The organism is Erwinia sp. V90_4 (assembly GCF_029967685.1).
In the GTDB taxonomy this organism is placed as follows: Bacteria; Pseudomonadota; Gammaproteobacteria; order Enterobacterales; family Enterobacteriaceae; genus Erwinia; species Erwinia aphidicola.
Window position 1 is genome coordinate 57,672 of sequence record NZ_JASCAQ010000001.1, and the last position, 57,671, is coordinate 115,342.

46 protein-coding genes (2 of these 46 cut by a window edge) are annotated in these 57,671 nt (G+C 56.2%); 30 read left to right on the plus strand and 16 right to left on the minus strand.

Features of this window, described 5'->3' with window-relative positions; translation table 11 throughout:
- Both focA and ycaO read right to left on the minus strand, forming a co-directional pair.
- Window positions 1-782 carry the 5' portion of a formate transporter FocA gene (focA, locus tag QLG07_RS00260; protein ID WP_048916539.1) on the minus strand. 76 nt of this gene lie to the left of the window's left edge, so only the first 782 of its 858 coding nucleotides appear in the window; its start codon is at window positions 780-782; its stop codon lies beyond the left edge, outside the window.
- Between the two features lie 366 nt (window positions 783-1,148).
- Window positions 1,149-2,906, minus strand: a complete 1,758-nt coding sequence (gene ycaO, locus QLG07_RS00265; protein ID WP_099754064.1) for a 30S ribosomal protein S12 methylthiotransferase accessory factor YcaO — start codon at window positions 2,904-2,906, stop codon at window positions 1,149-1,151.
- Between the two features lie 320 nt (window positions 2,907-3,226).
- On the opposite strand from ycaO, the gene serC reads away from it, so the two are divergent.
- The 12 genes from serC to QLG07_RS00325 all read left to right on the plus strand — a co-directional run bounded on the left by serC (window position 3,227) and on the right by QLG07_RS00325 (window position 17,206).
- Window positions 3,227-4,312, plus strand: a complete 1,086-nt coding sequence (gene serC / locus QLG07_RS00270) for a 3-phosphoserine/phosphohydroxythreonine transaminase (protein WP_048916537.1) — start codon at window positions 3,227-3,229, stop codon at window positions 4,310-4,312.
- Window positions 4,313-4,401: 89 nt separating this feature from the next.
- A complete protein-coding gene (gene aroA / locus QLG07_RS00275) occupies window positions 4,402-5,688 on the plus strand; it encodes a 3-phosphoshikimate 1-carboxyvinyltransferase (RefSeq protein ID WP_282468193.1) in 1,287 nt (428 codons plus the stop codon).
- Window positions 5,689-5,792: 104 nt separating this feature from the next.
- The gene (gene cmk / locus QLG07_RS00280) at window positions 5,793-6,476 is read left to right on the plus strand and encodes a (d)CMP kinase (RefSeq protein WP_048916535.1); all 684 of its coding nucleotides are present in this window, start codon (window positions 5,793-5,795) and stop codon (window positions 6,474-6,476) included.
- Between the two features lie 153 nt (window positions 6,477-6,629).
- Window positions 6,630-8,306 carry a 30S ribosomal protein S1 gene (gene rpsA, locus QLG07_RS00285; RefSeq protein ID WP_048916534.1) on the plus strand — a complete coding sequence of 559 codons (1,677 nt, stop codon included), beginning with the start codon at window positions 6,630-6,632 and terminating at the stop codon, window positions 8,304-8,306.
- Between the two features lie 81 nt (window positions 8,307-8,387).
- Entirely contained in the window at window positions 8,388-8,675 is a 288-nt protein-coding gene (gene ihfB / locus QLG07_RS00290) for an integration host factor subunit beta (RefSeq protein WP_048916533.1), read from the plus strand.
- A gap of 205 nt (window positions 8,676-8,880) precedes the next feature.
- Complete coding sequence (locus tag QLG07_RS00295; protein WP_282468194.1) at window positions 8,881-11,145, plus strand: ComEC family protein; 2,265 nt, start codon at window positions 8,881-8,883, stop codon at window positions 11,143-11,145.
- Window positions 11,146-11,180: 35 nt separating this feature from the next.
- Window positions 11,181-12,929 (plus strand): lipid A ABC transporter ATP-binding protein/permease MsbA, encoded by a 1,749-nt coding sequence (gene msbA, locus QLG07_RS00300; protein WP_133624064.1) that lies wholly within the window; start codon window positions 11,181-11,183, stop codon window positions 12,927-12,929.
- Window positions 12,926-13,906: a tetraacyldisaccharide 4'-kinase gene (gene lpxK, locus QLG07_RS00305; protein ID WP_191149252.1), complete on the plus strand. Its 981-nt coding sequence runs from the start codon at window positions 12,926-12,928 to the stop codon at window positions 13,904-13,906. The genes msbA and lpxK overlap by 4 nt, the downstream gene beginning before the upstream one ends.
- A 61-nt stretch (window positions 13,907-13,967) precedes the next feature.
- Entirely contained in the window at window positions 13,968-15,209 is a 1,242-nt protein-coding gene (locus QLG07_RS00310) for a winged helix-turn-helix domain-containing protein (protein ID WP_282468195.1), read from the plus strand.
- 62 nt (window positions 15,210-15,271) lie between these two features.
- Entirely contained in the window at window positions 15,272-15,454 is a 183-nt protein-coding gene (locus QLG07_RS00315) for a Trm112 family protein (RefSeq protein ID WP_048916529.1), read from the plus strand.
- Window positions 15,451-16,197, plus strand: a complete 747-nt coding sequence (gene kdsB, locus QLG07_RS00320; RefSeq protein ID WP_048916528.1) for a 3-deoxy-manno-octulosonate cytidylyltransferase — start codon at window positions 15,451-15,453, stop codon at window positions 16,195-16,197. The genes QLG07_RS00315 and kdsB overlap by 4 nt, the downstream gene beginning before the upstream one ends.
- Window positions 16,198-16,312: 115 nt before the next feature.
- Window positions 16,313-17,206 carry a YcbJ family phosphotransferase gene (locus QLG07_RS00325; RefSeq protein ID WP_282468196.1) on the plus strand — a complete coding sequence of 298 codons (894 nt, stop codon included), beginning with the start codon at window positions 16,313-16,315 and terminating at the stop codon, window positions 17,204-17,206.
- Here QLG07_RS00325 and elyC read toward each other — a convergent pair.
- Complete coding sequence (elyC, locus tag QLG07_RS00330; protein ID WP_282468197.1) at window positions 17,199-17,966, minus strand: envelope biogenesis factor ElyC; 768 nt, start codon at window positions 17,964-17,966, stop codon at window positions 17,199-17,201. The genes QLG07_RS00325 and elyC overlap by 8 nt on opposite strands.
- A gap of 126 nt (window positions 17,967-18,092) precedes the next feature.
- Here elyC and cmoM point away from each other — a divergent pair, with 126 nt between their 5' ends.
- From cmoM to QLG07_RS00365, 7 genes are all read left to right on the plus strand, one after another.
- Window positions 18,093-18,878 carry a tRNA uridine 5-oxyacetic acid(34) methyltransferase CmoM gene (gene cmoM / locus QLG07_RS00335; RefSeq protein ID WP_133624060.1) on the plus strand — a complete coding sequence of 262 codons (786 nt, stop codon included), beginning with the start codon at window positions 18,093-18,095 and terminating at the stop codon, window positions 18,876-18,878.
- On the plus strand, window positions 18,875-20,197 hold the full coding sequence (mukF, locus tag QLG07_RS00340) for a chromosome partition protein MukF (protein ID WP_048916524.1): 1,323 nt from the start codon (window positions 18,875-18,877) through the stop codon (window positions 20,195-20,197). Before cmoM ends, mukF begins: the two co-directional genes overlap by 4 nt.
- Entirely contained in the window at window positions 20,178-20,903 is a 726-nt protein-coding gene (mukE, locus tag QLG07_RS00345) for a chromosome partition protein MukE (protein ID WP_133624059.1), read from the plus strand. The genes mukF and mukE overlap by 20 nt, the downstream gene beginning before the upstream one ends.
- Entirely contained in the window at window positions 20,904-25,352 is a 4,449-nt protein-coding gene (gene mukB, locus QLG07_RS00350) for a chromosome partition protein MukB (RefSeq protein WP_282468198.1), read from the plus strand.
- 178 nt (window positions 25,353-25,530) lie between these two features.
- On the plus strand, window positions 25,531-27,384 hold the full coding sequence (ldtD, locus tag QLG07_RS00355) for a L,D-transpeptidase (protein WP_282468199.1): 1,854 nt from the start codon (window positions 25,531-25,533) through the stop codon (window positions 27,382-27,384).
- Between the two features lie 187 nt (window positions 27,385-27,571).
- Window positions 27,572-28,120, plus strand: coding sequence for a YcbK family protein (locus tag QLG07_RS00360; RefSeq protein WP_048916520.1), 549 nt, complete (start codon window positions 27,572-27,574; stop codon window positions 28,118-28,120).
- A 43-nt stretch (window positions 28,121-28,163) separates the two neighbouring features.
- Window positions 28,164-28,793 (plus strand): MBL fold metallo-hydrolase, encoded by a 630-nt coding sequence (locus tag QLG07_RS00365; RefSeq protein WP_282468200.1) that lies wholly within the window; start codon window positions 28,164-28,166, stop codon window positions 28,791-28,793.
- Window positions 28,794-28,880: 87 nt separating this feature from the next.
- Here the strand turns inward: QLG07_RS00365 and QLG07_RS00370 are convergent, their stop codons facing one another.
- From QLG07_RS00370 to pncB, 4 genes are all read right to left on the minus strand, one after another.
- The gene (locus tag QLG07_RS00370; protein WP_282468201.1) at window positions 28,881-30,071 is read right to left on the minus strand and encodes an amino acid aminotransferase; all 1,191 of its coding nucleotides are present in this window, start codon (window positions 30,069-30,071) and stop codon (window positions 28,881-28,883) included.
- 189 nt (window positions 30,072-30,260) lie between these two features.
- Complete coding sequence (gene ompC / locus QLG07_RS00375; RefSeq protein WP_282468202.1) at window positions 30,261-31,385, minus strand: porin OmpC; 1,125 nt, start codon at window positions 31,383-31,385, stop codon at window positions 30,261-30,263.
- A 299-nt stretch (window positions 31,386-31,684) separates the two neighbouring features.
- Window positions 31,685-33,085, minus strand: coding sequence for an asparagine--tRNA ligase (gene asnS / locus QLG07_RS00380; protein WP_048916513.1), 1,401 nt, complete (start codon window positions 33,083-33,085; stop codon window positions 31,685-31,687).
- Between the two features lie 158 nt (window positions 33,086-33,243).
- A complete protein-coding gene (gene pncB, locus QLG07_RS00385; protein WP_048916515.1) occupies window positions 33,244-34,449 on the minus strand; it encodes a nicotinate phosphoribosyltransferase in 1,206 nt (401 codons plus the stop codon).
- Window positions 34,450-34,712: 263 nt separating this feature from the next.
- On the opposite strand from pncB, the gene pepN reads away from it, so the two are divergent.
- Window positions 34,713-37,331, plus strand: a complete 2,619-nt coding sequence (gene pepN / locus QLG07_RS00390) for an aminopeptidase N (protein ID WP_282468203.1) — start codon at window positions 34,713-34,715, stop codon at window positions 37,329-37,331.
- Window positions 37,332-37,501: 170 nt separating this feature from the next.
- A complete protein-coding gene (locus QLG07_RS00395; RefSeq protein WP_187497570.1) occupies window positions 37,502-38,533 on the plus strand; it encodes a Gfo/Idh/MocA family oxidoreductase in 1,032 nt (343 codons plus the stop codon).
- Window positions 38,534-38,585: 52 nt separating this feature from the next.
- Here QLG07_RS00395 and ssuB read toward each other — a convergent pair whose 3' ends face one another.
- From ssuB to ssuE, 5 genes are read right to left on the minus strand one after another with little or no spacing between them, the layout of a single operon-like run.
- Window positions 38,586-39,377, minus strand: a complete 792-nt coding sequence (ssuB, locus tag QLG07_RS00400; RefSeq protein ID WP_048916510.1) for an aliphatic sulfonates ABC transporter ATP-binding protein — start codon at window positions 39,375-39,377, stop codon at window positions 38,586-38,588.
- Window positions 39,374-40,165, minus strand: coding sequence for an aliphatic sulfonate ABC transporter permease SsuC (gene ssuC, locus QLG07_RS00405; RefSeq protein WP_048916509.1), 792 nt, complete (start codon window positions 40,163-40,165; stop codon window positions 39,374-39,376). Before ssuC ends, ssuB begins: the two co-directional genes overlap by 4 nt.
- Window positions 40,166-40,174: 9 nt before the next feature.
- Window positions 40,175-41,320 (minus strand): FMNH2-dependent alkanesulfonate monooxygenase, encoded by a 1,146-nt coding sequence (gene ssuD / locus QLG07_RS00410; RefSeq protein ID WP_099754052.1) that lies wholly within the window; start codon window positions 41,318-41,320, stop codon window positions 40,175-40,177.
- 15 nt (window positions 41,321-41,335) lie between these two features.
- On the minus strand, window positions 41,336-42,295 hold the full coding sequence (locus tag QLG07_RS00415) for a sulfonate ABC transporter substrate-binding protein (protein ID WP_282468204.1): 960 nt from the start codon (window positions 42,293-42,295) through the stop codon (window positions 41,336-41,338).
- 14 nt (window positions 42,296-42,309) lie between these two features.
- On the minus strand, window positions 42,310-42,861 hold the full coding sequence (ssuE, locus tag QLG07_RS00420; RefSeq protein WP_048916506.1) for an NADPH-dependent FMN reductase: 552 nt from the start codon (window positions 42,859-42,861) through the stop codon (window positions 42,310-42,312).
- A 258-nt stretch (window positions 42,862-43,119) separates the two neighbouring features.
- Between ssuE and pyrD the strand changes: the two genes are divergently transcribed.
- Both pyrD and QLG07_RS00430 read left to right on the plus strand, forming a co-directional pair.
- The gene (pyrD, locus tag QLG07_RS00425; protein ID WP_187497731.1) at window positions 43,120-44,130 is read left to right on the plus strand and encodes a quinone-dependent dihydroorotate dehydrogenase; all 1,011 of its coding nucleotides are present in this window, start codon (window positions 43,120-43,122) and stop codon (window positions 44,128-44,130) included.
- A gap of 186 nt (window positions 44,131-44,316) precedes the next feature.
- On the plus strand, window positions 44,317-44,862 hold the full coding sequence (locus QLG07_RS00430; protein WP_048916504.1) for a cell division protein ZapC: 546 nt from the start codon (window positions 44,317-44,319) through the stop codon (window positions 44,860-44,862).
- Between the two features lie 23 nt (window positions 44,863-44,885).
- On the opposite strand, the gene QLG07_RS00435 is transcribed toward QLG07_RS00430, so the two are convergent.
- A complete protein-coding gene (locus QLG07_RS00435; protein ID WP_282468205.1) occupies window positions 44,886-45,998 on the minus strand; it encodes a YcbX family protein in 1,113 nt (370 codons plus the stop codon).
- A gap of 135 nt (window positions 45,999-46,133) precedes the next feature.
- Here QLG07_RS00435 and rlmKL point away from each other — a divergent pair, with 135 nt between their 5' ends.
- The 6 genes from rlmKL (at window position 46,134) to rmf (ending at window position 54,114) form a co-directional block, all read left to right on the plus strand.
- On the plus strand, window positions 46,134-48,251 hold the full coding sequence (rlmKL, locus tag QLG07_RS00440; RefSeq protein ID WP_282468330.1) for a bifunctional 23S rRNA (guanine(2069)-N(7))-methyltransferase RlmK/23S rRNA (guanine(2445)-N(2))-methyltransferase RlmL: 2,118 nt from the start codon (window positions 46,134-46,136) through the stop codon (window positions 48,249-48,251).
- A gap of 6 nt (window positions 48,252-48,257) precedes the next feature.
- Window positions 48,258-50,171 (plus strand): ABC transporter ATP-binding protein, encoded by a 1,914-nt coding sequence (locus QLG07_RS00445; RefSeq protein WP_282468206.1) that lies wholly within the window; start codon window positions 48,258-48,260, stop codon window positions 50,169-50,171.
- Window positions 50,172-50,205: 34 nt separating this feature from the next.
- The gene (gene pqiA, locus QLG07_RS00450) at window positions 50,206-51,480 is read left to right on the plus strand and encodes a membrane integrity-associated transporter subunit PqiA (RefSeq protein WP_048916501.1); all 1,275 of its coding nucleotides are present in this window, start codon (window positions 50,206-50,208) and stop codon (window positions 51,478-51,480) included.
- Window positions 51,467-53,107, plus strand: coding sequence for an intermembrane transport protein PqiB (gene pqiB, locus QLG07_RS00455; protein ID WP_048916500.1), 1,641 nt, complete (start codon window positions 51,467-51,469; stop codon window positions 53,105-53,107). Before pqiA ends, pqiB begins: the two co-directional genes overlap by 14 nt.
- Window positions 53,107-53,667 (plus strand): membrane integrity-associated transporter subunit PqiC, encoded by a 561-nt coding sequence (gene pqiC / locus QLG07_RS00460; RefSeq protein ID WP_282468207.1) that lies wholly within the window; start codon window positions 53,107-53,109, stop codon window positions 53,665-53,667. The genes pqiB and pqiC overlap by 1 nt, the downstream gene beginning before the upstream one ends.
- 279 nt (window positions 53,668-53,946) lie before the next feature.
- Window positions 53,947-54,114, plus strand: a complete 168-nt coding sequence (gene rmf, locus QLG07_RS00465; RefSeq protein ID WP_099754048.1) for a ribosome modulation factor — start codon at window positions 53,947-53,949, stop codon at window positions 54,112-54,114.
- Window positions 54,115-54,295: 181 nt separating this feature from the next.
- Here the strand turns inward: rmf and fabA are convergent, their stop codons facing one another.
- Both fabA and QLG07_RS00475 read right to left on the minus strand, forming a co-directional pair.
- A complete protein-coding gene (gene fabA / locus QLG07_RS00470) occupies window positions 54,296-54,814 on the minus strand; it encodes a bifunctional 3-hydroxydecanoyl-ACP dehydratase/trans-2-decenoyl-ACP isomerase (RefSeq protein WP_048916498.1) in 519 nt (172 codons plus the stop codon).
- Window positions 54,815-54,882: 68 nt separating this feature from the next.
- The gene (locus tag QLG07_RS00475) at window positions 54,883-56,643 is read right to left on the minus strand and encodes a Lon protease family protein (RefSeq protein ID WP_282468208.1); all 1,761 of its coding nucleotides are present in this window, start codon (window positions 56,641-56,643) and stop codon (window positions 54,883-54,885) included.
- 185 nt (window positions 56,644-56,828) lie between these two features.
- Here QLG07_RS00475 and matP point away from each other — a divergent pair, with 185 nt between their 5' ends.
- A complete protein-coding gene (matP, locus tag QLG07_RS00480) occupies window positions 56,829-57,284 on the plus strand; it encodes a macrodomain Ter protein MatP (RefSeq protein ID WP_048916496.1) in 456 nt (151 codons plus the stop codon).
- An 82-nt stretch (window positions 57,285-57,366) separates the two neighbouring features.
- On the opposite strand, the gene ompA is transcribed toward matP, so the two are convergent.
- Window positions 57,367-57,671: the 3' end of a porin OmpA gene (ompA, locus tag QLG07_RS00485; RefSeq protein ID WP_282468209.1), read on the minus strand. Its footprint extends 766 nt past the window's final position; only the last 305 of its 1,071 coding nucleotides appear in the window; its start codon lies beyond the right edge, outside the window; the stop codon is at window positions 57,367-57,369.

A 57,671-nucleotide genomic window follows, 5' to 3' on the forward strand; every position in this document is an offset into this window, starting at 1 on the left:
CCCAGCGTGACCGGAATCAGGTTGTCGGTAATAAAGTGGCTAACGGTGAGATGCGAAAACTGTTCCGCTGTCGCGCCGGTGGCCTGCCAGAATTCAGGTGAAGCAAAATCTCTAATCACAATCGCCATCGGGATAAGGAACATGTTGGCGATGCTGTGCTCAAAGCCGCTGGCAACGAACATCGCTACCGGCAGTACCATGGCAAACATCTTGTCCAGCAGGCTGCGGCCGGAGTAGCTCATCCATACCGCCATGCACACCATCAGGTTGGCGAGAATGCCGAGGCAGACGGCCTCAACAAAGGTATGGTGCATCTTGTGATCGGCGGTCTGCAGCACATTCAGCCCCCACGCGCCGTTCGCTGCCATGTACTGTCCGGCAAACCAAATCAGCGCAACAAAGAAGATAGCGCCAAGAAAGTTTCCGAAATAGACGATGATCCAGTTACGTGCCAGTTCCAGCCAGCTAATGCGTCCGCTGGCTTTCGCCACCACCGTTAGGACGGTCGAGGTGAACAGGTCAGCACCGCATACCACCACCAGCATCAGTCCGAGTGAGAAACAGATGCCGCCAACCAGCTTCGCCAATCCCCAGGGAACCGTGCCTGTCCCGGTGGTGGCCGTGATATAGAAAGCAAATGCGATAGAGATGAATACACCGGCAGTAATTGCCAAAAAAAAAGTCGTGAAGGGGTGTTTCGTTGCTTTATAGACGCCAGCGTCTTCGGCAACTTTCGCCATTTCGGACGGTAATAATAGATCAAAGGGGTTGCCAGCTTTCACACTAACGTTCTCCCAAAAGTAGTCAGCGCGGAAAGTCTAACAAAGGAGTATAGGAGAGAAGTTGATGTGGATCATATTGCGCGAGCAATTGCGCCTGTAAAGCCCTGATGTCAAAAGGGTTAATCGGTTTATCTTGTTGTTTTGTATCGAATAAAACTTTTTTAATTATTAAAAATATATTTGAGTCTTGATGGGAAGCTGGCCCGACGTGGGTAAAATACTGGTAGTAAATTTAGCTATATTGTGACAATAAAAAAGGTAACAGCCTGAGCTGTTACCTTTTATTAACCTGGCGCTGAACTCGCGCCAGAAAAATAAAACGGCGGAAGAAATTTATTTTGAATTTTTAGGCCGTTTTAAATGGATTTATTTCCAGTAACGGCGTTTAGCAGCCTGTAGCTTTTCATAGGCCCCTAACAGCGCCTGGTGTGCCGGGAAGGCTTTCAGCTCGCTATCAACACTCTGCAGGCCGTAGAACGGAGCTTCACCGCTAAGCGCAGCAGAAGCGGCGTCAACCGCATCCTGACCGTACATGCGAACAAATGCCGTATGGTACTGCAGCGGATCGCGCTCATCTTCCTGGCTCAGCAGCAGTAGCGTCTGCAGGCAGCGATAGTAGTTAGCGCGCTCCGGGCTGAAAATGGACTGGTTGAATTCCATGGTCCACTCTGTCCAGATCAGCGCCTGCTCCAGATCGCCACCGGCCAGCGCCAGCATAGCCTTCAGTTCGCCAATGCGCAGCGTGTACCAGCCGTTGTCTTTACCGGTAGCCAGGCCCAGCAGTTCACGCACGCGGGTAAAGTCGTCGTGGCCGTCTTCATCCAGCTGCTCCAGCAGTGCAAGGTAGTCCGCTTTCTCCCAGCTGCTTTCCGGCAGGGCGAGCAGCGTATCACGCAGATAAGCGCCCATGCTGTTATTGGCCAGAAGGAGATCTTCCGCCGGATAAATATCTGACATGCCAGGCACGATAATGCGGCAGGCGTAAACATCCAGATGCTCGTAATCGGCGATGTATACTTCCTGATCTTCGGCCTTGAAGATCGCCATCAGCGTCGCGAACTCTTCCTCAGTTGTGCCTTTGAAGCTCCAGTCCGCGAACGGGTAGTCAGCATCATCTTTGAACATATCCCAGGAGATCAGGCCGCTGGAGTCAATAAAGTGAGTTTCCAGGTTGGCGTGTTCCGCTACTTCTTCATCATCGAAGGTAGGTGGGGTGAAGACATCCAAATCCTTCAGCCCGCGGCCCTGCAGTAGCTCGGTCACGGTACGCTCGAGCGCCACGCCGAAGTCCGGGTGCGCGCCGAATGAGGCGAAGCAGGTGCCATTAGCCGGGTTGAACAGCACCACGCAGATCACCGGGTATTTGCCGCCCAGTGAGGCATCGTAAGAGAAGATAGGGAAGCCTTCTGCTTCCAACGTGGCAATCGCTTCCACCACGCCCGGATAGCGGTCCAGAACATCCTGCGGGATCAGCGGCAGGCTGATGGATTCCGCAATAATACGATTTTTAATATGGCGCTCAAACACCTCAGACAGACCCTGAACGCGGGCTTCATTAGCGGTGTTACCGGCCGACATCCCGTTCGACACATACAGGTTGCCGATGATGTTCATCGGAATATAAACGGTCTGCTGGTCAGACTGACGGGTGAACGGCAGGCTGCAGATCCCGCGCGCGGCATTGCCTGACTGCAGATCGATCAGGTCGCTGGCGCTGACTTCATTTTCCGGGTCGTAGAATTTACGCAGACGGGCATCCAGAATGCCCTCAGGCAGCTGGTCATCATCCGGTAGCGGGAACCATTTCTCGTTAGGATAATGAACAAAATCGCCGTTGGCGATCTGCTCGCCTAACCAGAAGTCAGCGAAGAAATAGTTGGTCGACAGGCGTTCAAAATACTCGCCCAAAGCCGAGGCGAGCGCCGCTTTCTCACTGGCACCTTTACCATTGGTAAAACACAGCGGGCAGTCGCGGTCGCGAATATGAACTGACCAGACATTTGGCACCGGATTCAGCCAGGATGCTTCTTCAATGTTGAAGCCCAGATCCTGTAGTTTTTGCTGAAAGCGTGCGATGGAGACTTCCAACGCGGCGTCTTTGCCTGGGATATAAGTTTGAGTCATTTTGCCCACTCGTTTTGAATTGTGCGGAGATTGTGCGGAAAGCGCGCAATGATACGGGTTTTCCTCGGCAATCGCTATCTGACAACGTTAATTTCATTGTCGGAAGAGTGCCATTTTACAGTGAAAAGTTAACCGGTCTGTTTATGAAACAGGAAAATGCCTCACAAAATATCGTTTCCGCTTTCATACGCCCTACAAGCTGTTGCGGCGCGCCTCGGGAAACTGGTCGGCTGACCGGATAAATTATTGCAGCAATGGGGTGGCAATGATAAAACCGATAGAGGAATCAAAACCGATCGATCTGAAAGTGGTGAGGGGAAATGAGTCAGGTTTTCAATTTTAGCTCTGGTCCGGCTATGTTGCCGGTAGAAGTGCTCCGTCGGGCTGAGCAGGAACTCTGCAACTGGCAGGGCTTAGGGACCTCCGTGATGGAGATCAGCCACCGCAGTAAGGAATTTATTCAGGTTGCTGAAGAGGCAGAAAAAGATTTTCGCGATCTGCTGAAAATCCCCTCCAACTACAAAGTATTATTCTGCCACGGCGGTGCGCGTGCGCAGTTTGCTGCTGTGCCAATGAATCTGCTGGGGCAGCATTCGACAGCCGATTATATCGACGGCGGCTATTGGGCTGCCAGTGCGGTGAAAGAGGCGCAGAAATACTGCACCCCTAATGTCATCGATGCCAAAACTACCGTGGCCGGTTTGCGTGGCATCAAGCCTATGAGCGAGTGGGCGCTGTCCGATAACTCGGCCTATGTGCACTTCTGCCCGAACGAAACTATCGATGGTATCGCCATCCATGAAACGCCAGATTTTGGCGATAAAGTGGTCGTAGCCGATCTCTCTTCGACCATCCTCTCTACGCCGCTGGATGTCAGCCGCTACGGTGTGATCTACGCCGGTGCGCAGAAAAATATCGGCCCGGCGGGCTTAACCCTGGTGGTGGTGCGTGAAGATCTGCTGGGTCAGGCGCGTAAAGAGCTGCCTTCGATCCTCGATTACAAAGTGCTGGCGGAAAATGAGTCGATGTTTAACACTCCGCCAACTTTCGCCTGGTATCTCTCTGGTCTGGTATTTAAATGGCTGAAAGAGCAGGGCGGTGTGCACGAGCTGGACAAGCGTAATCAGGCCAAAGCCGATCTGCTGTACGGCACTATCGACAGCAGCGATTTTTACCGCAACGATGTGGCCGTAGCGAACCGTTCGCGCATGAACGTGCCATTCCAGCTGGCAGACTCTGCGCTGGACAAGCTGTTTATTGACGAATCGTTTGCAGCCGGTCTGCATGCACTGAAAGGGCACCGCGTTGTCGGTGGAATGCGCGCGTCGATTTACAATGCGATGCCGCTGGAAGGCGTGAAAGCGCTGACTGACTTTATGGTCGACTTCGAGCGTCGCCACGGCTAAGGTGCCCCTGCATTCGCAGTGAGTTTTAAATCTGAAACCTCGCAGCCCTGCGGGGTTTCATTGTAATTATTTTGGAGAATACGTTTCACATGCAGGATTCCCTGACGTTACAACCTATCGCCCTGGTCGACGGCACCGTTAACCTTCCCGGTTCTAAAAGCGTGTCTAACCGCGCGCTGTTACTGGCTGCGCTGGCAAACGGTACTACCCGCCTGACCAATCTGCTCGACAGTGATGATGTGCGCCATATGCTGACCGCGCTGCAGGCCCTGGGCGTGCAGTTCACACTGTCTGCCGATCGCACCGTGTGCCGGGTAGTGGGTCAGGGTGGTGCGCTGAAAGCTGAGGGCGCCCTGGAACTTTTCCTCGGCAATGCCGGAACGGCGATGCGCCCGCTGGCTGCCGCGCTGTGCCTGGGCAGTAACGATATCGTCCTGACCGGTGAGCCGCGCATGAAAGAGCGCCCAATTGGTCACCTGGTAGATGCACTGCGCCAGGGTGGCGCAGACATTGAATATCTTGAGCAGGAAAATTATCCGCCGCTGCGCCTGAAAGGCGGATTCAGCGGGGGGGACGTAGCCGTCGATGGCAGCGTTTCCAGCCAGTTCCTGACCGCGTTGCTGATGACAGCTCCGCTGGCGGCAAACGACACCCGCATTGCGATTAAGGGTGAGCTGGTTTCTAAACCTTACATCGATATCACTCTGAATCTGATGAAGACCTTTGGCGTTGAAGTAGAGAACGATAACTACCGTTCATTCACCGTGCGGGGTCAGCAGCAGTATCAGGCACCGGGAGATTACCTGGTCGAAGGTGATGCTTCCTCTGCCTCTTATTTCCTTGCTGCGGCAGCGATTAAAGGCGGAACGGTGAAAGTGACCGGTATTGGTCGCAACAGCATGCAGGGAGATATTCGCTTTGCTGACGTGCTGGAAAAAATGGGTGCCCGCATTGAGTGGGGCGATGACTTTATTGCCTGTACCCGTGGCGATCTCAACGCTATCGATCTCGATATGAATCATATTCCTGACGCGGCGATGACCATTGCAACGGCGGCACTGTTCGCTAAAGGCACCACCGTGATGCGCAATATTTACAACTGGCGCGTCAAAGAGACCGATCGCCTGGCGGCGATGGCCACTGAACTGCGCAAAGTTGGCGCAGAAGTGGAAGAGGGCAATGACTACATTCGCATTACCCCTCCCGCCCAGATTCAGTTTGCTGAAATCGGCACCTATAACGATCACCGTATGGCAATGTGCTTCTCGCTGGTGGCGCTTTCGGCCACCCCGGTCACCATTCTCGATCCAAAATGCACCGCCAAAACCTTCCCTGATTACTTTGAGCAGCTAGCCCGCATTAGCCAGCTGGCATAAGGGCTCTGCTGACGCGGTTGCAGCTTCAGCTTTGCAGGGTATAATGCGCGTCGATATTTACCGGGGTACAGGTTGCCCCGGTATCCCACCGACAGGAGAACGACATGACGGCAATAGCCCCAGTGATCACCATTGATGGCCCTAGCGGTGCCGGGAAAGGAACGTTGTGTAAAGCAATGGCCGAGGCATTGCAGTGGCACCTGTTGGATTCCGGCGCAATTTATCGCGTGCTGGCCCTGGCTGCATTACACCATCAGGTCGATATCACCTCAGAAGAAGCGCTGGTGCCTATCGCTGCCCATCTCGATGTGCGTTTTGTCTCTAACGGCGGCGAAATGGAAGTGATCCTCGAAGGGGAAGATGTCTCCTCGGAGATCCGGACTCAGGATGTCAGCAATACCGCCTCGAAAGTCGCTGCCTTCCCGCGCGTGCGTGAAGCGCTGCTGCGGCGCCAGCGCGGTTTCCGCGAGCTGCCGGGCCTGATTGCCGACGGGCGTGATATGGGTACCGTGGTTTTTCCTGATGCTCCGGTGAAAATCTTCCTGGATGCCAGCTCCGAAGAACGTGCTAACCGCCGTATGCTGCAGTTGCAGGAGAAAGGCTTTAGTGTTAACTTTGAGCGCCTTTTATCTGAGATAAAAGAGCGTGACGAGCGTGACCGTAATCGTGCTATTGCACCTCTGGTGCCGGCCGATGACGCCTTAGTGCTTGATTCGACTACAATGTCGATTGAGCAGGTGATTGAGATTGCGCTAAAATATGCGCGCGAAAAACTCGCTCTGGCGTAAAAGTCAGCTACGCTTAATGACCTCTGTCTGAGCCCTTGCTCACAGAATGATTTATCTAACCCTGTGATATGGACGTCATGGGGCATGTGAAACAACCCCACCCGTCAGGATGTCAGGTGGACGTTAAATTGAAGAATCCTGAAGATTATCAATATGACTGAATCTTTTGCTGAACTATTTGAAGAATCCTTAAAAACAATCGAAACCCGTCCGGGTTCCATCGTTCGTGGCGTTGTTGTCTCTATCGACAAAGACGTCGTTCTGGTTGATGCGGGTCTGAAATCTGAGTCTGCAATTCCTGCAGAGCAGTTCAAGAACGCAGCCGGCGAACTGGAAATTCAGGTTGGCGACGAAGTAGACGTTGCTCTGGATGCAGTAGAAGACGGCTTCGGTGAAACCCTGCTGTCTCGTGAAAAAGCTAAACGTCACGAAGCATGGATCACGCTGGAAAAAGCCTACGAAGAAGCTGAGACTGTTACCGGTGTTATCAACGGTAAAGTTAAAGGCGGCTTCACTGTAGAGCTGAACGGTATTCGTGCGTTCCTGCCAGGTTCACTGGTAGATGTACGTCCAGTGCGCGATACGCTGCACCTGGAAGGCAAAGAGCTTGAGTTCAAAGTCATCAAGCTGGATCAGAAGCGTAACAACGTTGTTGTTTCACGTCGTGCGGTAATCGAATCCGAAAACAGCGCAGAGCGCGATCAGCTGCTGGAAAACCTGCAGGAAGGCATGGAAGTTAAAGGTATCGTTAAGAACCTGACTGACTACGGTGCATTCGTTGATCTGGGCGGCGTTGACGGCCTGCTGCACATCACTGATATGGCATGGAAACGCGTTAAGCATCCAAGCGAAATCGTGAATGTTGGCGACGAAATCACTGTTAAAGTGCTGAAGTTCGACCGCGAGCGTACCCGTGTTTCTCTGGGTCTGAAGCAGCTGGGCGAAGATCCATGGGTTGCTATCGCGAAACGTTACCCAGAAGGCACCAAGCTGACTGGTCGTGTAACTAACCTGACCGACTACGGCTGCTTCGTTGAAATCGAAGAAGGCGTTGAAGGCCTGGTACACGTTTCTGAAATGGACTGGACCAACAAGAACATTCACCCATCTAAAGTTGTTAACGTTGGTGATGTTGTTGAAGTTATGGTTCTGGACATCGACGAAGAACGTCGTCGTATCTCCCTGGGTCTGAAGCAGTGCAAAAACAACCCATGGCAGCAGTTTGCAGAAACCCACAACAAGGGCGACCGTGTTGAAGGTAAAATCAAGTCAATCACTGACTTCGGTATCTTCATCGGCCTGGACGGCGGCATCGACGGCCTGGTTCACCTGTCTGACATCTCCTGGAACGCTACCGGAGAAGAAGCAGTACGTGAATATAAGAAAGGCGACGAAATCGCAGCTGTGGTTCTGCAGGTTGACGCAGAGCGCGAGCGTATCTCCCTGGGCGTTAAGCAGCTGGCAGAAGATCCGTTCAACAACTACATCTCTCTGAACAAGAAAGGTGCAATTGTTAACGGTAAAGTGACTGCAGTTGACGCTAAAGGTGCTACAGTTGAATTAGCTGACGGCGTTGAAGGTTACCTGCGTGCTTCTGAAGCATCGCTGGACCGCGTAGAAGACGCAACTCTGGTTCTGAATGTTGGCGACGATGTTGAAGCTAAATTCACCGGTGTTGATCGTAAGAACCGCGTTGTTAGCCTGTCTGTTCGTGCAAAAGACCAGGCTGATGAGAAAGAAGCTATCAATACGGTTAACACTAACAAACCGGAAGAAGGCAACTTCTCTAACGCTATGGCTGAAGCATTCAAAGCAGCTAAAGGCGAGTAATTGCTTTAAGGGCAGCGCAAGCTGCCCTGTAGCGTCGTTAACTGTCAGAACTTTCCCCTAAAGGGATTAACCGGAGGTTTTATGACCAAGTCAGAACTGATTGAAAGACTTGCTGGCCAGCACTCTCATATTCCGGCGAAAGTCGTTGAGGATGCGGTAAAAGAGATGCTGGAGCACATGGCAACGACGTTGTCACAGGGCGAACGCATCGAAATCCGGGGATTTGGCAGCTTTTCTTTGCACTATCGTGCACCTCGCACTGGCCGTAACCCGAAAACGGGTGACAAAGTGGAGTTGGAAGGTAAATACGTTCCACACTTCAAGCCAGGTAAAGAGCTGCGCGACCGTGCCAATATCTACGGCGACTAAAAGCAGTTATGCATAAAAAACGACACTTCGGTGTCGTTTTTTTTTGCCTGAAATTCAGCGCAAGTGGAAGCCGATACGCAAAATCGCCGGCAAACGCGGCAACTTAAAACGATTGTTTGCGAGACGCCCCCAGCATCAGACAGCCTCTGGCTGACCGCCAATCTTTGCTGCGAGAAACTGGGTAAAGGAAACTCAGGGAGCCGCAATGTTGTTAACCGTAAACCAGCTGGCGTGGGGTGTTATCGCCGCGTCGCTACCGCTGAATTTTTTATCGCAGCTGCCTGGTCGATGGGCCAGCGCCGCGCTGCTTTGCCTCGCGCTGTTGCTTGCACAGCTGCGCTGGGCTATGGCCGTAAAAATGGGTTTAGTGCTGCTGCTGTTTGTCTGGTCAGCAGGAAGTGGTATTACGCTGCTGGAAAACATTCAGCAATTAACACGTCGGCCTCTGCAGGCAGAGGTAATCATCGAGAATGTGTTGCCAGATGGCGAGCGCATTAAAATCAGAGTCTGGCGCTATCAGCAACACATGCTCTTTCCCCCGCTGTACGCCGTGGTCAAAGTCAGCCCGCAGCCTATCGCTTTTTGCGCGGGGCAGCGCTGGCAGATGCAGCTGGCGCTGAGATCGGTGCATGCGCTGTTGAACGAAGGCAGTTTTGACCGGCAGCGCTTTGCGGTTGCCAACGCGACACCGATGACCGGCAGGGTGATGGCGGCACAGGTCACTGATAAAACCTGCAGCTGGCGCGCCAGGGTAATCCGTGCCGCGCAACAGAACTATGGCGACCTGCCCTGGCAGGCGCTGATTTCTGCATTGGCGTTTGGCGAAAGAGCAGAAGTGGATCGCGCGACGAATCAACTGCTGCGGGAGACTGGGACGGCCCACCTGATGGCGATATCGGGAATGCATATTGCTCTCGCCGCCACGTTCGGCTGGCTGCTGGCCCGTGGCGTTCAATACCTGTTGCCTGCCGGGGCTATTGGTTACCGTTTTCCGCTGCTCTGCAGTTTGCTGGTTGGGCTGCTCTACTGCTGGCTTTCCGGCGGAAATCCCCCGGCGATGCGTGCGATGCTGGCACTGATAAGCTGGAACCTGCTGCGCCTGCGGGCGATCAGCTGCCATGGCTGGCAGGTATGGAGTGTGTGCATTGCCGTAATCCTGTTCGTTGATCCGCTCAGCGTGCTTTCGGACAGCCTGTGGCTGTCGGCGCTGGCCGTGGGCGGGCTCCTGCTGTGGTATCACTTTTTTCCGCTGCCGCCGAAGTTTGCACGAAAAAAACGCTGGTTTCTTCTACGGCTGCTGCATCTGCAGGTGGGCATGCTATTGCTGATGATGCCGCTGCAGGCTGTGCTGTTTCACGGGGTCAGCCTGAGTGCGCTGCTGGCGAATCTCTGGGCCGTTCCACTGATCTCGCTGGTGACCGTGCCACTGATGTTGATCGCGTTGATGGCTAATCCGTTGCCCGGTATCAATCTCTGGCTTTGGCAGGGGGTTGATCGTTCGCTGGCACTGGTATTTCTGCCGCTCGGGCGCCTCCCGCACGGCTGGCTCACTTTAGATGAGACACTGACCGCTGCCAGCCTGCTGTGCTGGCTGCTGTTTCTCAGCATAAGGTTTAGCTGGTGGCGTTCCTCTCCGCTTACGCTGTTGAGCGCCGCGTTGTTGCTGAGCAGCTGGCGCTATTTTAGTGAGAAGCCTGACTGGCGGGTGGATACGCTGGATGTCGGTCACGGGCTGGCCGTGGTGATTTCCCGCCACGGAGAGGCCACGCTGTACGATAGCGGCAACCGCTGGCCAACGGGCAATATGGCGCAGAGTCAGATCCTGCCGTGGCTAGCCTGGCAGGGGCTTACCGTGACAAATATTATTATCAGCCATGCCCATCTTGACCATATTGGTGGGCTGGAGAGCGTGCAGGCGGCCTTTCCGACAGCCCGCGTGCGCAGCGCGCTGGGGCGTCCCGGTCACTTAACCTGCCGCACGGGCGAGCGCTGGCAGTGGCAGGGGCTGCAGTTTAGTGCTCTGTGGCCGCCAGCCGGGGAAAAGGGCGAGGGCAATAATCAATCCTGCGTCATTGCCATCACCGATGGCAAATGGCGAGTACTGCTAACGGGTGATATTGAAGCTCCTGCTGAGCTCAAACTGACGGCGACACAGCGGCAACATCTGGCTGCCGATTTTCTGCTGGTGCCGCATCACGGCAGCAGGACATCGTCGTCGCCGCCTTTTCTGCGCGCGGTCAATCCCCGCGTGGCGGTGGCGTCCGCTGCCCGATATAGCGCCTGGCGTTTACCTGCGGTACAAATTATTCAGCGCTATGGTAAAAATCACGTCGAATGGCGCGATACCGCCCTTTCCGGACAGCTGAGCGCGCGTTTTTACGGTGATTACTGGCAACTATTAGGATTAAGAGAACAAATAATGAACCGTTGGTACCATCAGTGGTTTGGCGTACTCCGCGATTCCGGCTAGAATAAGCGGCTATTTCATCTAAAGCTGGTTAAATAATGCATCTGGATAAAGATCTCTCCACCTGGCAGACATTCCGTCGTCTCTGGCCAATGATTGTGCCATACAAAACCGGGTTGATTGTGGCAGCGATCGCGCTGGTCCTCAACGCGGCAGGCGATACGCTGATGCTGTCACTGCTGAAACCTTTACTCGATGATGGTTTTGGCAAAGCGGACAGTTCCGTACTGCTATGGATGCCGCTGGCTGTGATTGGACTGATGCTGATCCGTGGCATTACCAGCTATGCTTCCAGCTACTGTATTTCCTGGGTATCCGGTAACGTGGTTATGGGCATGCGCCGTCGCCTGTTCAGTCACATGATGGGCATGCCGGTCGCCTTTTTCGACCAGCAGTCTACCGGGACTCTGCTGTCACGCATCACCTATGATTCTGAGCAGGTTGCCTCATCCTCCTCCAGCGCGCTGGTTACCGTGGTGCGCGAAGGGGCTTCGATTATCGGCCTGTTTATCATGATGTTTTACTACAGCTGGCAGCTGTCGCTGATCCTGATTGTTCTGGCTCCGATCGTTTCGTTTGCGATTCGCATGGTCTCCAAGCGCTTCCGCAACATCAGTAAAAATATGCAGAACACCATGGGGCAGGTCACCACCAGCGCTGAGCAGATGCTGAAAGGGCATAAAGAAGTGCTGATCTTTGGCGGCCAGGAAATTGAAAGCCAGCGCTTTGATACCGTCAGCAATCGCATGCGTCAGCAGGGCATGAAGTTGGTTTCCGCTTCATCAATCTCTGACCCGATTATTCAGCTGATTGCCTCGCTGGCTCTGGCCTTTGTACTGTATGCCGCCAGCTTCCCAAGCGTAATGGAAACGCTGACCGCCGGTACCATTACCGTGGTGTTCTCCTCCATGATCGCTTTGATGCGCCCGTTGAAATCGCTGACAAACGTCAACGCACAGTTCCAGCGCGGCATGGCCGCCTGCCAGACCCTGTTCTCAATCCTCGACAGCGAGCAGGAAGTCGATACCGGTAAGCGCACTATCGAGCGTGCTAAAGGCGATATTGAATTCCGCAATGTGACCTTTAGCTATCCGGGGCGCGATATTCCCGCACTGCGCGACATTAATCTGAGCATTCCCGCAGGTAAAACTGTGGCGCTGGTTGGCCGCTCAGGCTCCGGTAAATCCACCATGGCCAGCCTGCTGACGCGTTTCTATGATATTCAGCAGGGTGAAATCCTGATGGACGGTCACGACCTGCGCGAATACACCCTGGCATCACTGCGTAACCAGGTGGCGCTGGTATCACAAAACGTCCATCTGTTTAATGACACCATTGCCAATAACATCGCCTATGCGCGTCACGAGCAGTACAGCCGTGCCGATATCGAAAAAGCGGCCACCATGGCGCACGCCATGGACTTTATCGGCAAGATGGATAAGGGACTGGATACGGTGATTGGTGAGAATGGCGTGCTGCTCTCCGGCGGCCAGCGTCAGCGTATTGCCATTGCCCGTGCGCTGCTGCGCGACTGCCCAATCCTGATCCTGGATGAAGCAACCTCCGCGCTGGATACCGAGTCCGAGCGTGCTATTCAGGCCGCACTGGATGAACTGCAGAAAAACCGTACTTCGCTGGTGATTGCTCACCGCCTGTCCACAATCGAGAAAGCCGATGAGATCGTGGTGGTCGAAGATGGCCTGATTGTCGAGCGCGGTAGCCACGAAGTGCTGCTGGCGGAACGCGGCGTGTATGCCCAGCTTCATAAGATGCAATTTGGTCAATGATCGAACGCATCTGGAGCGGACGCTCCGCGCTTTACCTGCTGCTGTTGCCTTTCAGCCTGTTGTACGGGCTGATTAGCAATCTGCTGCGCCTCAGCTATCGCTGGGGATGGCGTAAGGCGTGGCGCGCCCCGGTCCCGGTGGTGGTGGTTGGCAATTTGACCGCCGGGGGGAATGGCAAGACGCCGGTGGTGATCTGGCTGGTGCAGGCGCTGCAACAGCGCGGTTTGCGCGTCGGCGTAGTGTCGCGCGGCTACGGCGGCAAAGCTGACAACTATCCGCTGGTGCTGGGGCCGCAGACGGCTACCGCCGAAGCGGGAGATGAACCGGTGCTGATTTACCAGCGCACCGGCGCGCAGGTTGCGGTGGCTCCGGTGCGTCGTCAGGCGGTTGAAGCGCTGGTCAGCGGCGGACAGGTGGATATTATCGTTACCGACGATGGCCTGCAGCACTACGCGCTGGCACGGGATATCGAAATTGTGGTGATCGACGGCCAGCGGCGTTTTGGCAATGGCTGGTGGTTGCCTGCCGGGCCAATGCGCGAGCGCAGCAGCCGCCTCAACAGCGTCAGTGCGATTATCACCAATGGCGGCACAGCGCAGCCTGGCGAGCTGGCGATGCAGCTGGTGCCGGGCATGGCGGTCAATCTGCAATCCGGTGAGCAGCGCCCGGTAGCTGAACTGAAGAACGTGGTGGCAATGGCCGGCATTGGGCATCCACCGCGCTTCTTCAACACCCTGCGCCAGCAGGGGGTAACGCTGGAGAAAGAAGTGGCTTTTGCCGACCATCAAAACTACAGCCCCGACGCGCTGAATGCGTTGATCGGCCCCGGGCAAACGCTCCTGATGACCGAGAAAGACGCGGTGAAAGCGCGCGCCTTCGCCGCCGCTGACTGGTGGTATTTGCCGGTGGATGCACGGTTACCACAGTCTGAGTCCGCGGCGTTACTGAACAAAATCAGTGCATTAATTCCTCGCTAAATTCTCCGTCATTACCGACTAAACGCTACACTGAAGCCATCTGAATTTTATGGATGGCATTATGACGGCAGTCACTCTCTCACTGGTTCAGGCTCGCCAGCTGCACCTTGCGGCACAGGGTTTACTGCGGCCACCTTCTCATAAAGCGCGTTTTGACGATCTGCTGGCCGCGATAAGGCGCATGTCGCTGCTGCAAATTGACACCATCCACGTCGTGGCGCGCAGCCCTTATCTAGTGCTGTTCAGTCGCCTGGGAGACTACCCGGTTAGCTGGTTAGAACAGGCGCTGGCCCGCGGTAAACTGTTTGAATACTGGGCGCATGAAGCCTGCTTTATCCCGATTGAAGATTACCCACTGCTGCGCCACCGTATGCTCAATCCGGCGGCCTTAGGCTGGAAGTACAATCAGGCATGGATGGATCAGCATCAGCAGGAGATCGCCGATCTGCTGGCGCATATTGGTGAGAATGGCGCGGTGCGATCGGTAGATTTTGCTGCTCCGGCAGGGCAGAAACCCGGCTGGTGGGCGTGGAAGCCGCACAAGCGTCATCTGGAAAACCTGTTTAGCGCAGGCGAGCTAATGGTCAGTGAGCGCCGTAACTTCCAGCGCGTCTACGATCTGCGGCAGCGGGTACTGCCTGAATGGGATGATGCCCTGCATGCATTGAAGGAAAAGGATGCCACTGAGCGCATGCTGGAGAACAGCGCGGCCAGCCTGGGTATTTTTCGTCCCTCCTGGCTGGCGGACTATTACCGCCTGAAGCGGGCGCCCGTCACTCAGGCAGTCACCCGCTGGCTGGAGCAGGGCACGGTGCGCGCAGTACAGGTCGAAAGCCTTGGAACGCTGTACGTGCACCAGACGCTGTTCGCCCAGCTTGACGCTCCACAGGCCGCCACGCACACCGCCATCCTCTCACCGTTCGATCCGCTGGTATGGGACCGTAAGCGGGCGCTGGAGCTATTCAACTTTGACTACCGCCTGGAGTGCTACACGCCGGAGGCGAAGCGGCAATACGGCTATTTTGTTCTGCCGATCCTGCATCGTGGCGCGCTGAAAGGCCGCCTGGATGCGCGCATGCTGCGCAAAGAAAAAATATTGCAGGTCAAAACGCTGTGGCTTGAGCCAGAGGTGCGCGTTACGCAGCAACTGCTGGGCGATCTGCAGCGCGCGCTGACAAAGTTTGCCCGCTGGCAGGGCGCTGAGATGATCGAGGTCAATAAACTTCCGGCATCGATGGCAACGGCCTGGCCCGCGCGCTGGAAAATAGCGTGCGGGAGCGGTTTTTTCGTGGCCGGCGGGTAACTGCTGTGGTGCAGCTATGGTATTCTTGAGGCTTGCAAAACTGGGTTCATTGCGGAGGAACCATGGATCATCGTTTACTTGAAATTGTTGCCTGCCCGGTATGTCATGGCAAACTGTATTACAACAAAGATCTGCAGGAGCTGGTGTGCAAACCAGACGGGCTGGCCTATCCGGTGCGTGATGGAATTCCTGTACTGCTGGAAGTTGAAGCGCGTACGCTGACCCTGGAAGAGAGCCATCCATGAGTTTTGTGGCGATTATTCCGGCGCGTTTTGCCTCTACCCGCCTGCCGGGTAAACCGCTGGTGGATATTCACGGCAAACCGATGGTCGTCCACGTCATGGAGCGCGCACTGGAGTCCGGTGCTGAACGTGTGATCGTTGCTACCGATAACCAGGATGTGGCGCGTGCCGTCACGGCAGCCGGGGGTGAGGTCTGCATGACCCGCCCCGATCACCAGTCAGGCACCGAGCGCCTGGCGGAAGTGATTGAGCACTACCAGTTCGCCGATGACACGGTGATTGTCAACGTGCAGGGCGATGAGCCAATGATACCCCCGGTGATTATCCGTCAGGTGGCAGATAATCTGGCTAAAAGCAGTGCCGGTATGGCGACGCTGGCGGTGCCGATCGACTCTGCGGAAGAGGCCTTCAACCCGAATGCGGTAAAAGTGGTGCGCGATGCTAACGGCTATGCGCTCTACTTCTCGCGCGCCACAATCCCCTGGGATCGCGAGCGTTTTTCAGCCTCACGCGACACCATTGGCGACCACTTCCTGCGTCATATCGGGATTTACGGCTACCGTGCCGGTTTTATCCGCCGCTATGTAGGTTGGGAAGCGAGCCCGCTGGAGCAGATAGAGCTGCTGGAGCAGCTGCGCGTGCTGTGGTACGGCGAGAAGATCCACGTTGACGTGGCGAAAGCCATTCCCAGCGTGGGGGTTGATACTCCGGAAGATCTGCTGCGCGTCCGTGCGGCCATGCGTTGAGTTTAATCGGGGGTGCATTCGCAGCCCCGATCTACTGCCTGCAAATTTGATCCCATGCTGAGCAAATCACCACTTTCAGCGCCATGATAAGCGTGCCTGCCTGAAAGGAGGGCGGATGGAACAACTGCGATCTGAACTCGAACTGGTACTTGGTGAAACCGTCAGCCGGGTTGAATGCATCAGTCAGCAACCCTATGCCAGCCTCTACACCCTTTATGATGACAGCGGCTATTCACTGCCGCTGGTCGCGAAATACTTCTCTATGAAGGGTATTGCCGCTCAGGAAGCCCACAAGCTGTCGATGCTGGCGCGTGAGGGGAAAGTGCGCGTGCCCGCCGTTTACGGGCTGGTGATCAGCCAGCAGCCCCCGCAGCACGAAGTGCTGCTGATCGAGCGGATCGGCGGCGTCTCGGTTGAAGCGCCGACCCGCACTCCCGATCGCTGGCAGCAGCTGCAGGAGCAAATCGTCGAGGGCATGCTCTCCTGGCATCGTATTGACAGCCATGGTCTGGTCGGCACGGTGGACAGCACTCAGCAAAATCGCTGGCCTGCATGGTATACGCAGCGCATTGAGGTGCTGTGGGCGACGCTAAATTATCTGCAGCCGTCAGCGCTGGATATCGACGACCGCCAGATACTGTTTCGCAGCCGTGCCTGCCTCAGTGCCCTGTTTGCCGGTTTTGACGACCCGTGCGTGCTGGTTCATGGCAACCTCGCGCTGAGCAGCATTGTGAAAGAGGCCTGGGGCGACCGGCTGCAGGCGATAATCAATCCCGGTACGGTGCTGTGGGCACCGCGTGAGTTTGACCTTTACCCGCTGTGCGAGTCCGTTGCCGGGGAGGCGATTCTCAGCGCATATCTTCAGCGCGCTCCGGTGGCGGAGGGCTTTGTTGCCCGCCGCTGGCTCTATATCCTGTGGGAGGAGGCGGCGCGACTGATCCACACCACACAATTTGACCCGCCGCGTTTCAAGCTCGCCGCACGCTCCCTGCTGCCGTGGCTCAGCTAGCGCTTTGCGGCTTCAGCCATTGCCACAAGCGGCCCAGGCTCTCATACCATGCCCGCTCGCTGTGTCCCAGCCAGAATGAGTTCGGCATCGCCCTTTCCCACAGATTAAGTGGAGAAGTGACCGCCAGCTGATTCGCAGGCGCTGGCCAGGGGTGTAACCCCTGGCGCTGGAAAAAGATCATCGCTCTGGGCAGATGGTTAGCTGACGTCACCAGTGCAAACGGCTGCTCGCCGACAATTTTCGCCACTTCACTGGCTTCCTGCTCGGTATCATGCGGCTTATCCAGGGTGATAATCGCTTCGGCAGGTACGCCCAGCGACTGCGCCACGCGCGACGTCACCTCAGCAGAGCTCAGCGGATTGTTCTGCGCTCTACCACCGGTAAAAATCAGCCTGGCTCCCGGGTTGGCACGCCAGATGCGGATGCCTTCCGTCAGGCGCGGCAGGCTGTTGTTGAGCATGTTAGAGCTGGGTGCCCACGCGTCATTCCAGGTATAACCCCCACCAAGCACCACGATATAAGCGAGCGGCTGCTGATTGTGCCAGGTGGGATAACGATCTTCGATCGGCGCCAGCAGACGATCGGCGACCGGCTGCAGGCTGAGCAGCAGCAACAAGATCCAGCTGGCGGAGATCAAAATTTTGCCGCTCTTTTGCCAGCGGCTGAACCAGATCAAGATAATACCCAGCGCCATGATTAACAGCAGCATGGGCAGGGGCAGCAGCAGGCCGCCGAACACTTTTTTCAGCGCGAAAAGCATGAAAAAGGACTCCTTTTGTCCGAAAAAACGCCACCCGGAAACGAAGCGATGACTGAGAGGTTCATTTATTGCCAGTGTATGCCAAAATACCCGACTGAATCACGCCTGAACGCTGGAGCTGCCTGTATGCAGGATCGCAACTTTGATGATATCGCAGAAAAGTTTTCACAAAATATATACGGTACCACCAAAGGCCGCATTCGCCAGGCGATCCTCTGGCAGGATCTCGACGCGCTGCTGAGTACCTTTCCTGCCGGGCCGCTTGCGGTGCTTGATGCGGGCGGCGGGGAAGGGCAGACCGGCTGCGGCATGGCAGAGCGTGGTCATCAGGTGCTGCTGTGCGACGTATCGGAGGAGATGATTGGCCGCGCCAGCCGCTTAGCGCTGGAAAAAGGTGTGAGCGGCAACATGCAATTTAAACAAATTAGCGCTCAGCAGGTCGTGCAACATTTGGATAAGCCGGTTGATCTGGTATTGTTTCACGCTGTGCTGGAATGGGTAGCCGAACCGCAGCAGGTGCTGGCCGCTTTGTATGATGCGTTGAAGCCCGGAGGCGTGCTGTCGCTGATGTTTTATAACGTCAACGGCCTGCTGATGCAGACCATGGTGCTGGGCAATTTCGGCTATCTGCAGGCAGGCTTAAGCAAACGCAAAAAGAAAACCCTGTCCCCGGACTACCCGCGCGATCCGCAGCAGGTTTATGCCTGGCTTGAGGCGTGCGGCTTTACTATTGAAACGAAAACCGGCATCCGGGTTTTCCACGACTATCTGCGGGATAAAACCAAGCAGAGTGAGCGGTTTGATGAAGTTCTGGCGCTGGAAAAGCAGTATTGCCGCCAGGAGCCGTTTTTAAGTTTAGGGCGTTACATCCACGTCACAGCGCGGAAACCCATTCAGAAGGACGAACTATGAGTGATTTTTCCCAGACTGTACCGGAACTGGTGGCCTGGGCGCGAAAAAATGATTTTTCCGTCACGTTGCCGACCGAACGTCTGGCTTTTTTGCTGGCGATTGCCACCCTCAACGGGGAGCGCATGGATGGCGAAATGAGTGAAGGCGAGCTGATTGACGCCTTCCGCCACGTCAGCGATGGCTTTGAGCAGACCAGCGAAACGGTGCTGGTTCGCGCCAACAATGCCATCAACGATATGGTACGCCAGCGCCTGATCAACCGCTTTACCAGCGAACACTCCGAAGGTAATGCTATCTATCGCCTGACGCCGTTGGGGATCGGCATTACCGATTACTACATCCGCCAGCGCGAGTTCTCCACGCTGCGCCTGTCGATGCAGCTGTCGATCGTCGCCGGTGAGCTGAAGCGCGCCGCCGACGCCGCCGATGAAGATGGCGATGAGTTCCACTGGCACCGCAACGTATTCGCGCCGCTGAAATACTCCGTGGCGGAAATTTTCGACAGTATCGACATTACGCAGCGCATCATGGATGAGCAGCAGCAGGCGGTAAAAGACGATATCGCGCAGCTGCTGAACAAAGACTGGCGCGCGGCGATCTCCAGCTGTGAGCTGCTGCTGAACGAAACTTCCGGCACGCTGCGCGAATTGCAGGATACGCTTGAGGCCGCGGGCGATAAGCTGCAGGCCAATCTGCTGCGCATCCAGGATGCGACGATGAACAGCCCGGATCTGGGGTTTGTCGACAAGCTGGTTTTTGACCTGCAAAACAAGCTCGACCGTATTATCAGCTGGGGCCAGCAGGCTATCGATCTGTGGATTGGCTACGATCGCCACGTCCATAAATTTATCCGTACCGCTATCGATATGGATAAAAACCGCGTCTTCGCCCAGCGGCTGCGCGTCTCGGTGCAGAACTATTTTGAGATGCCGTGGGCGCTCACCTATGCCAATGCCGAGCGCCTGTACGATATGCGCGATGAAGAGCTGGCACTGCGTAATGAAGAAGTCACCGGTGAACTGCCGTCAGAGCTGGAGTACGAAGAGTTTAATGAGATCCGCGAACAGCTGGCGGCAATGATTGAAGAGGCGCTGGCGATCTACAAAGCGCAGCAGAAGCCGCTGGATCTCGGCGCCGTGATGCGCGAATACCTGACACAATACCCGCGCGTGCGTCACTTCGACGTGGCGAGAATTGTCGTCGATCAGGCCGTGCGCTTAGGCGTGGCCGAAGCAGATTTCTCCGGTTTGTCCGCTGAGTGGCAGACCATTAATGATTACGGAGCCAAGGTGCAGGCACATGTCATCGACAAATATTGAACAAGTGATGCCGGTTAAGCTGGCCCAGGCCCTGGCTAACCCGATTTTTCCGGCGCTGGACAGCCAGTTACGTGCAGGCCGTCATATCGGCATCGATGAGTTAGATCAGCACGCCTTCCTGATGGATTATCAGGAATTTCTCGAAGAGTTTTACGCGCGCTACAACGTGGAGCTAATCCGCGCCCCGGAAGGTTTCTTCTACCTGCGCCCGCGCTCCACCACCCTTATCCCGCGTTCGGTGCTGTCCGAGCTGGATATGATGGTCGGTAAAATTCTCTGCTATCTCTACCTCAGCCCGGAACGTCTGGCCAATGAAGGGATCTTCAGCCAGCAGGAGCTGCATGATGAGCTGATGTCGCTGGCCGATGAAGGCAGGCTGCTGAAGCTGGTTAACCAGCGCTCGACCGGCTCTGACCTTGACCGCCAGAAGCTGCAGGAAAAAATGCGCGCCTCATTAAACCGCCTGCGCCGCCTGGGTATGGTGTGGTTTATGGGCAACGACAGCAGCAAATTCCGCATCACTGAATCCGTGTTTCGCTTCGGTGCCGACGTGCGCAGCGGTGATGATGCCCGTGAAGCGCAGCTGCGCCTGATCCGTGACGGTGAAGCGATGCAGCTTGACGGCGGGCTGGCGCTGGCAGATGAAACCGACGACGGCGAAAGTACGGCAGAACGCAACCAGCCGGACGGCGGAGAGGAAGAATAAATGATTGAACGTGGAAAGTTTCGCTCACTGACGCTGATTAACTGGAACGGTTTCTTTGCCCGTACCTTTGACCTCGACGAGCTGGTGACTACGCTGTCGGGTGGTAACGGAGCCGGGAAGTCGACCACCATGGCGGCCTTTATCACCGCGCTGATCCCCGACCTGACGCTGCTGCACTTCCGTAATACCACCGAAGCGGGCGCCACATCGGGTTCTCGTGATAAAGGCCTGCACGGTAAGCTGCGCCCCGGCGTGTGCTACGCCGCGCTGGACGTGATGAACTCACGTCACGAGCGCGTGATTGTCGGCGTGCGCCTGCAGCAGGTTGCCGGCCGCGACCGCAAAGTGGACATTAAACCTTTCAGCATCCACGGCCTGCCGACGTCGATTAACCCGACTGAAATTCTCACCGAAACGGTGAATGCGCGCCAGGCACGGGTGCTGCCGCTCAGCGAGCTGAAGGACAAATTCGAAAGTAGCGAGAGCGTACAGTTCAAACAGTACAACTCGATTACCGACTACCACTCGGTGATGTTCGATCTCGGTATCGTGGCGCGCCGCCTGCGCTCTGCCGCCGACCGCAGCAAATATTACCGCCTGATTGAGGCCTCGCTGTACGGCGGGATCTCCAGCGCAATTACCCGCTCGCTGCGTGACTACCTGCTGCCGGAAAACAGCGGGGTGCGTAAAGCCTTCCAGGATATGGAAGCGGCGCTGCGTGAAAACCGCATGACGCTGGAAGCGATCCGCGTCACCCAGTCCGACCGCGACCTGTTTAAGCACCTGATTTCCGAAGCGACCAGCTACGTGGCCGCAGACTATATGCGCCATGCTAACGAGCGCCGCATTCACCTCGATGCTGCGATGGTGGTGCGTAACGACCTGTTCACCAGCCGTAAGCAGCTGGCCGCGGAGCAGTATCGTTCGGTCGAGATGGCGCGTGAGCTGGCCGAACATAACGGCGCAGAGAGCGATCTGGAAACCGATTATCAGGCCGCCAGCGATCACCTCAACCTGGTGCAAACCGCGCTGCGTCAGCAGGAAAAAATTGACCGCTATGATGCCGATCTCGAAGAGCTGACCTTCCGCCTGGAAGAGCAGAACGAAGTGGTGGCTGAAGCGCGTGAGCTGCAGGAAGAACACGAAGCGCGCAGCGAAGCGGCCGAGCTGGAAGTCGACGAGCTGAAAAGCCAGCTGGCTGACTATCAGCAGGCGCTGGACGTGCAGCAGACCCGCGCTATCCAGTACCAGCAGGCATTGACCGCGCTGCAGCGGGCGAAAGAGATCTGCCAGCTGAGCGACCTTAGCGTTGATAACGCTGAAGAGTGGCAGGAAACTTTCCAGGCGAAAGAGCAGGAAGCGACCAGTAAGCTACTGATGCTGGAGCAGAAAATGAGCGTGGCGCAGGCCGCGCACAGCCAGTTTGAACAGGCTTTCGAGCTGGTAACCAAAATTGCCGGGCCGGTCAGCCGCAGCGAAGCCTGGCAGGTCGGTCGCGATCTGCTGCGCGATGCGGGCAACCAGCGCTATCACGCTGAACAGCTGCAGCCGCTGCGTAGCCGCATTAACGAACTTGAGCAGCGCCTGCGCGAACAGCAGGATGCCGAGCGCCTGCTGAGCGAGTTCTGCAAGCGCCACGGTAAGCAGGTCGATGCTGAAGAGCTGGAAGCCCTGCAGTATGAGCTGGAAGCGCAGATTGAGCAGCTGAGCGACAGCGTGTCCGACGCCGGTGAGCGCCGCATGAACATGCGCCAGGAGCTGGAACAGCTGCGTGAACGTATTGCCCGCCTGACCAAACAGGCGCCGCAGTGGCTGGCCGCACAGGAGATCCTTTCCCAGCTCAGCGAGCAGACCGGGCAGGCGCTGGAAAACAGCCAGCAGGTTACCGAATTTATGCAGCAGCTGCTGGAGCGCGAGCGCGAAACCACGGTTGAGCGTGATGAAGTCTCTGCCCGCAAGCGTGAAATTGAGCAGCAGATCGAGCGCCTCAGCCAGCCTGGCGGTGCCGAAGATCCCCGTCTTAACAACCTCGCTGAGCGATTTGGCGGCGTGCTGCTGTCCGAAATTTATGACGATGTCACCATCGACGATGCGCCGTACTTCTCCGCGCTGTACGGCCCGGCGCGCCATGGAATTGTCGTCCCGGACCTGTCACGGGTACGTGAGATGCTCGACGGCATGGATGACTGCCCGGAAGATCTCTATCTGATTGAAGGGGACCCGCAGTCGTTTGATGACAGCGTATTCAACGTTGAAGAGCTGGAAAAAGCGGTGGTGGTCAAGGCCAGCGATCGCCAGTGGCGCTATTCACGCTTCCCGAAAGTGCCGCTGTTTGGCCGTGCGGCGCGTGAGAATCAGCTGGAGCTGCTGCAAACCGAGCGGGAAGGCCTGGCCGAGCGCTACGCCACGCTGTCGTTTGACGTGCAGAAAACCCAGCGTCTGCACCAGTCCTTCAGCCGCTTTATCGGCAGCCACCTCGCCGTGGCCTTTGAGTCCGATCCGGAAGCGGAAATGCGCCTGCTGAACAATCGCCGCACGGAAGTTGAGCGCGCGCTGAGCAGCCATGAAAGCGAAAACCAGCAGCAGCGCCAGCAGTTTGACCAGGCGAAAGAGGGTGTAGCTCAGCTTAACCGCCTGATGCCGCGCGTCAGCCTGCTGCTGGATGATTCCCTGCGCGACCGTTACGAAGAGATTCTGGAAAAGCTGGATGAAGCGCAGGAAGCCGCACGCTTTATCCAGCAGCACGGCGCTCAGCTGGCGAAGCTGGAGCCGATCCTCTCCGTGTTGCAAAGCGACCCGGAACAGCATGAACAGCTGAAGCTGGATTATCAGCAGGCGCAGCAGCAGCAGCGCGATGCCCGTCAGCAGGCGTTTGCCCTGACGGAAGTGGTACAGCGCCGCGCGCACTTTGGCTATACCGACTCCGCAGGCATGCTCGACGGCAACAGCGATCTCAACGAGAAGCTGCGTCAACGCCTGGAGCATGCCGAGGCTGAACGTGCGCGTGCCCGCGACCAGCTGCGCCAGCATCAGGCCCAGCTGACGCAGTATTCTCAGCTGCTGGCCACGCTGAAAAGCTCCTATGACGCCAAGCGCGACATTCTGAAAGAGCTGCAGCAGGAGATGCAGGACATTGGCGTACAGGCGGACTCCAGTGCCGAAGAGCGTGCGCGTATGCGCCGTGATGAACTGTATAGCGCCCTGAGCAATAATCGTGCCCGCCGTAATCAGCTGGAAAAACAGCTGACCTTCTGTGAAGCCGAAATGGATGCGCTGCAGAAAAAACTGCGCCGCCTGGAACGTGAATACCAGGTGGGCCGCGAGCAGGTCGTCAGTGCTAAAGCGGGCTGGGTGGCGGTACTGCGCCTGGTGAAAGACAACGGAGTCGAGCGTCGACTGCATCGCCGTGAGCTGGCATATCTTGGCGGGGACGAGCTGCGTTCAATGTCGGATAAGGCACTGGGTGCGCTGCGTCTGGCGGTAGCGGATAACGAACATCTGCGCGATGTACTGCGCCTGTCGGAAGATCCTAAACGTCCTGAGCGTAAAATTCAGTTCTTTATCGCCGTATATCAGCACCTGCGCGAGCGTATCCGTCAGGATATCATCCGCACGGATGACCCGGTCGAAGCCATCGAGCAGATGGAGATCGAACTGAATCGTCTGACCGAAGAGTTAACCGCACGCGAGCAGATGCTGGCGATCAGCTCGCGCAGCGTAGCGAACATTATTCGTAAGACCATTCAGCGCGAGCAGAATCGTATCCGCCAGCTGAACCAGGGCTTGCAGGCCGTCAGCTTTGGCCAGGTAAAAAGTGTGCGTCTGAACGTCAACGTGCGTGAAGCCCACTCCACCCTGCTTGACGTTCTGTCAGAACAGCATGAGCAGCATCAGGATCTGTTTAAAAGCAATCGCCTGACCTTCTCGGAAGCGCTGGCGAAACTCTATCAGCGCCTGAACCCGCAGATCGATATGGGGCAGCGCACGCCGCAAACTATCGGTGAGGAGCTGCTCGATTACCGTAACTATCTGGAAATGGAAGTTGAAGTTAACCGTGGTTCCGACGGCTGGCTGCGCGCAGAGAGTGGTGCACTGTCGACCGGTGAAGCTATCGGTACCGGGATGTCCATTCTGGTCATGGTGGTGCAGAGCTGGGAAGAGGAGTCACGCCGCCTGCGCGGAAAAGATATCTCGCCTTGCCGACTGCTGTTCCTCGACGAAGCGGCGCGTCTGGATGCCAAATCCATCGCTACGCTGTTCGAACTGTGTGACCGTCTGGAAATGCAGCTGATCATCGCGGCGCCTGAAAACATCAGCCCGGAAAAGGGGACGACCTATAAGCTGGTGCGTAAGGTGTTTAATAATACTGAGCATGTTCATGTGGTGGGGCTGCGCGGCTTCGCTGCCGAGCCGACGGTGACCAGCAATGGCGCCGAAGCTGAGGCATAACCCTGGACTAAAAATATAAAAAATGATGGCGTGCAGTGGTAAAATCTCTGCTGCCAGATTACTCTGGATAACGGCATTTGCAACGGAAGAGGCAGATGCCGTTTTCTGTTTCTATACTTATAACAATGACTAACTGCTGCTGTTCTTCGATTCAGCTGGCTTACACAGGGGGCAAGGGATGTTGCTGAAGAAATCGTTATCCGCTCAGGCCGTTGCGCTTGGCTACTGTTTGATGTTCGGACTGACATACATGTCCCCCGCAGCGGCAGGTATTCCACCTGTTTCCGCACCTGCGTCATCGACCGTTAGCGTGGTTCAAAGCCAGGCACAAATCAGTGCGGCTTTCCCTCATGGGAGCACGCCGTTTTATTTGAAGAATCTCACCCCACTGTATGCCGCAAACGGTATGCGTCCGATGTGGCAGGATCAACAGGCCGTGCAGCAGTTCCAGCAGCAGCTGGCTGAGGTTGCGCTTTCCGGCGTGCAGCCGCAATTTACCCGCTGGGTCAAACAGCTGACCGATCCGCAGATTAGCGGGCTGGCGCGTGATGTGGTGCTGTCTGACGCCATGTTGGGCTATCTGCAATTCACCTCCAATGTGCCGAGCAAGGGTGAAGTCTGGCTGTATAGCAATGCCCCTTACAAGATGGAAGCGCCGTCAATGGCGGCGATCAATCAGTGGCAGCGCGCATTGGCGCAGGTCAATCTTAGCGGTTTTGTGCAGTCCCTGGCCCCGCAGCACCCGCAATATGCCCTGATGCATCAGGCGCTGAAAACCCTGCTGGCGGACGCGCGCCCGTGGCCGCAGCTGCGGGATAAACAAACGTTAAAACCGGGGCAGGTGAGTGATGATGTTCCGGCGCTGCGCGACATTTTACAGCGCACCGGCATGATGTCTGCCGCCAATGAACCGCCGAAACCGACTGCCGAAGTGGTCGGAGCCGTGGATGCCCCGCTGGTGCATGACGATGATAACGCACAGCCGGATGCTGTCGTGCCGCCGCAGCGAGATACCAACGCGGTTGTCAGCCCGTCTGCCACTGCCACCACGGATATTCCCCCACCTGCAGTGCCGAATAACGTCGGTAACGTGCAGGGCGAGGCTATCCCGGTCAATGCTGACAATATCTACACGCCACAGCTGGTTGAGGCGCTGAAACGCTTCCAGCGCTGGCAGGGGTTGGAAGCGGATGGCGCAATTGGCACGCGCACCCGCGAGTGGTTAAACGTCTCGCCGCAGCAGCGTGCTTCGCTGCTGGCGCTGAACATTCAGCGTTTGCGTCTGCTACCCGATGATATGCACAACGGCATCATGGTGAATATCCCGAACTACTCGCTGGCTTACTACGTTAACGGCAGCGAGATTTTATCCTCGCGGGTGATTGTTGGCCGCCCGGACCGTAAAACGCCGTTGATGCGCAGCGCGCTAAACAATGTGGTACTCAACCCGCCGTGGAATGTGCCGACCACGCTGGTGCGCAAAGATATTGTGCCGAAGGTGAAGCAGGATCCGATGTACCTGTATAAACACGGTTATACGCTGCTGTCAGGCTGGAGCAGCGATGCGCAGGTGATCGATCCATCAATGATTGACTGGAGTATGGTTTCGGCCGCCTCGTTCCCGTATCGCATCCGCCAGGCTCCGGGGGCCACCAACTCGTTAGGGCGCTACAAGTTTAATATGCCAAGCTCGGACGCCATCTATCTGCACGACACGCCTAATCACGGCCTGTTTCAGAAAGATATTCGCGCGCTCAGCTCAGGCTGCGTGCGCGTGAACCGCGCCTCGGACCTCGCTAACCTGCTGTTGCAGGATGTGGGCTGGGATGGCTCGCGCATCAGCAGCACCCTGAAACAGGGCGAAACGCGCTTTGTTTCGATCCGCCACCGCATTCCGGTCAATCTCTATTACCTGACCGCCTGGGTAGCAGATGACGGTCAGCCGCAGTTTCGTACAGATATTTACAATTATGATATGACGGCGCGCTCAGGCACTCAGGTGCTGACGCAGGCTGGTCAATTATTGCTCTAATTGTTGATTATCCAGCAGTTCCGCCCGCGGGGAGTTCTCCGCTCAGTTGGCTGGCGCAGCGGCGTTGAGTGCGATCTCTGCGTCACACTCCGCAGCGCCGGGTTGACTGATGTTTTCTCCCCCGGTAAGGTTCGGACGGTGCAGTAAATGCATCGTTCCGAATACTTCAGCCAGGTAATACAGATTCATGGATAAATTTGACTCAAATCGTCGTAAGTGGTTAGCACTGGGCGGCGCTGCACTCGGTGTGGCACTTCTTCCCGGACAGGCTTTTGCCTCGCTCTCTACTGCTCGTCCTCGTGTGCTGACCCTCAGCAACCTCAACACCGGTGAAAGCCTCAAAACTGAGTTTTTCAATGGAAAAAGTTACGACAAGGATGAATTAGCGCGCCTGAATCACTTTTTCCGTGACTACCGGGCCAACAAAAGTAAGAACATCGATCCCCACCTGTTCGATCAGCTTTACCGCCTGCAGACCATGCTTGATACGCGCAAACCCGTGCAGTTAATTTCCGGTTACCGTTCGCTGGCGACCAACAACTCGCTGCGTTCGCACAGCAAAGGCGTGGCAAAGCACAGCTACCACACCCTGGGTCAGGCAATGGATTTTCACATTGAAGGAATTTCGTTAAGCAATATTCGCAAAGCTGCGCTTTCGCTACGTGCAGGCGGTGTAGGATACTACCCGAGCAGTAACTTTGTGCATATTGATACCGGTCCGGTACGGAACTGGTAAAAACGAAATTCCGGGCACCTGTGGTGGCCGGTAACGGAGAGTTATGGACTATCACATTATCCCGGTCACCGCGTTCGCTCAGAACTGTTCGGTGATTTGGTGTGCGGAAACTCGCGAAGCCGCGCTGGTGGACCCGGGCGGTGACGCGGAGAAAATCAAACGAGAAGTCACTGATTTGGGCGTTAAGCTCACCCAGATCCTGTTGACGCACGGCCATCTTGACCATGTTGGTGCCGCCGCCGAGCTGGCAGAGCATTATCAGCTGCCCATTATTGGCCCACATATCGCCGATAAATTCTGGCTGGACGCGCTGCCGACGCAGAGTGAAATGTTTGGCTTTGCCACTTGCCCACCGCTGACGCCGGATCGCTGGCTGGAAGAGGGGGAGACGGTAACCGTGGGCAATACCCCGCTTGAAATCCTGCTGTGCCCTGGCCATACGCCGGGGCATATCGTCTTCTTTGACCGCGCAGGCCGCCTGCTGGTTTCTGGCGATGTGATTTTCAACGGCGGGGTCGGGCGTTCAGACTTCCCTCAGGGCAGCCACAGCGACCTGATAGCCTCCATTCACCACAAACTCCTGCCGCTGGGTGACGATGTGACCTTTATTGCAGGGCACGGCCCGATGTCGACGCTCGGGCGTGAACGTATCAGCAACCCGTTCCTGCAATAGGCGCATTGAAAAAAGGGGGCGACCGCAAAAACGGTCGCCCCCTTCAATGTAAAGGCTGAACCTTAGTGCCGGTCAGCCCTCTCTCATTTACAGTACCGCGACAATCGCCTCACACAGCGGTGCCATATTGTCCGGGGTCATGCCCGCAACGTTAACGCGCCCGGAGTTCACTGCATACACGCCAAACTCATCGCGCAGGCGAACCACCTGATCTTTGGTCAGGCCGCTGAACGAGAACATGCCGTTCTGATCGATGATAAAGCTAAAGTCGCCTTTCGCCCCTTTCTCCTGCAGCGTATTGACAAACAGCTGACGCATACGCTGAATGCGCTCGCGCATCGCGCTCAGTTCCTGCTCCCACAGCACGCGCAGGGCGCTGTTGCTGAGGATAGTCGCAACCACAGCCGCACCGTGTGCCGGTGGGTTAGAGTAGTTGGCGCGAATGGTGGCTTTCACCTGACTGAAGGCGGTATCTACCACCGCCGCATTAGCGGCGACCAGCGTGAAGGCACCCACGCGTTCGTTATACAGGCCAAAGTTTTTCGAGTAAGAGCTGCAAACGATCAGTTCCTGGTGGGTGGCAGCAAAGGCGCGCAGGCCTTCTGCATCCTCTTCCAGACCGCGAGCGAAGCCCTGATAGGCGAAGTCAAACAGCGGCAGCCAGCCTTTCGCCAGCGACAGCTCAGCCAGCTGTGTCCACTGTTCAGCCGTTGGGTCAATCCCGGTTGGGTTGTGGCAGCAGCCGTGGAACAGCACTACGTCACCGGCTTCAGCGGCATTCAGGCTGTTTAGCAGGCCATCGAAGTCCAGCGAGTGATTCGCCGCATCGTAATATTTGTATTCACACACTTCCAGACCGGCGGCTTCAAACACATTTTTGTGGTTCGGCCAGCTTGGGTTACTCACCCAGATGCGTTTGGCTGGGGTCTGCGTGGCGATAAAGTCCGCCGCCACGCGCAGAGCACCGGTACCGCCAGGGGTTTGGGCGGTGCGGGCACGATGATGGCCAATCAGGGAGCTGTCAGCACCGAACAGCAGTTCCTGGGTGCAGCGACCAAAATCAGCAATACCATCAATGCTCAGATAGTTTTTGGTGGTTTCGTTTTCCAGCAGATACTGCTCAGCTTTCTTCACGCTGGTCAGTACCGGCGTGTTGCCGGTTTCATCTTTATACACGCCAATACCGAGGTTGATTTTATTCTGGCGATCGTCGGCGCGGAACAGATCGGCTAAACCAAGAATAGGGTCGGCGGGTGCAGCTGCAATACGTTCAAACATAGTCGAAGTCCGTTAGCTTAATCTAAAGCGAAGTGAGGACTCAGGGTACCGCCTGGAAGGGTAAATTGCCAACCGTTTGCGTGAAAATTGCAGCAGAAAGAGAAAGGGGAAGGGCAGAAAACAAAAACGGGGCCGAAGCCCCGTTTTGATGCTCTGATAACCGCGACCGCAGCCGCAGTTAAATGGCAATTAGAACTGGTACTGCAGGCCAACACCAACAACGTCGTCGGTGCTCTTGCCAGCTGCACGAGTGTACTCGTTGTCATCCAGCAGGTTGATTTTGTAATCAACATAGGTAGACATGTTTTTGTTGAAGTAGTAGTAGGTACCCACTTCGATGTATTTAACCAGGTCAGCGTCGCCGCCACCAAATGTACCGTTGCTTGAAGTGAAGCCAGTCAGGTCCTTACCTTTAGACTGCAGGTAAGCGATGGATGGGCGCAGGCCGAAGTCGAACTGGTACTGTGCAACCACTTCGAAGTTCTGAGTTTTGTTAGCAGCGATGTTCAGGCCGTCAACTGGAGCGGTTACTGCACCATAGTTAGTGGTGTTGCGAGATTCGCCGTAGAATGCTGCCAGGTAAACGTTGTTGGCATCATATTTCAGACCCAATGCGTACTGGTCAGCTTTATCGCCGTTACCGTCAGTTTTCTGGTCTGCGGTACGGTTTGAAGAAGCGTAAGAACCCACTGCGCTGATGCCCATACCGGTGTCATAGGCTACAGAAGTACCCCAGCCGTCGCCGTTAGAGTTAGCGCGGTCACGGGAAGAGTTTTCGTTTTTGCCCTGATACTGCAATGCGAAGCTCAGGCCGTCAACCAGACCGAAGAAGTTGCTGTTACGGTAGGTAGCCAGACCGTTTGAACGACCAACCATGAAGTTGTCGTTGTCCTGATACATGGTGTCATCGCCGAAGATTGGCAGCTGGTCGGTGTAAGACATTGCGTCGTAGATCACGCCGTAGTTACGACCGTAGTCGAATGAGCCTGCATCACCGAATTTCAGACCGGCGAAGCCCAGACGAGTTTTAGAACCTGAAGTACCCTGAGATTCAGCAACGTTCGCCTGAACGTTGTATTCCCACTGGCCGTAGCCGGTGATTTGATCGTTGATCTGGGTTTCACCTTTGAAACCAAAACGAACATAAGTCTGGTCGCCGTCATCACCAGCGTTGTCAGAGAAGTTGTGGCGCGCATCAACTTTACCGTACAGGTCCAGTTTGTTGCCATCTTTGTTATAGATTTCTGCAGCGTTCGCGGCACCAGCAGCCAACAGAGCTGGGATCACTACTGCAAGAATGTTGCGCTTCATCATTTTTTATTACCCTCATTGGAGTTATTTGGACACCTGCCACTGCCGTCAATAATTCTTTACAGAACTACGATGAGAGTTTGGTGTCTTCCTGTGTCTGCACGCATCTTTCCATTCACAGCCTGGTTAATCTAGCGCGAAAATGCTACCAATCTCCTATTCTGGTTACAATAGGAAAATATGTATGACAAAATGTAAAAAATACGGAACTTTGTGAGGGAACTCTAAATTTACAAAAATAAAAAAAGGCCAGCGAGGCTGGCCTTAGTATATATATGAATTTCTTATATTTAATGCAGAAATCAGAAGGTCGCGTTGCGCGGAGTACGCGGGAAGGCGATAACATCTCTTACATTTTGTACGCCGGTGACATAGGCGATTAATCGTTCGAAACCTAAACCGAAACCTGAATGTGGCACGGTGCCGTAGCGACGCAGATCGCGATACCACCAGTAATCTTCTTTATTCAGACCCATCTCGGCGAGGCGAGCATCCAGCACGTCCAGACGCTCTTCACGCTGTGAACCGCCGATGATTTCACCGATGCCCGGAGCCAGAACATCCATCGCAGCCACGGTTTTGCCGTCGTCGTTGAGACGCATATAGAAAGCTTTGATGTCTTTCGGGTAGTTCTTCACCACTACCGGCGCCTTAAAGTGTTTCTCGGCCAGATAGCGTTCATGCTCGGAAGAGAGGTCAATACCCCAGGAAACGGCATTTTCGAAGGTCTGGCCAGATGCCAGCAGGATCTCGACGGCCTCGGTGTAATCTACCTGCGCAAAATCGGTAGTCACAAATTTCTCCAGGCGCGAAATCGCTTCTTTGTCTACACGCTCAGCGAAGAAGGCCATATCGTCGGCGCGTTCTTCCAGTACCGCTTTGAAGACATACTTGAGCATCGCTTCCGCCAGCGCGGCGTTATCTTCCAGATCGGCAAACGCCACTTCCGGTTCCAGCATCCAGAATTCCGCCAGGTGGCGGCTGGTGTTGGAGTTTTCCGCACGGAAGGTTGGACCGAAGGTGTAGATCTTAGAAATCGCACTGGCGTAGGTTTCGCCGTTCAGCTGGCCGGAAACGGTCAGGAACGCTTCTTTACCAAAGAAATCTTCGTCGTAATTGACTTTGCCTTCCGGCGTGCGCGGCAGGTTTTCCATATCCAGCGTCGAAACGCGGAACATTTCACCGGCACCTTCCGTATCGGAAGCGGTGATCAGCGGGGTAGAGACCCAGAAGAAACCCTGCTCGTCGAAGAAGCGGTGTAATGCCTGGGCCAGCGTATGACGCACGCGGGCGACGGCACCAATCAGGTTGGTACGCGGGCGCAGGTGTGCAACCTCACGCAGATATTCAATGCTGTGGCGTTTTGCCGCCATCGGGTAGGTATCAGGGTCATCAACCCAGCCAACCACTTCGACCGCCGTGGCCTGAATTTCAAAACTCTGGCCTTCACCCGGGGATTCCACCACTTTGCCGGTAATCACAACCGAGCAGCCGGTGGTCAGGCGCAATACTTCATCCTGATAATTATTCAGAGAATTATTGACCACAGCCTGAACGGGATTAAAGCAGGAACCGTCGTAAACGGCGATAAAGGAAATACCGGCTTTTGAATCTCTTCGTGTACGCACCCAGCCACGTACGGTGACTTCGCTGTCAACCGCGACCCGGCCGTGCAGTACATCCGCTACAGGCACAACGCTCATATAAGTCTCTCACTATTAATCTGAATAACCCCGAAATTAGGGTCTTGCTATGTTACTTGCCAGACGAGGAGAAACAAGAGAAATTCCCGGAAGCGGGAGAGATTTATTAACAGGATGGGGCTATCAGGGGCCAGCACGGGTCTGGCCCCTGGAAACTGTTAGCTGGCTTTCTTGACCAGCGGAAGATCGAAAGCTTTGCGCAGGGCGCGGACAAAGGCTTTATCCTGACAGATAGTTTTACCCGGGCTGTCGGAAAGTTTAGCGACCGGCTTACCGTTGCACTCCACCAGCTTGATGACAATATTAAGCGGTTTTACCTCGGGAATATCGCAGGTCAGGCGCGTACCGATGCCGAAAATGACATTAATACGCTGACCAAACTGGCGATACAACGCCACGGCTTTATCCAGGTCAAGATTATCGGAGAACACCAGCGTTTTGCTCTGCGGGTCTAATTCCAGCTGCTGATAGTGGGCAATGGCTTTCTCGCCCCATTCAAACGGGTCCCCAGAATCATGGCGCAGCCCCTGGTAAGCGGTGGCAAACCCACGACCGAAGTCGCGCAGGAAAGCATCCATAGTGATGCAGTCGGTCAGCGCAATGCCCAGCTGGTCCGGATACTCCTCCAGCCAGGCCTGCAGTGCAGCGCGCTGGCTGTTAGCCAGCACCGGGCTGATCTGCTGATGCGCCTGGAACCATTCGTGCGCCTGAGTGCCGACCGGGGCAATACCCAGCTGACGCGCAACTTCATAGTTACTCGACCCGACCAGCCACGGAAAATCCTGCTTGAGCGTGCTGACAATCGCCAGCTGCACATCGTGAGAGAAGCGGCGGCGGGTGCCGAAGTCCATCAGACGGAAGCGCGACATATCGAGATCCGCCGTCAGGTCGGCAAACTGCACCAGCTTGCTCTTCAGCTTGTCGACCGCCATCTGTGGCGTCACCAGAGGTGAGCGGTGACGATGCACCACTTCACTGATCAGCGCCAGCAGCGGCACTTCCCACATGATGACTTCACGCCACGGCCCGCTGATACGGATATCCAGCTTGCCGTGATGGTTGCGCACGCTCACCTGGCGCGGATCGTAGCGGAAGGTACGCAGCCAGCTCAGGTAGTCCGCTTTGAAGAAGGGCAGGCCGGAGAGATACGCAAACTCGTCGTCGCTCAGTACCAGCGAAGCCATCGACGCGATTTGCTCGTTAATCTCATCAGCATAGATGCCGAGCATGTCGTCACCACGGCAACGAAACTCGGCGGCGACGGTGACATCGTAATAGCGATGAAACACAGCCTGCTGCATGTGGAGTTTATAAGCATCGGTATCTAAAAGCGTGGTCAAAATCGGGGAAGCGTGTCGTGTCATGGTGCGTTTCAGCATCCTCTGGCGAAGAGCGTTATCCCTGGTTCAAATAAAAGAAAAGTCGCAGGAGTATAACCCGAATACTCATTTAGTGAAGCCGATCACAGCACAATTCGGCTAGTCGGGATGAGGAAAAGCGCGGCGTTTGTTAATGAGATGTACCATTTTCAGGCAATGGCGCCAATTGTCGTCGATTCTACGTGGCAACCAGGGCATAACAGGAATAGACTTGAAAAGGTTAACTAATTACGACGTGAGAAGGACTTATGACGCAACTGCCGCAAGCCAAAAATCGCCATGATTATCGTGCCCCGGATTACACCATTACCGATATCGATCTGACTTTTAACCTTGATGCCAGCACCACGCAGGTCACCGCTATCAGCCAGATTAAACGTCTGGGTGCCAGCACGGCGGAGCTGCGTCTTGACGGCGGTGAAGACCTGAAGCTGGTGTCGCTGCATGTCGACGAGCAGCCGTGGCAGCACTACCGTCTGGAAGAGGGCACGCTGGTGTTAACCCAGCTGCCTGATGCTTTCACTCTGAAAATCGTCAATGAGATCCACCCGGATAAAAACACCGCGCTGGAAGGGCTGTACAAGTCCGGCGAAGCGCTGTGTACCCAGTGTGAAGCCGAAGGCTTCCGCCACATCACCTGGTATCTGGACCGCCCGGACGTGCTGGCGCGCTTTACCACCACGATTATTGCCGATCAGGCGCGCTACCCTTATCTGCTCTCCAACGGCAACCGCGTGGACGGTGGTCAGATGGAAGATGGCCGTCACTGGATGAAGTGGCACGACCCGTTCCCGAAACCCTGCTATCTGTTTGCGGTGGTGGCGGGTGATTTTGACGTGCTGCGCGACAGCTTCAAAACCCGTTCCGGCCGCGATGTGGCGCTGGAGATCTTCGTCGATCGCGGCAATCTCGACCGCGCTGACTGGGCGATGACCTCGCTGAAAAACAGCATGAAGTGGGATGAAGAGCGCTTCGGACTGGAGTACGACCTCGACATCTTTATGATCGTTGCCGTCGACTTCTTTAATATGGGCGCGATGGAGAACAAAGGCCTGAACGTCTTTAACTCCAAATACGTGCTGGCTAAGGCTGAAACCGCGACCGACAAAGATTACCTCGGCATTGAGGCGGTGATCGGCCATGAATACTTCCATAACTGGACCGGCAATCGCGTCACCTGCCGTGACTGGTTCCAGCTCAGCCTGAAAGAGGGGCTGACGGTGTTCCGCGATCAGGAGTTCAGCTCTGACCTGGGTTCGCGCGCGGTCAACCGCATTGATAATGTGCGCGTAATGCGCGGTTCACAGTTTGCCGAAGATGCCAGCCCGATGGCGCACCCGATCCGCCCGGAACAGGTGATCGAGATGAACAACTTCTACACTCTGACAGTGTATGAGAAGGGTTCAGAAGTTATCCGCATGATGCATACCTTGCTGGGCGAGGAAAACTTCCAGAAAGGTATTCAGCTCTACTTTGAACGCCATGATGGCAGCGCCGCCACCTGTGATGACTTCGTGCAGGCGATGGAGGATGCCTCCAACGTTGATCTCTCGCAGTTCCGCCGCTGGTACAGTCAGTCCGGTACGCCGGTGCTGTCGATTCGTGACGACTACAACCCGGAGCTGGAACAGTACAGCCTGCACGTCACTCAGATGACCCCGCCGACCGCTGACCAGAAAGAGAAGCTGCCGCTGCATATTCCGCTGGATATCGAACTGTACGATGGTGAAGGCAAGGTGATCCCGCTACAGCACAATGGCCACCCGGTCCATCATGTGCTGAACGTCACCGAATCGTTCCAGACCTTTGTGTTTGATAACGTCCATTTCCAGCCGGTGCCGTCACTGCTGCGTGAATTCTCAGCGCCGGTAAAACTTGATTACAACTGGAGCGATGCGCAGCTGACCTTCCTGATGCGCCATGCACGTAATGACTTCGCCCGTTGGGATGCGGCGCAGAGCTTGATGGCTAACCACATCAAAATCAACGTTGCCCGCCAGCAGCAGGGACAACCGCTGTCACTGCCGCTGCACGTGGCGGATGCCTTCCGTGCCGTGCTGCTGGAGGAGAATACCGATCCTGCCCTGATGGCGTTAATCCTGTCGTTGCCATCAGAAAATGAGATTGCCGAGCTGTTTGAGGTGATCGACCCGGCCGCCAATGCGGTCGTACGTGAATCGCTGGTGCGCACGCTGGCAACCGAGCTGGCCGATGAGCTGCTGGCGGTCTACTACGCCAACCAGACGGCGGAATATCGCGTTGAGCACGCAGATATGGGCAAGCGCGCGCTGAAAAATGTCTGCCTGAGCTACCTGGCGTTTGGTGATGCGGAGCTGGCCAATAAGCTGGTGAAAGCCCAGTTCGAAAAAGCCAATAATATGACCGACAGCGTGGCCGCGATGGCTGCGGCCGTGAGTGCGCAGCTGCCGTGCCGTGCGGATCTGCTGGCGGCCTTTGACGAGCGCTGGCATCAGGATGGCCTGGTGATGGACAAATGGTTTGCGCTGCAGGCTACCAGCCCGGCGGCCGATGTGCTGACGCAGGTACGTGCGCTGCTGAACCACCGTTCGTTCACCCTCAGCAACCCGAACCGTATTCGCTCACTGGTCGGGGCATTTGCTCAGCTTAACCCGTCCGCTTTCCATGCCATTGACGGCAGCGGCTATCAGTTCCTGGTGGAGATCCTCACCGATCTTAATACCCGCAACCCACAGGTTGCGGCACGCATGATCGAACCGTTGATCCGCCTGAAGCGTTACGAAAGCACCCGCCAGCAGCTGATGCGCAACGCGCTGGAGCAGTTAAAAGGGCTGGATAAACTCTCCGGCGATCTGTTCGAGAAGATCACCAAGGCGCTCAACGCCTGAACTTAGGTTTCATCCTAAGCGAAAACCAAACCGGGCAGTTGCCCGGTTTTTTTTTACTATTTTCTGGATGTTATTGCCTCAAATGCAACATTTGCCAACGGTAGCAAAGACCAACATAATCGTAACATGCTGACGAATGTTGCTTGCGCACTCAACAACGAGGATGACAGATGAAAATTGGATTGGTCGGATATGGTACGGGCGGTCAGTACTTCCATGCCCCCTATATTTGCGCCGCGCAGGGGGTTGAGCTGGCGGGCATTGTGGCGCGCGCACCGGCAACTGTCGCGCGCGTCAAAGCGGACTTCCCCGAGGTGCCGGTTTACCCCAGCCTGACGGCGATGCTCGCCGCCGGAGTCGACATTGTCACCATTACCACCCCGCCTGAAACCCGTCGTGAACTGGTTCTGCAAGCTATCGACGCGGGGGTGGCGGTGATTGCCGATAAGCCCTTTGCACCTGATGCGCAAACCGGGCGCGAACTGGCCGCCGCCGCCCAAGCAAAAGGCGTGGTGCTGGGCATCTACCACAATCGTCGCTTCGATGCGGATATCGTGACCCTGCGCAAGGTGATGGAGCAGCAGCGCGTCGGCAAGCCGTGGCGGCTGCACAACCGTATGGATCTTGATGACCCGTTAACGCTGGACGGCGGTGAAATGGGCGGCCTGCTGCGCGACATGGGGAGCCACCTGGTCGATCAGGCGGTGTGGCTGCTTGGGCCGGTAAAGTCGGTATTCGCCCAGACCGACATCATCCAGCGCCCGGAGGGGCCAACGGATGCCAGCTTTGTGATTACCCTGATGCACACCAGCGGCGTGCATTCCCATATCTCCTCCAGCAAGCTGAACCACCTCGCCAGCCGCGAACTGCGGTTATATGGTGACAAGGGCAGCTATCTGGCGAACAGTTCTGACGTGCAGGCAACGGCAATTTTCGCCGGCAAGAAACCAGCAGATGACCTGGCCGGCTGGGGCTATGAGCCTGAAGCACTGTGGGGGACATTGCGCACCGATAAAGGTGAGGAGCGGGTACCGTCAGAGCAGGGGCGCTATCACGCTTACTACGAAGCTTTTGCTGCCGCAGTGCGCGATGGCACCGAGCCGCCGGTGACCAGTGAACAGGCGATCCGCACCCTGGAAGTGCTGGATGCGGCGCTGTTAAGCGCGAAGGAAGGCAGGCTGGTAACGCTGACCAAACCCTGAACAAAAACGGGTTCTCAAGATGAGAACCCGTTTTCACTCTGCCAGCGCGTTATCAGCGCTGGGCATACTGCTTTTCGGCTTCCGCCAGCGGCTTGCGCTTCATCACCCGGTCCAGCACTTCCGCTTCCAGCTCTGCCAGCCTGACCGAACCTTTACGGCGCGGGCGCGGCAGGTCAACCAGCAGGTCCAGCCCGATATTGCCTTCTTCAATCAGCAGCACGCGGTCGGCCATCGCTACCGCTTCACTGACGTCATGCGTCACCAGCAGCACGGTAAAGTGATGCTGCTGCCACAGTGACTCAATCAGATCCTGCATTTCAATACGGGTTAAGGCATCCAGCGCGCCGAGAGGTTCATCCAGCAGCAGCAGGCCGGGGCGGTGGATCAGCGCACGCGCCAGCGCCACGCGCTGTTTCTGGCCGCCGGATAACGCCGCAGGCCACTCTTTCGCCCGGTCAGCCAGGCCAACCGCATCCAGTGCGGCCAGCGCCTGCTCCTTCCAGGCTTTGCCTTTTAAACCCAGGCCAACGTTATCAATCACGCTTTTCCACGGCAGCAGGCGGTCATCCTGGAACATCAGGCGGATATCTTCGCGCGCTTCATTAAGCGGTGCGCTGCCCGCCAGCAGTTCGCCGCTGCTGCTTTTTTCCAGCCCGGCCAGCAGCCGCAGCAGGGTGCTTTTGCCGCAGCCGCTGCGGCCCACCACCGCCACAAACTGGCCGGACGGGATGTGCAGGTCGATATTATTCAGCACCGTGCGATTGTTGTACTGCTTGCTGACGCCGTTGATCACCAGCGGCGTACCGGCATTGAGACGCGCCGGAGACGGAGTTAACTCGCTCATGCGTTTTCCTCTTTCAGTTGATACGCCGGGTGCCAGCGCAGCCAGATACGTTCCAGCAGCTGCGCGCTGACGTCCGCCAGTTTACCCAACAGGGCGTAAAGAATAATCGCTACCACCACCACATCCGTTTGCAGGAACTCGCGAGCGTTCATCGCCAGGTAGCCAATGCCAGAGTTGGCCGAAATGGTTTCTGCCACGATCAGCGTCAGCCACATCAGACCCAGCGCAAAGCGCACGCCGACCATAATGGAGGGCAGGGCACCGGGCAGCACCACCTGAATAAACAGGCTCCAGCCGGAAAGGCCGTAGCTGCGCGCCATTTCCACCAGCCCGCGGTCAATATTACGAATGCCGTGATAGGTGTTGAGGTAGATGGGGAACAGAGTCCCTAATGCCACCAGGAAGATTTTGGCGGACTCATCAATGCCGAACCACAAAATCACCAGTGGGATCAGCGCCAGGTGCGGCACGTTTCGCAGCATCTGCACCGAGGTATCCAGCAGGCGCTCACCCAGCTTCGACATGCCGGTGATCAATCCCAGCACCAGGCCGATTGAGCCGCCGATGCTGAAGCCAATCGCCGCACGCCAGCTGCTGATCGCCAGATGCTGCCACAGCTCACCGCTGGCGGATAAATTCCAGAAAGTGACCACGATCGATTCCGGCGACGGCAGGATACGCGTCGACAGCCAGCCGACCGTCGATGCAATCTGCCACACCACCACCAGCAGGATCGGCAGCGCCCAGGGCAGCAGGCCATTGCCAATACGTTTTACCGCTCTACTCATACACCACCTCTAACTCTGTGAGACTTTTTGCGGGGCGAAATCATGGGCAACGGCTTCACCGTGCGCCTTAATCACGCGCGGCTGCGGTACCTCTGGCACCTCAAGATCGAGGTGCGGGAACAGCAGTTCGCCAACGCGATACGCTTCTTCCAGATGCGGATAGCCGGAAAGTATAAAGGTTTCAATGCCGAGGTCGGCATACTCCTGCATCCTGGCCGCAACGGTCGGGCCGTCACCGACCAGCGCCGTACCTGCACCGCCGCGCACCAGACCAACGCCTGCCCACAGGTTAGGGCTGATTTCCAGCCGATCGCGCTTACCGCCGTGCAGGGCCGCCATGCGCTGCTGGCCGACCGAATCCGTTTTCGCCAGCGCCGCCTGGGCTTTGGCAATGGTGGCATCATCCAGATGAGAAATCAGACGGTCCGCTGCCTGCCACGCCTCTTCGTTACTTTCACGCACAATCACATGCAGACGGATGCCGAAGCGCACTTTGCGCCCCTGCGCCGCAGCTTTGGCGCGCACCTGCTCAATTTTTTCTTTGACCTGCGCAGGGGGTTCACCCCAGGTGAGGTAGACATCAACCTGCTCGGCGGCCAGATCCTGCGCTACCTCTGACGAACCGCCAAACCACAGCGGCGGTCGCGGCTGCTGAACCGGCTTAAACATTAGCCGCGCCCCGCGCACATGTACATGTTTTCCTTCGTAATCGACCGTTTCACCTTCCAGTACCCGGCGCCAGACGCGGGTAAACTCGGCGGACTCTTCATAGCGCTCGCGGTGGTCAAGAAACACGCCGTCGCCCGCCAGCTCTTCGGCATCGCCGCCGGTGACCAGATTAAACAGCGCACGGCCGTTGGAGAGACGATCCAGCGTAGCGGCCTGGCGGGCGGCCTGAGTGGGTGAGATGACGCCAGGGCGCAGCGCCACGAGGAAACGCAGACGCTGCGTCACCGGGATCAGCGAAGCGGCGACCAGCCAGGCATCTTCACAGCTGCGGCCGGTCGGGATCAGCACCCCGCCAAAACCCAGGCGGTCGGCAGCCTGAGCGATCTGCTGCAGATAGGCGTGATCCACCGGGCGCGCACCTTCGTCGGTGCCTAAATATTTCCCATCACCATGAGTGGGAAGAAACCAGAAAACGGAAAGGCTCATTGCGTTGCTCCTCAATCAGTGGGCTGTCGGGCCATGCCAGATGCGGCTGGAAATATCGACTTTAACCGGCATTAAATGGCTGCTGTAAAACAGGTCGGCGGTCGCCTGCTGGGCAGCGGCGGTTTTGTCACTCACCAGACCGATCGCGGTAGGTGGGCGATGGTCAAAATAGGTGGCGATAACCACCTTTGGCAGGCCCATCGCCGTTGCCAGCAGCGCCACGCTCTGCTCGCGCTGGCTGCGGGTCAGCGCATCGGCCTGGCTAAAGGTGTCGAGCACCTGTTGCAGAAATGCGCCGTTTTTCTCGGTAAACGGGCGGGTAGCTAAATAGAACGAACCGGTAAGATTCAGCGTGCTGCCATCTTTCAGCACGCGCACGCCGCCCTGCTGGATCGCTGCTGAATAGTAGGGGTCCCAGATAGCCCAGGCATCAACATCCCCCTGCTGGAACGCAGCACGTGCATCGGCAGGCGTCAGAAAGGCAGGCTGGATATCGTTAAATCCAAGCCCTGCTTCTTTCAGTGCGCGCAGCAGCAAATTGTGTGAGCTGGAACCTTTCTGGAGGGCAACTTTATGCCCCTTCAGGTCGGCAACGGTTTTTAGCGGGCTGTTTTCGCGTACCAGAATCACTTCAGATTTCGGCTTTGGCGGTTCGGAACCGACGTACAGCAGATCCGCCCCGGCAGCCTGGGCAAAAATTGGCGGAATATCACCGGTGCTACCGAGGTCGATGCTGTTGACGTTTAATGCTTCCAGCATCTGCGGTCCGGCAGGGAACTCAACCCACTTTATTTGCGTATGTGGAAAACGCTTTTCCAGCAGCTGGTGGGACTTTGCCAGCACCATACTGACTGACCCTTTCTGATAGCCGATGCGCACCTGTGCAGGGGCATCCTTGCTTTCCGCCGCCAGCGCGCTGGATGAGATCAGCCCGGCGGCGATAACGGTGGCGAGTATCCGTGAAAACAGCGTCATCTTTCTCTCCCTGATTAAACCGCAGCGGCCAGCGGCTGATGGCGTCGGGCCAGCGCATGCCAGAAGGTATCCACCGCTTCGGCAAGGCGCTCCGCCAGCAGCGGCGACAGCTCAGGCTGGCGGTCATAATGGGTAATCTGGGTGTCATCCGCGAACACGCCGTGCAGCACTTCCTGCGCTTTTAGCGCGTTCAGCACCGGTTTCAGCGCGTAGTCGACCGCCAGCAGATGGGCGACGGTACCGCCAGTTGCCAGTGGCAGCACAACTTTATGTTCCAGCGCGCGCTCCGGTAACAGGTCGAGCAGCGTTTTCAGCGCGCCGGAGAATGACGCCTTATACACCGGCGTGGCGACAATAAATCCATCCGCAGACTCCAGGTCTTCCTTTAATGCCAGCAGGGCAGGGGAGTCAAAGCGTGCGTAAAGCAGATCTTCAGGATGGAAATTATGCAGATTCCACGGAATAACCTCGACGCCGCGTTTTTCCAATGCCTGCTGGCAGAGGGTCAGCAGTGCGGTGGAGCGTGAAGGAAAACGGGGACTACCAGCCAGAGTAATAACGCGCATAACCTCTCCTTATAACCAAAAGTTATTGATTAACCAAATTCAAGAACCGATAGGCTCATCCTGACAGAGCGCGCTATGTGGCTTAAATGATTTATCCGGCAAATTTATGCTGTTTTTTACATATAGCGGTGGCAGGGATGAGCACGCGCTAAAATAATCGTCATTTATTTAGCGGCTTTTGCGCCAGGTCATTTCCCTTTACGCCGCTAAACCCGGATAATACGACCCCGATTTTCCATCGGGACCTCAGGAGTGACCATGTATTACCCTTTCGTTCGTAAGGCGCTGTTTCAGCTCGATCCTGAGCGTGCGCATGACCTGACCTTGCAGCAGCTGACCCGCCTTTCCGGCACCCCTTTTACCGGCCTGATCCGCCAGTCTCTTCCCTTTAAGCCCGTTACCTGTATGGGGCTGACATTTAAGAACCCGCTGGGCCTGGCCGCAGGTCTGGATAAGAACGGCGAATGCATTGATGCCTTTGGTGCCATGGGATTTGGCTTCATTGAGATCGGTACGGTAACGCCGCGCCCGCAGCCGGGTAATGACAAGCCGCGTATGTTCCGCGTGGTTGAAGCGGAGGGGATCATTAACCGCATGGGCTTCAATAATCTGGGCGTTGATAACCTGGTGGAAAATGTCAAAAAGGCCCACTTTGACGGCATCCTCGGCATTAATATTGGCAAAAATAAAGACACCCCGGTCGAGCAGGGCAAAGAGGATTATTTAATCTGCATGGATAAAATCTATCCATACGCCGGTTATATCGCCATCAATATTTCCTCCCCTAACACCCCGGGACTGCGATCTTTACAATATGGCGAAGCGCTGGATGATTTGCTGGCGGCGATTAAAACCCGTCAGAATGATCTTCAGCAGATCCACCATAAATATGTTCCCGTGGCGGTAAAGATCGCACCGGATCTTTCTGAAGAGGAATTGATCCAGGTGGCGGAGAGTTTACTGCGTCACAATATTGACGGTGTGATTGCCACCAATACCACGCTCGATCGCGAGCTGGTAAAAGGGCTAAAGCACGCGGATGAAGCTGGGGGCTTAAGCGGCCGTCCGGTACAGTCGCGCAGCACGGAAATTATCCGCCGCCTTGCCAGTGAGCTGCAGGGGCGCATCCCGATTATTGGTGTGGGAGGTATTGATTCACTGGTCTCGGCGCGGGAAAAAATGGCGGCAGGCGCCTCACTGGTGCAAATATATTCCGGCTTTATTTACAAAGGTCCGCCCTTGATAAAGGAAATTGTGAGCAATATCTAAGACATTTCTGCCCATTAATAAGCCTGGGGCTTTATTTTCGCCGCAGGCTCGTTTATATTTTGTTCTGTTCACTGATTATTCAGTTTTTAGCAGAGTGCGCAGGGTGCTTAAAAGCGCGTTCTGATTTCCGGAAGTGTTATTAAACGCCCCGGCCGTATGTTACTAAGTATTAATACAGGAACCATCATGAGGATAAAACCAGACGATAACTGGCGTTGGTTTTTTGACGCAGAACATGACCGGATGATGCTCGATCTGGCTGATGGTATGCTGTTCCGTTCGCGTTTCCCACGCAAGATGTTAACGCCTGATGCCTTTGATGTTTCTGGTTTTTGTGTTGACGATGCCGCGCTGTTTTTCACCTTTGATGAACGCTGCCGCCACTGTGGGCTGAATGCCGATCAGCGTGCTGAGCTGGTGCTAAACGCGCTGGTCGCCACGCGTTTCCTTAAGCCTCTGATGCCGAAAAGCTGGCATTTTGATACCCATCCTCAGGGAAGCTGGCGCCCGGCAGAGGGTGAGCTGGTGTGCGTGAAGGTGTCTGAAAGCGGTGAGCAGGGCAGTTTGCTGGTGGTCGAGTCGGGTGACAGTGCCGCACTATGCCTGGTGGCACAGCCGCAGCTGACGGTAGCCGGTCGTGGTATGGTGCTGGGTGATGCGATTAAAATTATGCATGACCGCTTGCTGCCACAGGTTAACAACGACGATATCAATTTCGCCCGCGCGGTATAACTTCCCGCGCAGGTTAATCTCATCTAACGCAAGACCAGATCGCCGGATGGGATGCAGCTACAGCTCAGCACCGTCCCGTCCTCTTTGCGCTCCGCGCCCTTCTTCATTGCCTGAACTTCTCCACTGACCAGCGTGACCCGGCAGCTGCCGCAGATCCCGGCACGACAGGAATAAGGCACTTTGATCCCCTGCATTTCCAGCTGTTCCAGTAACACCTGCTGATTATTGCCGGTAAAATGCTGACCCTGCCAGCTGATCGCCACCGGCTGCGCAGCCTTGCGGGCAACATCCAGGGTTTCGGTGACGTCACCCGCACCGTAGGCTCGCGGGGTATGCGTGCTCATAATTTCCACGGCATCGCCCGCGCGCATGACGCCGCTGTTGCGGGCAATCAGGTTGAGGCCAAAATCGATGTCACCGCTACCGTCCAGCGCGCTGCGGAAGGTTTGCAGGGTCGCCAGTGGCTGTCCGGTTGGATGTTTACGCCCGTGCTGTGGGCTGACGGTGGTGAACACGCAGCGGCTGCACGGCTTGGGCACATCAAAGATAATCTCGCCGATTTTTAGCGATGCCCAGCCGTCTTCCGCCCATGCGCTGGCGCCGCTGACCACCAGATTTGGGCGAAACTGCTCCATTCTTACCCCTGCCGGGCAGCGCTGCTGCAGATCGTGCAGCGAGGCTTCATTCACCAGCAGAAAAGGAAAACCGTCGGCAAAACCGAGCGGGACCCGCTCAAAGCGTTTCACCCGGCGCGTCATCTCCGGGCCGACCCAGCGCAGCTGCACCGGGCGCGGAAAAAAGCCGCTCAGCCACTGATTAATGCTGTCCGGAGCAATTAACGCGGTAAACTGATTGCCCCAGACTTCGGTCGCTTGCGGATCCTTATGGAAATCAGCAAAACGCACGCTGGCGCTGCTGCCATCCGCGGCGCTGAGATGCAGGCCGTCAACGATAAGTGCCGGAGTAAACAGCACCATCTCCGGATACTGGCGGGCAGTAATAAAGGTGCCATCCGTATCGGTGATCATAAAAATACGGTCAAATGCCAGCCCGGAGGCCAGTGCCTGAGCGTGGGAAACCTGCATGCCGCGCATTGATTTAACCGGATGAACAAACAGACGTGACAAACTGATCATGGCGATTCTCCCTCGCGCCGGGCCGACCCTCCCTGCTATTTGCAGGGTTTCTGCCGCAAAAGAAGCTAACTTTATGACATGCCGCCATGATTAGCTATAATGCGCAGCAATTTTCTGATGACGATAAGTGACGCTATGAATTCTCTGTTTGCCAGTACGGCGCGTGGGCTCGAAGAGCTGTTAAAAAGTGAACTGGAAGCCCTGGGAGCGCAAAGCTGCCAGGTAGTCCAGGGCGGCGTACATTACCAGGGCGACGATCGTCTGATGTACCAGAGTCTGATGTGGAGCCGTCTGGCTTCGCGTATTCTGCTGCCATTAACCGAATGCGGCGTTTACAGCGACCTGGATCTCTACCTCGGCGTGCAGGCCATTGACTGGCCGGCGATGTTCGGCAGCGATAAAACCTTCGCCGTGCACTTCAGCGGCCTGAACGAGGTGATCCGCAACAGCCAGTACGGCGCGCTAAAAGTAAAAGACGCCATCGTCGACAGCTTTACGCGTAAAAATCTGCCGCGCCCGAATGTCGATCGCGAGCAGCCGGACATCCGCGTCAACGTCTGGCTGAATAAAGACACCGCCAGCATTGCGCTGGATCTTAGCGGTGAGGGCCTGCATCAGCGCGGCTATCGCCAGCAGACCGGCCAGGCACCGCTGAAAGAGAGTCTGGCAGCGGCTATCGTGGTGCGTTCCGGCTGGCAGGCGGGTACGGCGATGGTTGACCCGATGTGCGGTTCCGGCACGTTGCTGATTGAAGCGGCGATGATCGCCTGCGATCGTGCGCCGGGATTACAGCGTAAGCACTGGGGCTTTACCGGCTGGAGTCAGTTTAACCAGCCGCTGTGGAGCGATGTGACGCGCGATGCCCACGAGCGCGCGGCCAAAGGCGTGCAGGCTACCACTTCACGCTTTTACGGTTACGACAACGATTCCCGCGTGATCGAACGTGCGCGTGCCAATGCCCGTAACGCCGGGCTTTCGGAGCTGATCGAGTTTACTACCCAGGATGTACTGAAGCTGACCAATCCGCTGGGACAGGGCAGCACCGGCACCGTGCTGAGTAACCCCCCTTACGGTGAACGACTGGACAGCGAACCGGCGCTGATTGCCCTGCACGGCCAGCTCGGGCGCCTGATGAAGACGCACTTTGGCGGCTGGAACCTGTCGCTGTTCAGCGCCTCGCCGGAACTGCTGAGCTGCCTGCAGCTGCGTGCCGATCGCCAGTTCAAAGCGAAAAACGGTCCGCTTGACTGCGTGCAGAAAAACTACCAGCTGGCAGAGAACCCGACGGGTGCTGCGGCCGGGCAGCTGGCGGATGATTACGCCAACCGCCTGCGCAAAAACCTCAAGAAGCTCGATAAGTGGGCGCGCCAGGAAGGGATCGAGTGCTACCGCGTTTATGATGCCGATCTGCCAGACTATAATGTCGCTGTCGACCGCTACGGCGACTGGGTGGTGGTGCAGGAGTACGCACCGCCAAAAACCATCGATCCGGGCAAAGCGCGTCAGCGTCTGTTCGATGTGATTTCTGCCACGCTCAGCGTGATGGAACTGCCGGCCAACCGGCTGGTGCTGAAAACCCGCGAGAAGCAGAAAGGGAAAAGCCAGTACCAGAAGCTGGGCGAAAAGGGCGATTTCTTCGAAGTGGGTGAATTTAACGCCAAACTTTGGGTTAACCTGACGGATTATCTCGATACCGGCCTGTTCCTCGATCACCGTATTGCGCGTAAAATGCTGGGCCAGATGAGCAAGGGCAAAGACTTCCTGAACCTCTTCGCCTACACCGGCAGCGCCAGCGTGCATGCCGGTCTGGGCGGCGCACGCAGCACCACGACCATTGATATGTCCCGCACTTATCTGGAGTGGGCGGAGCGCAACATGCGCCTGAACGGGCTTTCCGGCCGTCAGCATCGCCTGATGCAGGCAGACTGCCTGAGCTGGCTGCGCGATGCCGATGAACAGTTCGACCTGATCTTTATCGATCCACCCACGTTCTCCAACTCCAAACGTATGGAAGAGAGCTTCGATGTGCAGCGCGATCACCTCGATCTGATGAAAGATCTGAAGCGTATCCTGCGCAAAGGTGGCACCGTGATGTTCTCGAACAATAAGCGCGGTTTCAAAATGGATCTCGCCGGACTCGAAGCACTGGGTCTGGCTGCAACCGAAATCACTGCGAAAACCCAGTCTCAGGATTTCGCCCGTAACCGTCAAATTCACAACTGCTGGCTGATTGCTCACGTCGGTAAGGAATAAGTTTTTATGTCACTAATCAGTATTCATGGCGCTTACCTCTCATTCAGCGACGCGCCGTTGTTGGATAACACTGAACTGCACATCGAAGAAAACGAGCGTGTCTGTCTGGTTGGCCGTAACGGGGCGGGTAAATCCACCCTGATGAAGATCATCAACCGCGAACAGCCGCTGGATGACGGGCGTATTATCTATGAGCAGGACCTGGTGGTGGCGCGCCTGCAGCAGGATCCGCCGCGCAACGTGCAGGGTTCTGTGTATGACTTCGTCGCCGAAGGCGTGGAAGAGCAGGCAGAACATCTGAAGGCCTATCACGCGATCTCGCACAAAGTGATGGAAGATCCGAGCGATAAAAATCTCAATGAGATGGCGCGCCTGCAGGGGATTTTGGATCACCAGAACCTGTGGCAGCTGGAAAGCCGCATTCACGATGTGCTGCAGCAGATCGGTCTGGACGGCGAAGCGCAGCTCTCTTCACTCTCCGGCGGCTGGCTGCGTAAAGCCGCGCTGGGCCGTGCGCTGGTCAGCAATCCGAAAGTGCTGATGCTCGATGAGCCAACCAACCACCTTGATATTGAGACCATTGACTGGCTGGAAGGCTTCCTGAAAACCTTCCAGGGCAGCATTATCTTTATCTCGCACGACCGCTCCTTTATCCGCAACATGGCAACGCGCATTGTCGACCTTGACCGTGGCAAGCTGGTCTCCTGGCCGGGCGACTACGACCTCTATCTCACCAGCAAAGAGGAAGCGCTGCGCGTCGAAGAGATGCAGAACGCCGAATTCGACCGCAAGCTTGCACAGGAAGAAGTGTGGATCCGTCAGGGCATCAAAGCCCGCCGCACGCGCAATGAAGGGCGCGTTCGTGCGCTAAAAGCCCTGCGCCGCGAGCGTTCCGACCGCCGTGAAGTGATGGGCAAAGCCAACATGCAGGTTGAAGAGGCTTCGCGCTCCGGCAAGATTGTCTTTGAGCTGGAAAACGTCAACTATTCCGTTGCCGGCAAACAGCTGGTGCGTGACTTCTCCCGCCAGGTTCAGCGCGGCGATAAAATCGCGCTGATCGGCTCTAACGGCTGCGGTAAAACCACGCTGCTGAAACTGATGCTCGACCAGCTGAAAGCGGACAGCGGCCGCGTTCATATCGGGACTAAGCTGGAAGTCGCCTACTTCGACCAGCACCGCGCCGAGCTGGACCCGGACCGCACGGTGATGGACAACCTCGCCGAAGGTAAGCAGGAAGTGATGGTTAACGGTAAGCCACGCCACGTGCTGGGCTACCTGCAGGAGTTCCTGTTCCATCCAAAACGTGCGATGACCCCGGTGCGTGCGCTGTCCGGCGGTGAGCGTAACCGCCTGCTGCTGGCGCGCCTGTTCCTCAAGCCAAGCAACCTGCTGATCCTCGATGAACCGACCAACGACCTTGATGTGGAAACGCTTGAGCTGCTGGAAGAGCTGGTTGACGGTTATCAGGGCACGGTTCTGCTGGTCAGCCACGATCGTCAGTTCGTCGACAACACCGTGACTGAGTGCTGGATCTTTGAAGGCAACGGCGAAATCGGCGCCTTTGTGGGCGGTTATCACGATGCGCAACTGCAGCGCAAAGCGTTTAAGCAGAACCGCGCCAGCGCCAAACCTGCCAGCGCGCAGCCGCGTCAGGAAAGCGTAAAAAGTGAAGCAGCAAAAAAACCTGCCGCTAAGCTGAGCTACAATTTGCAACGAGAGCTGGAACAGCTGCCGAAGCAAATGGAAGCGCTGGAAGCCCGTCTCGAGTCGTACCAGGCGCAGGTTGCCGACGGCGACTTCTTCACCCAGCCGCGTGAGGTGACTCAGCCGGTTCTGGACGCACTGGCTGAGGCGGAGCAGGAGCTGGAAGTGGCGTTCGAACGCTGGGAATATCTGGAATCGTTACAAAACGGCGGCTGATACGGCCGTTTTTCCCCACCACAGAGGGTGAAGTATGTGTTCGTCGCACCACGCGCATCACTGGATGCTTTGTCCGCAGTGTGACCTGATGACGCAGTTGCCCGCTATCGGGCCGGGCAGCAAGGCAAGCTGCCCACGTTGTCACACCACGCTTCAGTCTAACTGGGATGAGCCGCGCAAGCGGCCCACCGCCTATGCGCTGGCGGCGCTGCTGATGCTGCTGCTGGCAAATTTGTTTCCCTTTATCAATATGCAGGTTGCCGGGCTGAGCAGCGAGATTACGCTACCGCAAATACCCAGCGTGATGGTTTCTGACGACTACAGCAGTCTTGCGACGCTGTTTCTGCTGTTTGTGCAGGGCGTACCTGCCATTTGTATGGTGGTGATCCTGCTGCTGGTCAACCGGGTGCGCATGCCGTCGCCGCTTAAGCAGCTGATGGCACGCGTGCTGTTCCAGTTAAAAACCTGGGGCATGGCGGAGATTTTCCTCGCGGGCGTATTGGTCAGTTTCGTCAAGCTGATGGCCTATGGCGATATTGGCATCGGCACCAGCTTTGTGCCGTGGTGCCTGTTCTGTCTGCTGCAGCTGCGCGCTTTCCAGTGTACCGATCGCCGCACGCTGTGGGCGCGCGTGGCTCCGCTTCCTGCACTGCCAGCTAAGCCGCTGGCGGGCGTCAGCGGCCTGCGTCAGGGGCTGCGCTCCTGCCGCTGCTGCACCGCGGTGCTGAGCAGCGATACGCTGATCTGCCCGCGCTGCGGCAGTAAGGGGCACGCCCGCCGCAAGGACAGCCTGCAGTGGACGCTGGCGCTGCTGTTTACCTCCATCCTGCTCTATATCCCCGCTAATCTGATGCCGATTATGGTGACCGAGGCGCTCGGCAGCAAAATGACCTCAACGATCATGGCCGGGGTGGTGCTGTTGTGGAGTGATGGCTCCTGGCCGATTGCGCTGGTGATTTTTATTGCCAGTATTATGGTGCCTTCGCTGAAGATGATCGCTATCGGCTGGCTGTGCTGGGATGCCAACGGGCGCGGAAGCAACCGGCAGGACAGCGAAAGAATGCACAAGATTTATGAAGTGGTGGAGTTTGTCGGGCGCTGGTCGATGATTGACGTATTTGTTATCGCCGTGCTGTCAGCGCTGGTGCGCATGGGAAGGTTGATGAGTATCTACCCCGCGATTGGCGCACTGCTGTTCGCGCTGGTGGTGATCCTGACGATGTTTGCCGCCTTGACGTTTGATCCCCGTCTCACCTGGGATCGGGTAAGAGAAAAGAGTACTGAGGAGCCTGCAAGTGACGGACAATAATTACAATACCGCCAAGGTGGAGCAGATTAAGCGCTGGTCACCGGTGTGGATCATCCCCATTGTTACCGTGCTGATTGGGGCGTGGATCCTGTTTTATCACTTTAGTCATCAGGGGCCGGAGGTGACGCTGATTACCACCAATGCCGAGGGGATTGAGGGCGGTAAAACCACCATCAAAAGCCGCAGCGTTAACGTCGGGATCGTCGAAAGCGCCGTGCTGACTGACGATCTGCACCACGTGGAGATCAAAGCACGCCTTAATTCCGGCATGGAAAAACTGCTGCGTGAAGACAGCGCATTTTGGGTGGTAAAGCCAGCCATTGGCCGTGAAGGCGTAACAGGATTAGGTACGCTGTTGTCCGGAGCCTATATCGAGCTGCAACCCGGTTCAAAAGGGGAAAAAACGGAGCAATATAAGCTGCTGGACGCACCGCCGCTGGCGCCGCTGGATGCCAAAGGCATTCGTATTACGCTCGACAGTGAAAAAGCCGGGCAGCTCAATGCGGGCGATCCGGTACTGTTCCGTGGCTACCAGGTGGGCACGGTGGAAACCAGCGCCTTTGACGCGGATAAGCGCATGATGACCTATCAGCTGTTTATCTCCGCGCCTTACGATCGTCTGGTGACCAGCAATGTGCGCTTCTGGAAAGACAGTGGCATTGCGGTGGACATGTCGGCTTCCGGCATGCGCGTTGAAATGGGCTCGCTGACCACGCTATTTAGCGGCGGCGTCAGCTTTGACGTCCCGGACGGCTGGGAGCTGGGTAAACCGGCCGAGAATAAGGCGGAATATCGCCTGTTCAACGACCAGCGCAGCATCCAGGATTCCCTGTATACCGCGCACAAAGACTTCCTGCTGTTCTTCAGCGATTCCATCCGCGGTCTGCAGCCGGGGGCGCCTGTTGAGTTCCGCGGCATTCGTCTCGGTACCGTGGCAGAAGTTCCGTTTACTATGCCTGGTATTGCACAGCGTTTGAACAATGATTATCGCATTCCGGTGCTGATCCGCATTGAACCCGATCGCTTCCAGAAACAGCTGGGCAACGATTTCAACTTTGAGCAGCATCTGAAAGATGGCATTGGGCGTGGTCTGCGTGCTTCCCTGAAATCAGCCAACCTGCTGACCGGTTCGCTGTATATCGATCTCGACTTCTACAGCAACGCTAAACCTTATGCCGGACCGAAAAGCTTTGCTGATTATGAGCTGATCCCAACGGTGAGCGGTGGCCTGGCGCAGATCCAGCAGAAGCTGATGGAGTCACTGGATAAGATCAATAATCTGCCGCTGAACCCGATGCTGAATGAAGCGACCGGTACGCTGAAAGAGAGCCAGCGCACGCTGAAAGAGCTGCAGAAAACCCTGGATAATCTGAACAAGATTACCGCCAGCCAGTCTATGCAGGAGCTGCCGGCAGACATGCAGAAAACGCTGCGTGAGCTGAATCGTAGTATGAAAGGCTTCCAGCCGGGTTCACCAGCCTACAGCAAGATGGTCGGCGATATGCAGCGTCTCGACCAGGTGCTGCGCGAGCTGCAGCCGGTACTGAAAACCTTAAACAGCAAGAGTAATGCACTGGTCTTTGAAGCAAAACCCGGCCAGGACCCACAGCCGAAGAGGGCGAAATAATGATGAAATGGATCCCCGTAGCCCTGGCGCTGGCACTGAGCGCCTGTAGCGGCACGCCGAAAACCGTCTACTACCAGCTGCCCGCAGCGGGCAGTTCCGTGGCGGCCAGCAGTCAGAATGTGTCCCGCCCGGTGTGGGTGGAACATGTTTCGGTGCCCGATTATCTGGCGGGCAACGGTGTGGTATATCAAAGCAACGATGTGCAGTTCGTTATTGCCGCCAACAATCAGTGGGCCAGCCCGCTGGATCAGCAGCTGCAGCAAACGCTGGTCAGTAACCTGAGTGCCGCCCTGCCTGGCGCGCTGGTGTCATCCACGCCGGTGGGTGAGCAGCACGATACGTTGAATGTCAGCGTGACGGGTTTCCACGGACGCTATGATGGGCACGTGGTGGTGAGCGGTGCATGGACGCTGGAGCACGACGGCAAACTGACCAGGCAGCCTTTTGCCTTCGACCTCGCGCAGAACGAAGATGGTTACGATGCGTTAGTAAGAACATTAGCTAAAGGATGGCAGCAGGTGGCGGGGCAGGTGGCTAATGCAGTAATTCACCAACCTTAAGCAAAAATTTACTAACCGCCTAAGCCTTTGATTGTTGCAGATTCAGAATTTTGCACAATCAAGGGCTTTTTTATTGTTAATCAAAAGGCTGGAGGCGCTCGGGGCGGCAGATTAACCGAGACAGCACGCGCGGTCTGATTCAAAATGATGACACTGGCGTGAAATTTGCGCGTTGATCTTTATTTAAAGTCGCGGTAGAACTTATGTGTGGTTGCGCAAACTGTGACCACTGTTTTCTTTCCACCAGAATCCATCAGACTAGAATGAGGGAAACGCGGCATGAAGAGACAGAAACGAGATCGCCTTGAACGAGCAGAATCACGAGGTTACCACGCAGGCATCACAGGACGCTCTAAAGAGATGTGTCCGTATCAGATGCTGGATGCTCGATCTCACTGGTTGGGAGGCTGGCGACAAGCCATGGAGGACAGGACGGTTACCGCGTAACGCCTGTTATCGATAGGGAAAAGACCTCCGCTGCTGCGGAGGTCTTCGTTTTCACCGTCATCATTCGCGCCATTGCTGCGCTAGCTGCTTTCAGAGACCCGAATCGCTTACTGGCGTAAGCTCATCGGGACCCCTCCATTTGCTGCCTTGATACACCACGAATTATGCGGTCAAAAATATTTTAGAAAGCCGTGGTGTCTTTAAACAGGCCAACTTTCAGGTCGGTCGCGGTATAGATTACGTGACCATCAACCAGCACTTCACCATCTGCCACGCCCATCACCAGTTTACGGTTGATGACGCGCTTGAAATGAATACGGTAGGAAACTTTCTTCGCGCTCGGCAGTACCTGGCCGGTGAATTTCACTTCGCCCACACCCAACGCGCGGCCCTTACCTTCAGCGCCCAACCAGCCTAGATAGAAGCCAACCAGCTGCCACATCGCATCCAGGCCGAGGCAGCCAGGCATTACCGGGTCGCCGATAAAATGACAGCTGAAGAACCACAGGTCCGGATTGATATCCAGTTCAGCCTCAACGAAACCTTTACCGTAGTTACCGCCGTCTTCGCTCATCTTAACGACGCGGTCCATCATCAGCATGTTGCCAGAAGGCAATGGCGGGCCTTCTGCGCCAAACAGTTCACCGCGACCGGAGGCAATCAAATCTTCTTTTGTATAGGAATCGCGTTTATCTACCATATTCTCAATAAGCCTTATTTTAGTGAATCACGGAGTCTAGCTTACACGTGTACGCCGAACAAGTCCGATCAGCTACGGTTAAACAAGTTTAGCCAGCGCAGCGGCCATGGACGATGGCGCATATCCTGCTGGTTAAATTGGGCAATACGTTCCTGAATGGTGCCAAGCAGGCAGGGGCCTTGCTCTTTATCCCATTCAACGCCGGTGAGTAACGGCAGCGCTTCTTCCACGCTGGAGACAGCCCACAGGTGGAATTTGCCGTCACGCACGGCATCGACCACTTCCTGCTGTAACGACAGATGACGGACGTTAGCGGCCGGGATGATCACCCCCTGAGTGCCGCTCAGCGTGCGCTGGTTACAGATGTGGAAGAAGCCCTCAATTTTTTCGTTCAGTCCACCCACCGGCTGCACGCGACCAAACTGATCGACAGATCCGGTCACCGCCAGCTGCTGGTTAATCGGCTGAGAAGCCAGGGAGCTAATCAGCGCGCACAGCTCCGCCAGCGAGGCGCTGTCACCATCCACTTCAGAGTAAGACTGCTCAAAGACCAGCGAGGCGGAGAAGGGCAGCTGCTGTTCCAGCTCCAGCTCAGCAATGAGCCAGGCCTGCATGATCATCATGCCCTTAGCATGAATATTGCCGCCCAGTTCGGCTTTGCGCTCAACGTCATTGAACTCACCGTCACCAATGTGCACCACGCAGCTAATCCGCGACGGCTCACCAAAGGCGCGTGGATGCCCCGGGAATTCAATCACCGACAGGGCGTTAATCTGGCCAATCATTTCGCCTTCGGTCTCGATCAGGATCTGATCGAGCAGGATTTCGTCACGAATACGTTCAGCCAGGAAACCTTCACGCCATTCGCGCGTGCTGAGCGCATCCTGCATATTTTCGGCGCTGACGCTGAGGTTATCACTGTACTGAACGGCATCCTGCAGCTGACGGCTCAGCCACATTGGGTCAAGAGGCAGCGTGTCCTGATCGCCGGTATAGCGGGCCGCTTCACGGATCAGCACTGGCCAGAAATCAGCCGCCGGTGCGTCATAACCCAGATTCTGAGCAATATTCAGCACCCACTGCATCCAGTGGCTGAAGTCTTCATCATCAACCAGCTGGATATTGTCCTCAAACTCGCTGTAGAGCGACAGGGAAGCCAGGTCGGGTTCCATCTCCTGGAAGTCAGCCAGCGCATCACGCTCACCAATCAGTACCAGACGGAACTGCATTGGCATCGCAGGGATATCGAGCGGCAGAGGGCGGGTTTCATCCTGGGAGTACCAGTCAAAGCGCTGATTCACCATAATTTGCTTGAGGCGCAGCCACATCAGCGGCTGAGCCAGCAAGGTTCGCAAGGAGAGGATCAGTACGCCACCGTTGGCACGATGTACCAGGCCTGGGGTCAGAGTGATGGCAGATTGATGCAGGCGTACGCAGCCAAAAAGCTGTTCCGTTTCAATCCACTCAGCCTGATGTACGCCGCCCACGCTGGCGAAGTTATCCTCTGCCCTTTCGGCCGGGCGCCAGCTGACGGAGTTCCCACTCAGCGTATAGTGGCCACCGTAAAGGGCAGATTCATCGCCATCGTCAGCCGCCATTGAGGTAAGGATATCCTGCAACAGCGTGAGGTATTCAGCGCTTTCAGGACTTTTGACCAGCATCAGCGGCACTTTTGCCGGGGTTTGCAGCAATAAGCTGAGGCCATTAAACAGGCGAGCCTGTACGGTAGCAAAGCACTCTGCGTCGGCAGCAACTGCCTGCGAGAGGAGATGCTGGAAGCGTTCGGTATCGGGCTGTAGGGCGCGCCACTCTAATCGATTGTTGGTCAAAGTTATCGTATTTTTCTGAAATGAATAAAAGCGGCATTATACAAGATTTCAGCCTGTTAAGCACCGTAGACATGCGCCTGAAACCAGGGCGATCTCACATTCCCCCCGCTGGTCCTGTTTTCTTTACAGCCTGATCAAAAAAAGCTGTTATTCTTAACCCGTTATGTGGTCAGCATGAGATTCCGATGAAATATCAACAACTGGAAAATCTGGAAAGCGGTTGGAAGTGGAAGTATCTGGTCAAAAAACACCGCGAAGGTGAATCGATCACGCGCTATATCGAATTAAGCGCCGCGCAGGCAGCCGTGGATGAACTGCTGGTCATGGAAAACCGGCCGGTTGAAGTATTGCAGTGGATTAGCCTGCATATTAATCCGACGCTCGAAAACCGCATGAAACAGACGATTCGCGCCCGACGCAAACGTCATTTCAACGCCGAGCATCAACACACGCGTAAAAAATCTATCGATCTGGAGTATCTGGTGTGGCAGCGCCTGGCGGGTCTGGCACAGCGCCGTAATAGCACACTATCGGAAACGATTGTGCAGCTGATTGAAGATGCGGAAAGAAAAGAGCAGTACGCCAGCCAGATGTCGTCGCTCAAGCAGGATCTGAAAGCCATTCTGGGCAAGCCGGAATAAGCGCGATTTTGTTAGCTCTGCCGGAAAAGAGACCGGCAATAAAAAACCCCGCCGAGGCGGGGTTTTTTTATGACTGATGGACTTAAGCCTGTGGCTGAGTCACAACGTCTTTGATGCCTTTAACTTCGATTTCTACGCGACGGTCTGGCGCCAGGCAGTCGATCAGGGCATTACGGCCTTTCACGCTGTCACAGGTGCTGCCGGTGACTGGGTTAGATTTACCCTCGCCACGTGCAGAGATCTTGTTAGCAGGGATGCCTTTAGAAACGAGGTAGTCAACAACAGACTGTGCACGCTTCTCAGACAGCTTCTGGTTGTACTGCTCTGAACCGATACGGTCAGTGTAGCCCAGAACAACAACAGAACCATCTTTAGGATCCAGATTGC

Excerpts from the sequence above, each read along its gene's own strand:
- ycaO (WP_099754064.1), bottom strand. The coding sequence starts at position 2,906 with ATGACTCAAACTTATATCCCAGGCAAAGACGCCGCGTTGGAAGTCTCC.
- serC (WP_048916537.1), top strand. The coding sequence starts at position 3,227 with ATGAGTCAGGTTTTCAATTTTAGCTCTGGTCCGGCTATGTTGCCGGTA.
- aroA (WP_282468193.1), top strand. The coding sequence starts at position 4,402 with ATGCAGGATTCCCTGACGTTACAACCTATCGCCCTGGTCGACGGCACC.
- cmk (WP_048916535.1), top strand. The coding sequence starts at position 5,793 with ATGACGGCAATAGCCCCAGTGATCACCATTGATGGCCCTAGCGGTGCC.
- rpsA (WP_048916534.1), top strand. The coding sequence starts at position 6,630 with ATGACTGAATCTTTTGCTGAACTATTTGAAGAATCCTTAAAAACAATC.
- ihfB (WP_048916533.1), top strand. The coding sequence starts at position 8,388 with ATGACCAAGTCAGAACTGATTGAAAGACTTGCTGGCCAGCACTCTCAT.
- QLG07_RS00295 (WP_282468194.1), top strand. The coding sequence starts at position 8,881 with ATGTTGTTAACCGTAAACCAGCTGGCGTGGGGTGTTATCGCCGCGTCG.
- msbA (WP_133624064.1), top strand. The coding sequence starts at position 11,181 with ATGCATCTGGATAAAGATCTCTCCACCTGGCAGACATTCCGTCGTCTC.
- lpxK (WP_191149252.1), top strand. The coding sequence starts at position 12,926 with ATGATCGAACGCATCTGGAGCGGACGCTCCGCGCTTTACCTGCTGCTG.
- QLG07_RS00310 (WP_282468195.1), top strand. The coding sequence starts at position 13,968 with ATGACGGCAGTCACTCTCTCACTGGTTCAGGCTCGCCAGCTGCACCTT.
- QLG07_RS00315 (WP_048916529.1), top strand. The coding sequence starts at position 15,272 with ATGGATCATCGTTTACTTGAAATTGTTGCCTGCCCGGTATGTCATGGC.
- kdsB (WP_048916528.1), top strand. The coding sequence starts at position 15,451 with ATGAGTTTTGTGGCGATTATTCCGGCGCGTTTTGCCTCTACCCGCCTG.
- QLG07_RS00325 (WP_282468196.1), top strand. The coding sequence starts at position 16,313 with ATGGAACAACTGCGATCTGAACTCGAACTGGTACTTGGTGAAACCGTC.
- elyC (WP_282468197.1), bottom strand. The coding sequence starts at position 17,966 with ATGCTTTTCGCGCTGAAAAAAGTGTTCGGCGGCCTGCTGCTGCCCCTG.
- cmoM (WP_133624060.1), top strand. The coding sequence starts at position 18,093 with ATGCAGGATCGCAACTTTGATGATATCGCAGAAAAGTTTTCACAAAAT.
- mukF (WP_048916524.1), top strand. The coding sequence starts at position 18,875 with ATGAGTGATTTTTCCCAGACTGTACCGGAACTGGTGGCCTGGGCGCGA.
- mukE (WP_133624059.1), top strand. The coding sequence starts at position 20,178 with ATGTCATCGACAAATATTGAACAAGTGATGCCGGTTAAGCTGGCCCAG.
- mukB (WP_282468198.1), top strand. The coding sequence starts at position 20,904 with ATGATTGAACGTGGAAAGTTTCGCTCACTGACGCTGATTAACTGGAAC.
- ldtD (WP_282468199.1), top strand. The coding sequence starts at position 25,531 with ATGTTGCTGAAGAAATCGTTATCCGCTCAGGCCGTTGCGCTTGGCTAC.
- QLG07_RS00360 (WP_048916520.1), top strand. The coding sequence starts at position 27,572 with ATGGATAAATTTGACTCAAATCGTCGTAAGTGGTTAGCACTGGGCGGC.
- QLG07_RS00365 (WP_282468200.1), top strand. The coding sequence starts at position 28,164 with ATGGACTATCACATTATCCCGGTCACCGCGTTCGCTCAGAACTGTTCG.
- QLG07_RS00370 (WP_282468201.1), bottom strand. The coding sequence starts at position 30,071 with ATGTTTGAACGTATTGCAGCTGCACCCGCCGACCCTATTCTTGGTTTA.
- ompC (WP_282468202.1), bottom strand. The coding sequence starts at position 31,385 with ATGATGAAGCGCAACATTCTTGCAGTAGTGATCCCAGCTCTGTTGGCT.
- asnS (WP_048916513.1), bottom strand. The coding sequence starts at position 33,085 with ATGAGCGTTGTGCCTGTAGCGGATGTACTGCACGGCCGGGTCGCGGTT.
- pncB (WP_048916515.1), bottom strand. The coding sequence starts at position 34,449 with ATGACACGACACGCTTCCCCGATTTTGACCACGCTTTTAGATACCGAT.
- pepN (WP_282468203.1), top strand. The coding sequence starts at position 34,713 with ATGACGCAACTGCCGCAAGCCAAAAATCGCCATGATTATCGTGCCCCG.
- QLG07_RS00395 (WP_187497570.1), top strand. The coding sequence starts at position 37,502 with ATGAAAATTGGATTGGTCGGATATGGTACGGGCGGTCAGTACTTCCAT.
- ssuB (WP_048916510.1), bottom strand. The coding sequence starts at position 39,377 with ATGAGCGAGTTAACTCCGTCTCCGGCGCGTCTCAATGCCGGTACGCCG.
- ssuC (WP_048916509.1), bottom strand. The coding sequence starts at position 40,165 with ATGAGTAGAGCGGTAAAACGTATTGGCAATGGCCTGCTGCCCTGGGCG.
- ssuD (WP_099754052.1), bottom strand. The coding sequence starts at position 41,320 with ATGAGCCTTTCCGTTTTCTGGTTTCTTCCCACTCATGGTGATGGGAAA.
- QLG07_RS00415 (WP_282468204.1), bottom strand. The coding sequence starts at position 42,295 with ATGACGCTGTTTTCACGGATACTCGCCACCGTTATCGCCGCCGGGCTG.
- ssuE (WP_048916506.1), bottom strand. The coding sequence starts at position 42,861 with ATGCGCGTTATTACTCTGGCTGGTAGTCCCCGTTTTCCTTCACGCTCC.
- pyrD (WP_187497731.1), top strand. The coding sequence starts at position 43,120 with ATGTATTACCCTTTCGTTCGTAAGGCGCTGTTTCAGCTCGATCCTGAG.
- QLG07_RS00430 (WP_048916504.1), top strand. The coding sequence starts at position 44,317 with ATGAGGATAAAACCAGACGATAACTGGCGTTGGTTTTTTGACGCAGAA.
- QLG07_RS00435 (WP_282468205.1), bottom strand. The coding sequence starts at position 45,998 with ATGATCAGTTTGTCACGTCTGTTTGTTCATCCGGTTAAATCAATGCGC.
- rlmKL (WP_282468330.1), top strand. The coding sequence starts at position 46,134 with ATGAATTCTCTGTTTGCCAGTACGGCGCGTGGGCTCGAAGAGCTGTTA.
- QLG07_RS00445 (WP_282468206.1), top strand. The coding sequence starts at position 48,258 with ATGTCACTAATCAGTATTCATGGCGCTTACCTCTCATTCAGCGACGCG.
- pqiA (WP_048916501.1), top strand. The coding sequence starts at position 50,206 with ATGTGTTCGTCGCACCACGCGCATCACTGGATGCTTTGTCCGCAGTGT.
- pqiC (WP_282468207.1), top strand. The coding sequence starts at position 53,107 with ATGATGAAATGGATCCCCGTAGCCCTGGCGCTGGCACTGAGCGCCTGT.
- rmf (WP_099754048.1), top strand. The coding sequence starts at position 53,947 with ATGAAGAGACAGAAACGAGATCGCCTTGAACGAGCAGAATCACGAGGT.
- fabA (WP_048916498.1), bottom strand. The coding sequence starts at position 54,814 with ATGGTAGATAAACGCGATTCCTATACAAAAGAAGATTTGATTGCCTCC.
- matP (WP_048916496.1), top strand. The coding sequence starts at position 56,829 with ATGAAATATCAACAACTGGAAAATCTGGAAAGCGGTTGGAAGTGGAAG.